Source organism: Duganella radicis, from assembly GCF_009720825.1.
In the GTDB taxonomy this organism is placed as follows: domain Bacteria; phylum Pseudomonadota; class Gammaproteobacteria; order Burkholderiales; family Burkholderiaceae_D; genus Rugamonas; species Rugamonas radicis.
In genome coordinates this window covers 1-56,899 of sequence record NZ_WNKY01000029.1, presented here as the reverse complement: position 1 = coordinate 56,899, position 56,899 = coordinate 1, and the positions used below count along the sequence as shown (strand labels likewise).

The window sequence follows — 56,899 nt, the reverse complement described above, 5'->3', positions numbered from 1 at the left end:
AAGCGGGGCTTCTTACTTCTACATCAAGCCCATTGCCTTGGGCAGCCAGAGCGACAATCCCGGCCAGTAAGTCACGATCACCAGGAACACCAGCATCGTAATCAGCCACGGCATCACCGCCACGGTCAGTTCCGAAATACTCATCTTCGAAATACCGCTCGCCACGTACAGGTTGAGGCCCACCGGCGGGTGGCACAGGCCCACTTCCATGTTGGCGTCGATCATGATGCCGAAGTGGACGGCGTCGATGCCCAGACGGATCGCGGCGGGGTGCAAGATCGGCGCCATCACCAGGATGATCGACGACGGCTCCATCACGTTACCGGCCAACAGCAGCAGGATGTTGGTGAAGAACAGGAAGCCAGCCTGGCCCAGGTCTTTGTTCAGAATCCAGTCCGCCATCGCCTGCGGGATGTTCTCGTGCGCCATCAGGAAGGAGAACAGCACGGCGTTGGTGATGATGTACAACAGCATGGCCGACAGCGCCGCCGATTTCTTCAGCACTTCCGGCGTCTTCGACAGCGGCATGTCGCGGTAGACGAACACCGAAATCACGAACGCATACACCGCGCTCATGGCCGCCGCTTCGGTCGGCGTGAAGATGCCCTTGGTGATGCCGCCGATGATGATCACCACCAGCATCAGGCCCCACACGCTCTTGCGGAAGGCGGTCCAGCGCTGCTTCCACCCAGCCTTGTGCATGCGCGGGTAGTTGTTTTTCTTGGCCAGCACCCAGGTGGTCCCGCACAGCATCACGGTCAGCAGGATGCCGGGGAACAGGCCGGCCAGGAACAGCGCGCCGATCGAGGTGTTGGTCGAAATCGCGTAGATCACCTTCGGAATCGACGGCAGCATCAGGATGCCGAGTGAGCCGGCGGTGATGATCACGCCCGCGCCAAAGTGCTTGGGGTAGCCCTGCTTGACCATGGCCGGCAGGATGATGGAGCCGATCGCCACCACGGTTGCCACCGAGGAGCCGCACACCAGCGCGAACATGGCGCAGGCGATGATGCCGGCCAGCGCCAGGCCGCCGTGCCAATGGCCGATCAGGCTGGTGGCAAAGGCGATCATGCGTTTGGCCACGCCGCCGTGGGTGAGGAAGTTACCGGCCAGGATAAACAGCGGGATGGCCATGATCTCGAACTTCTCGATGCCGCTGAACAGCTTGAGCGCCACCGCCTCCACCGGCACCTGCGTCAGCAGGTACATGAACATCAGCACCGTCAGGCCGAGCGCGATGGAGACCGGGATGCCGGTCAACATCAGCAGGATCAGCAGCGCGAACACGATGCCGACCTTGCCGCCCAAAATGCATACGGCCAGCAGGATGCCGGCGATCACGCCGAGGATGGTGCCGGCTTTTTTCTTGCTCCAAGGCTCGATGCCTTGCATGGTCACTGCGCCGCTCATCGTGCACCTCCGTGTGCTGGCGCTGGATGTGGCGCAGCCACGAACAGCTCGTCGTGATCGTCGTCGTCCAGGCCTTCGACGTGGGATTCGTCATGGTGCGGCAGTTCGCCGTGGCGCAGGAATGTCCAGCCCACTTGCAGGAAGCGGAAGCACATCAGGTAGGAGCCCAGCGGGACCGCCGAGTAGATGAACCACGTTGGCCATTCCAGGTCCGGCGTGGTCGGGCCTTCCGGCACGTCGGAGGCGTCGATGCCCAGCAGGGTGTAGGCCGCGTGGTGCATGCCGTTCTCCCACACAAAGGTCAGGCCCAGCGTGCCGACGATGCCGGTGAACAGGGTGCCGCAGCCGATCGCCAGCAGCACCGTGAAACGGCGCCATTCCGGCGGCATGCGGTTGACCAGCACGTCCACGCCCACGTGCACGCCCTTGCGCACGCCGTAGGCCGCGCCAAACTTGGCCATCCACACGAACATGATGATGGCCAGCTCCTGCGCCCACTCAAAGTGCAGCGACAGCAGGTAGTCCTGGACGTAGGGAATCGGCATGCCGGTGCCGTATCGATGAACCACGGATAGGAAGATGATGAGCGTCGCGCCGCCCATCAGGAAGGTGATGATCCACTCCTCCAGATGATCGAGTATTTTTGTCAGCATAATGTGTCTCTAAGTTTTATTGGTGCTGGGAAATCCAGCTTAGCGCTAAATTAGCCGCGGATGATCAATGTGGCAATGAGGGCTACTACTAAGTGTACAAAGTGCCTCAAAAGTGGGGCATACCACAACTTGTTTGGTCTGCGTCAAATTTGTTTATGCCTCAAATAAGCATGAAAAAAATTTGCGAAAAAGCGTAGGGGATACGTTATGATGGCGTCGCTCTCAGGGAAACGTGCATATCGATATGCAGCCCGGTAGCAAGAGCCCGGAATTGTAAGTGGGGAGTGTGTATAGAAACGGTAATCCAATACCGGCACTAGATCGAGGAGACACACGTTTTACAGAATGTCGCTGTTATAGGGTCTGCAAGCCGCCACAAGCGCGCTACGGAACCAGGCAAGCGACCGGGAACGTGAAGCAGGATTTGAAAACGCACCAAACGGTGCGTTTTTTTTTGCCCGCGCCATTTACAATAGCGGCCAGTGTGGCATTTTTGCTGTAGCAGAGATGCAACATGCTGGTGCAGAAGAACAACTTTTTGGTGCATGCAACTGTGATCAAAATACAACAAGGCAGTGAGCTGTTTTCCGCTGTGGCGGAACTACCATTTGGCAAGCTGGGTGTGCGCACGGCCAACGGCGTGATCGTCGAAATGAGCTACCTGCCGCCCCATTTTGATGCAAAAGCGCCACAGGACGCGACCGCCGAACTGGCCGTCCACCAGCTCGAGAAATACTGCGCGGACGCGGACTACCAGTTCACCCTGCCGCTCCGGCGCGCCGGTACGGAATTCCAGCAAAAGGTGTGGGATGCGCTGTGCTCGATCCCGCGCGGCAGCACCCGCACCTACGGCGAGCTGGCCAGGTTCCTCGGCTCGGCGCCGCGCGCGGTGGGACAGGCCTGCGGCGCCAACTGGTTCCCGGTGGTGGTGCCTTGCCATCGCGTGACCGCCGCCGGCGGCCTGGGCGGCTTTTCCAACAGCGACGATCCCAACGGCTACCTGCTGGGTGTGAAGCGCTGGCTGCTGGCGCACGAAGGTTCAAGCGAATACGCATGGCAGCAGACAACCTTGCTCTGATCGACGAGTTCTGCGACAGCCTGTGGCTGGAGGACGGGCTGTCCAAGAACACGCTGGAAGCCTACCGGCGCGACATGCGCCTGTTCGCCGCCTGGCTGGAGCAGAAGCGCGGCGGCGTGGAGGGCTTGCTGGCCGTGCAGGGCCACGATATCGAAAGCTACATCGCCGCCCGCCATGACCAGGGCAAGCCGACCTCGTCCAACCGCCGGCTGTCGGTGATACGGCGCTTCTACCAGATGTTGCTGCGCCAGCGCCGCATCGATGCCGATCCCAGCCTCAAATTGCAATCGGCCAGGCAGCCGCAGCGCTCGGTCAATACGCTGAGCGAGGCGCAGGTGGAAGCCTTGCTGGCCGCGCCGGACGTGCGCACGCCGCTCGGCCTGCGCGAGCGCACCATGCTGGAGCTGATGTACGCCAGCGGCCTGCGCGTGTCCGAGCTGGTGGAGCTCAAGCTGCTGGAACTGAGCCTGAACGATGGCGTGCTGCGCATCACCGGCAAGGGCGCGAAGACGCGGTTGGTGCCGTTCGGCCAGCAGGCGCGCCAGTGGATCGAGCGCTATCTGAAGGAGGCGCGCGGCGTCATCCTCAACGGCCGGCAGGACGACGCCCTGTTCGTCACCGGGCGCGGCGCCGGCATGACGCGGCAGATGTTCTGGGTCTTGATTAAAAAGCATGCCCTCAAGGCGGGCATCACGGCGCCGCTGTCGCCGCACACCCTGCGCCACGCGTTTGCCACCCATTTGCTGAACCACGGCGCCGACCTGCGTGTTGTCCAATTGTTATTGGGACATTCCGATATTTCAACCACGCAGATTTATACCCATGTCGCAAGGGAACGTTTGAAGCATTTGCATGCGCAACATCATCCTCGTGGTTGAGGAACTTGCGTCATAATGAAGGCAGGGCAACGCTTTTAGAGAAGGAGCCGGCAAATGGCCAAAACGAACTTCGCGTATGAAAAGCGGCAGCGGGAGTTGGAAAAGAAGAAAAAGCAGGAAGAGAAAGCCCGGCGCAAGGCCGAGCTGAAGAACAATCCCGGCTTGGCCCAGGAGGGCGAGGAGGATCTCGCCGAGGGTGAGACCTCCGGCCTCGCCCCCGACGACGACGATTGACTACGCCACTTCGGCGGTTTCCTTTTTCACCTCGTGCAGCTCGGGCTCTTCTTCGTGGTGGCCCTTGAAGAAGCGCTTGCAGCGTTTGCCGAGGCTGTCGAGGTAGGTGTAGGCCACTGGCACCACCACCAGGGTCAGCAGGGTTGAGGTCAGTACGCCGCCGATCACCGCGCGGCCCATCGGCGCCTGCGTTTCGCCGCCGTCGCCGAGGCCGATCGCCATCGGCAGCATGCCGAACACCATGGCCAGCGTGGTCATCAGGATAGGGCGCAGGCGCACTTGGCCGGCGCTCATGATGGCGTCGTGCTGGCTCTGGCCTTCCTTCTGCATGTGGTTGGTGAAGTCGACCAGCAGAATCGCGTTCTTGGTCACCAGACCCATCAGCATGATGAAGCCGATCACCGAGAAGATATTCAGCGTGGTGTGCGTCACCAGCAGCGCCACCAGCACGCCGATCAGCGACAGCGGCAGCGACATCATGATGGCGATCGGTTGCAGGAAGCTGCCGAACTGCGAGGCCAGCACCAGGTAGATGAAGATCACCGCGATGCCCAGCGCCACCATGGCCGAGTTCATGCTCTCCTCCATGCTTTGCGCATTGCCGCCGACGTCGAAACGCACGCCGGATGGCAGTTCGATTTCCTTCATCGCCTTCTTGACGTCGGCGTCGACGTCGCCGCCCGGACGGCCTTCGGTGCTGGCGTACACCGCCACGCGGCGTTGCAGCGCCTGGCGTTTCAGCACTTGCGGGCTGAAGGCCGGCACGAAGTCCACCACCTGGCGCAGCGGCACCATCACCGGACGGCCGTCGGGACCGAGCTTGCTCGACGCCAGCGACAGGTCGGCCAGGTCGGCCACTTTCTGGCGGCCGGATTTCGGCAGCTGCACGTTGACCTCGTAGTTCTGGCCATCGGAGGCCAGGAAGTGCGAGGTGGTGTCGCCCGCCACGAACGGACGCAGGGCGGCGCCGATCTGCTGCGTGGTCAGGCCCAGATCGCTGGCCAGCTCGTTGTTGATCTTGATGTTGGTCGACGGGTTGGCGCCTTCCTGGCTGTATTCCAGGTCGGCGATGCCCTTGATCTTGCGCATCTTGTCCATCAGGCGGTGCGCCACGTCATCCAGCTTGCCCTCGTCGGTGCCGAGGATGGCGATGAAGATCGGTTTCATGCCGGCCGTCAGCGTGATGCCGGCGATCTTGTTCAGGCGCGCGCGGATCGCCGCTTCCATCTGCTGCTGCGTGCGGCGCGGATGCAGCTTGCGGTCGGTCAGCTTCATGTCCAGCTGGGCGGTGTTGCGGCCGTCCCAAGTGCCCACCACAGTGATGACGTTGGCGATTTCCGGGAACTCCTTCAGCGCTTCTTCCACTTGATGGATCTTGTTGTCGGTGTATTCCAGGCTGGAGCCGACCGGGGTCTTGATCAGGAAGTTGACCCAGCCGTTATCCTGCTCCGGCATCATCTCGCCGCCGATCATCGGCACCAGCATGATGGACCCGGCGAACAGGGCGAAGGCCGCGGCCAGCGTGGTCTTCTTCCAGCGCAGCGCCAGCGCCAGCACCTTGCCGTACACCTGGTGCAGCCACTCGACGCCGCCTTCCAGCCAGTGCATGAAGCGGCCCAGCCACGGCACGTACTTGAAGCGGTCCTTGACCGGGTCCGGCCACACCGACGACAGCATCGGGTCCAGCGTGAAGCTGACGAACAGCGACACCAGCACCGCCACCGCCACCGTGATGCCGAATTGCAGGAAGAAGCGGCCGATGATGCCCTGCATGAAGGCCACCGGAATGAACACCGCCACAATCGCGAAGGTGGTGGCCATCACCGCCAGGCCGATTTCGTTGGTGCCGTCTTCGGCCGCCTTGCGGTGGTTCTTCTTCATGCCGAGGTGGCGCACGATGTTTTCGCGCACCACGATGGCGTCGTCGATCAGCAGGCCGATGCACAGCGACAGCGCCATCAGCGTCAGGAAGTTGAGCGTGAAGCCGAAGGCCTTCATGGCGATGAAGCTGGCCATCACCGAGATCGGCAGCGTCAGGCCGGTGATGATGGTCGAGCGCCACGAGTGCAGGAAGAAGAACACGATGATCATGGTCAGCACCGCGCCCTCGATGATGGTCTCCTTGACGTTATCGAGTTGGCTTTGCACCTTGAGCGATTCATCGTTCAGCACTTCCAGTTTGATGTCGGCCGGCAGGGTTTTCTGCAGTTCGGCGGCGACCTGCTGGATGCGGCGGCCCACTTCCACCACGTTGGCGTCCTGCACCTTGGTGATGTCGATGGTGACGGCGCGGTGGCCGTTGATGCGCGAGATCGACAGCTCTTCCTGCGCGCCGTCCTCCACCGTGGCCACCTGTTCCAGGTAGACCGGGCCGTTGGCGCGGCGCGCCACGATGATCTTGTTGAAGTCGCGCGGGTCCTTCATCTTGCCTTCCACCCGCACCAGCCGTTCGCTGGCGCCGTAGCTGATGAAGCCGGCCGGCAGGTTGGTGTTGGTGTTCTGGATCGCGGTCAGCACTTCGTCCACGCCCACCGCCTGCGCGGTCAGGTCGTTGGGGCGCAGCTTGATCAGGATCTGGCGCGCCGCCATGCCGTTGACGCGCACCTGGCCGACGCCGGCCACGCCTTGGAAGCGCTTGGCGATGATCTGGTCGGCCATGGTCGACAGGTCGCGCAGCGAATGTTCGCCGGCGGTCAGGCCGATCTGCGCGATCGGGCGCGAGTTCTCGCCCTCGAAGCGGATGATGAACGGGTCCTTGGCCTCGCGCGGGAAGCGCGGCCGCACCTGCGCCACCTTGTCGCGCAAGTCCTGCATGGCGCGGTCCATGTCGGTCGACAGCTCGAAGTCGACGTAGACGCCGGCGCGGCCTTCCCACGAGTTGGCGCGCAGGGTCTTGATGCCGCTGACGGTGTTGACCACTTCCTCGATCGGGCGGGTGATGTCGTTCTCCACCGCCTCCGGCGAGGCGCCCGGATACATCACCTCGATCATGGCGCCGGGGATGTCGACGTTGGGCATGGCTTCCAGGCCCAGTCCCTTGTACGAGAACAGGCCCAGCACCATCAGCGCCACCATCACCATGGTGGCGAACACCGGATTCTGGATACTGACTTTAGTGATCCACATGATCAGCCTTTCGCCGGTTCTTCAGACTTGGCCTGCGCCGACGGCGGCAGCTTGACCGCCGCCCCGGGCTTCAGGCTTTCCAGACGCGAGACGATCACGTGCGAACCCTGCTGCAAGCCTTCCAGCACTTCGGCGTAACCTTCGTCCTCATTGCGCAGGCCCAGCTTGACCGGCTGCGAAATCAGCTTGCCCTGATCGACCTTGTAGACGATCTGCTGGCCGTTCTTGTCGCTGCGCAGCGCGGCCAGCGGAACGATGGGCGCCACCGCCGAGCGGTCGGTGACGACGCTGCCCTTGGCGAACATGCCGGCGCGCAGGGCGCTGTCGTCGTTCTTGACCGAGATGTAGACCAGCATGGCGCGCGAGCCGGTTTCAGTGGCAGGATTGATGCGCGCCACCTTGCCGTGGAAGTCGCGCTGGGCGTAGCCGTCGACGCGGAACTTCACATCCTGCCCGACCTTCACGCGCGGGATTTCGGAGGCCGGCACCTGCGCCTCCAGCGTCAGCTCGGACAGGTTGACGATGCTGTACACCGGCATGTCCGGCGCCAGCTTTTCGCCGGCCTGCACGTGGCGCTTGCTGATCACGCCGTCGATCGGCGCCTTGATCACGCCGTCGTTGAGGGCGATGCGGGCGATGTCCACCATGGCGGCCGCCGACTTCACGGCCGCGCGCGCCAGATCGACCGAGTTCTGGGTCGAGTCGTAGGCGTTTTGCGAGATGTATTTCTGCTTGAGCAGGGCCTGGCTGTTGGTTTCGTTCTTGCTGGCCATGGCCAGCTTGGCCTGCGCTTCATCCAGCATGGCCTGCTGCTGTTGCAGGCGGGCGCGCAGGTCGGCCTGGTCGATGCGGGCCAGCACCTGGCCGGCGTGCACCGCCATGCCTTCCTGCACCGTGGTGGCTTCCACCACGCCCGAGACCTTGGACTTGATGGTGGCCGAACTCAGGGGCGCCAGCGAGCCGGATAAGGGCAAGCTGACCGCCAATGACCGGGCGTCGACGGCGGCGACATCGCCGGTCGACAGTTCGAAGACGTCTTTCTTTTCCTTGGCCGCCGCGGCCGTTTCCGGGGCAGGGGCGGGCGCGGCGGCGTGCTTGCCGTGCAGGACGGCCCAGCCGCCACCGGCCAGCGCGATCACGATAGCGGCCGCTACCGGCTTGCGCCAGCGTTGATTGCGCACGGTGGGCTGGGTGTATGGGGGAAGGGTTTCAAGTTTCATATCGTTCTTCTAATCAGGATTGCGCATGATGTCACTTTAGTCAGTTGCAAGAGTGACAGCCAGTGAAATGCGATAGGCGGCGAAAAACCGCGCCTGAAATGCAGAAAAACGAGATTGGCGGTGCTTTAGTGCAAACGCAGCCTTACCAGTACCTGACCGTGGTCGGAGGCTTCCGGCTGCTGTGGTTGCAGATGCTGGTTGAGGTAGCTGACCTGCACCACTTCGCCCAGCACATGGCGCGAGGCCGGGTGGAATTCCTCCGACACCAGCACATGATCGATGGTGGCGTGACGGCCTTCGTGGGTGATGGTGTAGCCGCCGTCGCCGCGCTGTTCCTGGCCGGATTGCAGATGGCGGCAGTCGAACAGCTGGCCGTGCAGCTCCTCGCCCGGCTCGCAGGCGCCGCCGGCACCCATGACGATGGTGGTGGTGACAGCGTCGACCGTGTCGTTGAAATCGCCCAGCACCACGCGCGGACGGCGCTCCACCTTGTCCATGGCGCTCAGCAGGGCGCGCAGGGCCACCGCCTCGGTGCCGCGCCGGATCAGCGAGCGCAGGTTGGCCTGGGCGTGCAGCATGGGATCGTCCCCCACGTCGCCGTTGCGGTAATCGGGGCGCTTGGATTTCAGGTGGATCACCACCACGTCGACAATCTGCTCGTTCGGCAGTACCACTTGCGCGTGCAGCGGCGCGCGGGCGAAGCGGTCGGCGTCGCGGCTGCCTTCGGGCAGGGCCACGCCCTCGGGAAACATGATGTAAGCCTGGGCCGGGGCGGCCAGCGGCAGGCGGGTGATCAACGCCACCTCCGGCGTCAGGCGCGGTGCGCCGGTGACGGGATCGGGCGGCGGCTCAAAGCCGGCCAGGGTGGCGTCGCGGTAGCGCTGGCTGCGGGCCATGACGTCGCGCAGGGCGGCCAGCGAGAAGATTTCCTGCAAGCCGATCACATCGGCGTCGAGCGCATCGAGCTGCTGTGCGGTCCAGGCGACTTTCGCTTCGTACCCGGCCTCGGTCAGGGGCGCCAGATTGTCGTACAATTTCGCCCCAGGCTGGGAAAGATTGCATACATTGAAAGTGGCAAAGCGAATTTCCTGCTGCATAATGGACAACTCCCCCAGATTCACACCATGGCCAAAAAAGAGCATATCTCCGAAACCCCAGCCACCCAGATGCTGCGCAAGCACAAGGTGGCCTTCACCGAGCACCCCTACGACTACGAGGAGCACGGCGGCACCGGCGTGTCCTCGCGCGAGCTGGGCGTCGACGAGCACCACGTGGTCAAGACGCTGGTGATGCAGGACGAAGCCGCTAAACCTTTAATTGTGCTGATGCATGGCGATTGCAAGGTCTCGACCAAGAATCTTGCCCGCAACATCGGCTGCAAGTCCGTCGAACCGTGCAAGCCGGAAGTGGCTTCGCGCCACAGCGGCTACATGATCGGCGGGACCTCGCCGTTCGGCACCAGGAAAACCATGCCGGTGTATGTGGAGGATAGCATCCTTGCGCTGGAAACGATTTATATCAATGGCGGCAGGCGCGGTTATCTGGTCGGCATCAAGCCCGCCGTGTTGACTGAGCTGCTGAACGCCCGGCCGGTGCATTGCGCGCTGGCCGAGTAAGGCTGTATATTCAGCGGCCCCGCGTGCGGCCCAGAACGATAAATAGAGGAAAAGATGAATACAGTTTGGATGACCGTGGCCGCTTACCTGATCGGCTCGATCTCGTTTGCCGTCGTCAGCAGCAAGTTGTTCGGCCTGGCCGATCCCCGTACCTATGGCTCGAAAAATCCGGGCGCCACCAATGTGTTGCGAAGTGGCAACAAGGGCGCGGCCATCGCCACCCTGATCGGCGATGCGCTCAAGGGCTGGGTCGCGGTGTGGCTGGCGATCCGCTTCCAGGAAAAATTGAACATCGGTGACGCCACCATCGCGCTGGTGGCGATCGCGGTGTTCCTCGGCCACCTGTGGCCGGTGTTCTTCCGCTTTGTCGGTGGCAAGGGCGTGGCGACTGCGGCGGGTGTGCTGCTGGGCTTGAATCCTTGGCTGGGCGTCGCCACCTTGGTGACCTGGCTGGCGGTTGCGTTCGCCTTCCGCTACTCGTCGCTGGCAGCGCTGGTAGCGGCCGTGTTCGCACCGTTCTATTATGGATTATTGTTTGGCGTGGAGCCGCAGCTGGCTGCCGTGGCCGCCATGAGCGCGCTGCTGGTGTTCCGCCATTCGAAAAATATCTCCAACCTGATCGCAGGCAAGGAGAGCCGCATCGGCAGTAAAGCGAAAGGCAAGTAAAAAAATGGCAACTCCCCTGAAAATTGATTTTGTCTCCGACGTGTCGTGCCCATGGTGCGCCATCGGCCTGAGCTCGCTGGACAAGGCGCTGGCCGCCATCGGCGACGAGGCCGAAGTAAGCATCCACTTCCAGCCGTTTGAGCTGAACGCCAACATGCCGCCGGAAGGCCAGGACATCGGCGAGCACCTGACCGAGAAATACGGCTCGACCGCCGAGCAGCAGCAACAGGCGCGCGAGATGATCCGCGCGCGCGGCGCCGAAGTCGGCTTCGATTTCGCCATGGACAAGCGCGGCCGCATCTACAACACGTTCGACGCGCACCGCCTGCTGCACTGGGCCGGCTTGCAAGGCAAGCAGAAGGAGTTGAAGCAGGCGCTGTTCAAGGCCTATTTCTCGCAGGGGCTGGACCCGAGCGCGCATGAGGTGCTGATCTACCTGGCCGGCGAAGTGGGCCTGGACAAGGAGGCGGCGCGGCAGGTGCTGCATTCGGGCGAGTACGGTCCGGAGGTGCGCGAGGCGGAGCAATTCTTCCAGCGCCATGGCATCAATTCGGTGCCGGCCGTGATCATCAACGAGCGCCACCTGATTTCCGGCGGCCAGCCGGCGGCCGTGTTCGAGCGCGCGCTGCGCGAGATTATGGCCAAGGCGTAAAAAGTCGCGGTCCCGGCTCTTGTTTTGCTATAAACTCCTTGGGTAAAAAAGATAAGATTCTTGTCACTCTACTCAGGGAGGCCCATGCTGGCCGTAGAAAAAGTTCATACGCTGCATATTGCTCGTCCTCAGGCGGACCAATTCCGGCTCGCCGCGCTGCATCGTTATCACATCCTCGACACCCCCGCCTGCGAAGATTTCAGCTTCCTGACTGAGCTGGCGACCAAAGTTTGCGAAGTGCCTTACGCCTTCATCTCGCTGGTCGACGCCGACCGCGTGTGGATCAAATCCTGTTCCGGCATGCAGATGGGCGAACTGCCGCGCGGCGAGAGCTACTGCTCGCTGGCGGTGCTGGGCGATGCCGCCACCGAAATCCCTGACCTGAGCGCGGACCCGCGCACCGCGCACATGACGCTGACCGTCGGCGAGCCGCACATGCGCATGTACAGCAGCGTGGCGCTGACGTCCTCGGACGGTCATGCCATCGGCACGCTGTGCGTGATGGACACCAAGCCGGGCCGCCTGAGCGACGACCAGCGCGCCACGCTGGCCAAGCTGGCGCGCCAGGTGATGGCGCTGATCGAACTGCGCTCCAACGAGCGCAATCTGGAGGCGGCGGTGCGCGAGCTGGAGCTGCTGGCCACCACCGACGAGCTGACCGGCCTGCACAACCGCCGCTCGCTGCTGCACCGCCTGAAATTTGAAGTGGCGCGTTCGCGCCGTTTCCGTGCGCCGTTGTCGGCGCTGATGATCGACATCGATCACTTCAAGAAAATCAACGATGAATACGGCCATGTGGTGGGCGACCATGTGCTGGCCAATGTCGGCCGCCTGCTGCGCGAGAACGTGCGCGTGATTGACATGCCGAGCCGCTACGGCGGCGAGGAGCTGTGTGTGATTTTGCCAAATACGCCGGTGGAGGGCGCCTGCAAGCTGGCCGAAACACTGCGTGCGAAAATTGAAGCGCAGCTGCACGCGGCGGGTGCGCGCCAGTTCCGGATCACGGCCAGCATCGGCGTGGGTTCGTTCAATCATATGGAAATCGACGATGCGGAAGGCTTGCTTAAGCAGGCCGATGACGCGCTGTACCGCGCCAAGCGCGCCGGCCGCAATCGTGTGGAGTGCGGGTCCGACTGAAAGGAGAGTGTCATGCCTACTGCCAGCTGGAATGGCGTCGTCATCGCGCAAGCGAATGATGACGAAGTCGAAATCGTGGAAAACAATGTCTACTTTCCGCCGTCGAGCGTGAAGCGGGAGTACCTGCAAGCGAGCAGCCACACCTCGCGTTGTCCGTGGAAAGGCCTGGCCAGCTATTACTCGCTGAACGTCAACGGCAAGATCAACGAAAACGCCGCCTGGTATTACCCGGAGCCTTCCGAGAAAGCCGCGCAGATCAAGGACCATGTGGCCTTCTGGCGCGGCGTTGAGGTGCAGCGCTAGTTGGATAACATCACCCATAGCATTATCGGCTTTGGCGTTGGCGAGCTTGTGCATCGCAGCTTGCCGGCGGAGCCCGAGGCACTGGCGCAGCGGGTGCGGCATCGGCTGTTGCTGGTGTCGTGTGCGCTGGCCAGTAACTTTCCTGATCTCGATCTGTTCCTGACCAGGTTGTTGCCCGATCCCTTGGGCTATCTGCTCAATCATCGCGGACATACGCATACTGCCTTGTGGGCGCTGCCGCAGGCTTTGCTGCTGGCGGCTTTGTTGTGGCTATGCTGGCCGGCGGCACGTTCCTTGTTGCGCTCCAGCGGCGCCGCGCGGCTTGGGCTGGCGATCAGCGTGGGCGTGGGCTTCGCGCTGCATTTGCTGATGGACTTCACCAATTCGTATGGCGTGCATCCCTGGTATCCCTTCGACGGGCGCTGGTTTTATGGCGACATGGTGTTCATCATCGAGCCGCTGTTCTGGGTGGCGATTGGCGTGCCGATGGCGCTCATCATGCGCTGGCGCGTGCTGCGCGTGGCCGGGCTGCTGGCCTTGTTCGCGGCGCTGGTGTTCTTTGCCGCGCGTGGTTATCTGGGATGGATCTCGTTTGCGGCGCTGCTGTTGATTGCTGCCGCTTGCGGCGCGGCGCAGTGGCGCGCGGGCGAGCAGGGGCGCGGCGGCCTGCTGCTGGCGCTGGGCATCAGTGCGGGCTTCATCGCGGTGCAGGGCGTGGCTTCGCATGCGGGCAGGGCGCAGATTACGGCAGACTTGCAGCGTGCCGATCCCGCGTCGCGCGTGCTGGATGTGGCGATGACGGCGTTCCCGTCGCAGCCGCTGTGCTGGGCCTATGTGAGCTTCGAGAGCAATGGCGCACAGTATCGCTTGCGGCGCGGCGTCGCCAGTGCGGCGCCGGCGTGGCTGGCGGCCGATGCCTGTCCCGCCGGCCTGCGAGAGCCGACGCAAACGGTGAGCGGCAGCGTACAGGAGTTGCGCGCGCTGAAAGCCGCCAATTGCCAGGTCGACGCCTGGCTGCGCTTTGGCCGCATGCCGATACTGGCGAACGGCGTGCTGTCCGATTATCGCTTCGCCACCACGCCGCGCGGGAATTTCACTTCGCTGCCGGTTGCGAAAGAAGCCCCATGCCCGCAAGGTGTGCCGGCATGGGGCTATCCGCGCGCGGACTTGTTTTAGGCGGCCTGCTTTAACACATCGTCATGGTCGGTGGAGAGGGCCACGTCCAGCCATTCGGCCATCTCTTTTTCCACGAACTGGTTTTTGGCGCGCACGCGCTGCACGGTGTCCGAGCCCAGTTGCAGGCGTACCGGCGGCGTGTCGCTGTCGGCCAGTTGCAGCAGGGCGCCGGCCAGCTTGAGCGGATCACCCGGCTGCGCGTGGTTGGCGCCGGCCGCGAAGTCGCGCATCGCACCCACCGTCGCGGCGTAGGAATCGATGCGCTCGCGCGTGGCCACCAGCGAGGAGACGTCGAGGAAGTCGGTGCGGAAGAAGCCCGGCTCCACCACCGTCACCTTGATGCCCAGCGGTTCCAGCTCCATCGCCATCGCCTCGCTCAGGCCTTCCACCGCAAACTTGGTCGAGCCGTACACGCCCCAGCCGGCGTAGGAGGAATAGCCGCCCACCGACGAGATGTTGATCACATGGCCGCTGCCTTGCTTGCGCATCACCGGCAGCACGGCGCGGCTGACGTTCAACAGGCCGAAGACGTTGGTCTCGTACAGCGCCCGCACTTCCTCGGCGTTGGCTTCCTCCACCGCGCCCAGCAAGCCGTAGCCGGCGTTGTTGACCAACACGTCGATGCGGCCGAAGCGCGCTACCGCCTGCTGCGCGGCGACCACGGCTTGCGCCTCCAGTTTCACATCCAGGCGCAGCGCCAGCAGGTTGGGATGTTCGCCCAGCGCCGCGGTCACGGCTTGCGGATCGCGCGCGGTGGCCACAACGAAGTCGCCGCGCTCCAGCGCTTTTTGCGCCGTCAGTACGCCAAAGCCACGCGATGCACCGGTGATGAACCATACTTTTTTCATGATGACTTCCTTTCGAGGTGAGTTGATGGAGCCCAGTTTAGGCCGTGTCAACCTGCTACACTAGCCATAGGAAAGCTGTTTGATTTTCATCTATTGGTTGATAATATGGATAAAGCCCGGGTCATCAGTCTGTTCATCGGCGTGGTGCGCGCCAAGAGTTTCAGCCAGGCGGCGGTGGATGCCGGCCTGACGCCGCAAGCGGTCAGCAAGGCCGTGCGGCAGCTGGAGGAGCATCTCGGGGTGCGCCTGTTCCACCGTACCACGCGCAGCCTCAGCCTCACCGACGATGGCGCGCGCCTGTTCGAGCTGGCCAATCCCGGCCTGCGCCTGCTGGATGAGGCGCTGGACCAGATCCAGAGCAGCCGGCTGGAGGTCGATGGCCTGATCCGGGTGGTCGCGCCCATGTCGATCGGCATCGCCATCATCGTGCCGCTGTTGCGGGAGTTCCAGCAGCGCTACCCCGGCGCCCACTTCGACATGCAGCTGGACGACCATTTCACCGATCTGGTGGAAAGCAGGATCGACGTCGGCTTCCGCGCCGGCAGCCCGCCCGAGCGCAACCTCATTTCGCGCAAACTGGGCGAGATCACGCTGCTGACCTGCGCCGCGCCATCCTATCTCGAAAGGCACGGCACGCCGCGCACGGTGGCCGATCTGGCCGGACACCGCTGTACCGGTTTCCGCCTGCCCAGCACCGGCCGCCTGATGCCGTGGGAATTCCATGTCGACGGCGCCACGGTCTACCAGGACGTGCCGGTGGTGGCCAGTTTCAATACGGTGGAGGGGGAGCTGACGGCGGTGCGCAGCGGCTTGGGCATCGGTCAGATGCCGGTCTTCATGATTGAACGCGAACTGGCCAGCGGCGCGCTGGCGCCGCTGCTGACCAACACCATCACCGCCAACAACGGCGTGTTCATGTACTACCAGCAGCGTACGCAGATGCCGCTGCGGGTACGGCACTTCATCGATTTCGTCTTGGAGCAGGCGCCGTTGCGGCTACAGGCGCAGCGCGAGGCTATCCATTCCGCCAAGGGAAGATAAGCCGGTTGACGGTGCGTATGTGCACGGTTTTGGCGCCGGATGCGTTATATCGTGTGGCTACTTCGCCACAAAAGCGCCTAGAATCAAGCTGTATAGGCTGCTTTCTGCCTATTTGGTTGGCACAACAATTGCATTGCCCTCCAGAAAGGACGATGATCAATTCATATGGAGGCTGTTATGAATACCGTAACTGAAAAAGACAACAAAACCGCAGTACATCACGAATCGCCGGCCGATGAGCATCGCCTGCGCAGCGAACGCATTGCCGCCCGTGGCGTCAGCCTGGGCAGCGGCAAAGCCAAATACCTGATCCCGCTGGTCGGCCTGGCCGTGCTGGCAGGTATGGCGTTCGCCTCGAATTAAATGACCTTGAGCTCGTCCAGCGGCCAGCGCGGCCGCACATTGAACGAGTAATCCTTTTTCGCGGCGTCCGGGTTGATCATCAAGCGCATGGCCCCGGCGAAGGCGATCATTGCGCCGTTATCGGTGCAGAACTCCAGTTCCGGGTAGTAGACCTTGAACTTCTTTTTGGCCGCGGCCGCGTTCAGCGAGGCGCGCAATTGCGTGTTCGCGCCCACGCCGCCGGCGATCACCAGCCGCTTGAGGCCGGTGTGCTTGATCGCGGACACGCATTTCGCGGTCAGCACGTCAACGATGGCGTCGACGAAGCCGCGCGCGATGTTGGCCTTGTCCTGCTCGCAGATGTTGGCGACGACTTTTTCCTCGTGGTTCTTCACCACCGTCAGCACCGCCGTTTTCAGGCCGGAGAAGCTGAAATTGAAATCCTTGGTGTGCTTCATCGGGCGCGGCAGCTGGTAAGCGTCCGGATCGCCGAATTCGGCCAGGCGCGAAATCGCCGGGCCGCCCGGATAGCCCAGACCCAGCAGCTTGGCCGATTTGTCGAAGGCTTCGCCGGCGGCATCGTCCAGCGTCTCGCCCAGCAGGGTGTACTGGCCGACGCCGTCCACCCGCATCAGCTGGGTGTGGCCGCCCGAGACCAGCAGGGCGATGAACGGAAATTCCGGCGGCTGCGAGGCCAGCAGCGGCGACAGCAGATGGCCTTCGAGGTGGTGCACGCCCAGCACCGGCTTGTCCAGCGCCAGCCCGAGGCTGCACGCCACCGACGAACCGACCAGCAGCGCGCCGGCCAGGCCCGGGCCTTGGGTGTAGGCGATGGCGTCGATGTCTTGCGGCGTCTTGCCGGCTTGTTCCAGCGTCTGCGTCAGCAGCGGGATGGCGCGGCGGATGTGGTCGCGCGAGGCCAGTTCCGGCACCACGCCACCGTATTCCTCGTGCATGGCCACCTGCGAGTGCAGGGCATGGGACAGCAGGCCGTGTTGCGTGTCGTACAACGCCAGGCCGGTTTCGTCGCAGGAGGATTCAACGCCAAGAACGATCATGGAAGCAGCAGAAATCAAAAGGGGAATCCGCCATTGTAATGGAAATGGCGGGCAAGCATGCACCAGCGCGGTGCCCAAGGGGCGGATTTCGATGGCATCGCTTTTGCTTGACCGTGGCGAGGAGGAGCCATGGACAGACAATGGAAACTGATATGCAAATTGAAGGATGTGCCGCTGGGTGGCGGCGTGCGCCTGGTGCCGCGCGGGCTGGCGTGGCAGGAACTGCCGGGCGTGGCCCTGTTCCGCACCGGCGAGGCAAGCGTGCATGCCGTGCTCGACTGCGATAGCGCGCGGCGTTATTCGGTGAAGGTGGAAGGCGTGAAGGTCTATCTCGACCTGGAGGAGTTGAGTGCCCCCGCCAGCCTGGCCGAAGCGGCGCTGGCGGGGCAGTCCGGTGTCGCCACCAGTCTGGTGGCTTACTGCTATTGATTACGGACGGTTTTTCAGCTGCTGATGGGCATCGCGCAGCATCTTTTCGGTGGTTTCCCAGTCGATGCAGCCGTCCGTGACCGAGCAGCCGTACACCAGCTGGCTCAGGTCGGCCGGGATCTTCTGATTGCCGCCGACGATGTTGGACTCGATCATCACGCCCACCAGCGACTTGTTGCCCTGCACGATCTGGTGGATGACATCGGCCATCACCAGCGGTTGCAGCTCGGGTTTCTTGTAGCTGTTGGCGTGCGAGCAGTCGACCACCAGGTTGGCCGGCAGCTTGGCCTTGGCCAGCGACTGTTCGGCAATCGCGATCGACACCGAATCGTAGTTCGGACGGCCGTCGCCGCCGCGCAGCACCACGTGGCCGTAGGCGTTGCCGCGGGTGCGCACGATCGACACATTGCCCTGCGCATTGATGCCCAGGAAGGAGTGCGGGTGGGCCGACGACAGAATCGCGTTGATGGCGATGCCGATGTCGCCATCGGTGCCGTTCTTGAAGCCGACCGGGGTCGACAGGCCGGACGACATTTCGCGGTGGGTTTGCGACTCGGTGGTGCGGGCGCCGATGGCGGTCCAGGCGATCAGGTCGCCCAGGTATTGCGGCGAGATCGGGTCCAGCGCCTCGGTGGCGGTGGGCAGGCCCAGTTCGCACACGTCCAGCAGGAACTGGCGGGCTTTTTCCATGCCGACGTTGACGCGGAAGGAGTCGTCCATGTCCGGATCATTGATGTAGCCCTTCCAGCCGGTGGTGGTGCGCGGCTTTTCGAAATACACGCGCATCACCAGCAGCATGGTGTCGGCCACTTCGGCTTGCAGGGCCTTCAGGCGGCGGGCATAGTCCAGGCCGGCTACCGGGTCGTGGATCGAGCACGGGCCCACCACCACGAACAGGCGCTGGTCCTTGCGGTCGATGATGTTGCGCAGGGCTTCGCGGCCCTTCATCACGGTGTCGGAGGCGGCGTCGGTCAGCGGCAGCTTGCTGTGCAAGGCTTCCGGCGACGGCATCGGCGCAAACGAGGTGACGTTGACGTTTTCAATGTCTGGGGAAATCATGGTCTCTACAGTTGTATTCATTTCGGGGGACAGATAGTGTAGCCGAAATGCGCCGTAGTGGTTTAAGCTGCTGCCATGACGACCACATTCGACCCATTCCCGGCCGCCCGCTTCATCAAGGAAATCGGCCGCGGCAAGAACGGCGCCCGCAGCATGACGCGCGACGACGCCCACGATCTTTATCAAGCCATGCTCGACGGCCGCGTCTCCGATCTGGAGCTGGGCGGGATTTTGCTGTCGATGCGCATCAAGGGCGAGTCGGTGGAGGAGATCGCCGGCTTCCTCGATGCGGCCGAGGCCAGTTTCGAACCCTTCAACGCGCCGCCGGGCCAGTTCGCGCCGGTGGTGATCCCGACCTACAACGGCGCGCGCAAGATGGCCAACCTGACCGCGCTGCTGGCCCTGCTGCTGGCGCGCGAGGGCGTGCCGGTGCTGGTGCACGGCGTGGCGACCGATGTCGGCCGGGTGGCCACGGCGGAGGTGCTGGCGGGGCTGGGCGTGCCGGCGGCGCGCCATCGCTCGGAGGCGGAGGAGGCCATGTCGCAGGGCAAGCCGGCCTTTATCACCATCGAGACCATGGCGCCCAAGCTGGCGCATATGCTGTCGCTGCGACGTATCCTCGGCGTGCGCAATTCGACGCATACGCTGGTCAAGATCATGCAGCCGTTCGCCGGGCCGGCGCTGCGGCTGGTGTCGTACACCCACCCGGAGTATCTGGAGATGCTGGGCGAGTACTTCACCACGGCCGCCCTGCACGAGCGCGGCGATGCCTTCCTGATGCGCGGCACGGAGGGCGAGACGGTGGCCAACGCCAACAAGGCGCAGCAGATCGACTGGTTCCATGGCGGTCTGCGCACCACGCTGGTGCCCAAGCAGACGCTGGTGGGCGAACTGCCGCTGCTGCCCGAGAACAAGGATGCCGCCACCACGGCCGCGTGGATAGAGTCGGTGCTGAAAGGCGAGGTGCCGGTGCCGCCGCCGATCGCGGAACAGGTGGCGCAGTGCCTGCTGGTCTCGCGCACGGTGGCCTCGCGCCAGCATGTGAGCGAGCCGATAGCGTAAAATCTCGCCCCTTCACTGATCTGACGGGAACAACATGGCAAAGTTTGATGTAGCGGTAATCGGCGCGGGCGCGGCCGGGATGATGTGCGCGGCCACCGCCGCCCAGCGCGGCCTGCGTGTGGTGCTGATCGACCACGCCGCCAAGCTGGCCGAGAAAATCCGCATCTCGGGCGGCGGCCGCTGCAATTTCACCAACATCAACGCCGGCCCGGCCAACTTCCTGTCGGAGAATCCACACTTCTGCAAGAGCGCCCTGTCGCGCTACACGCCGCAAGACTTCCTCGCGCTGGTGAAGAGACACCGCATCGGCTACCACGAGAAGCACAAGGGCCAGCTGTTCTGCGACGATTCCGCCGAGCAGATCATCGACATGCTGAAAGACGAATGCGCCGCCGGCGATGTGCACTGGCGCATGCCGTGCAAGGTCGAATCGCTGGCGCAGGGCGAGGCAGGCTTCGTGCTGCAAACCGACAGCGGCGTGATCGAAGCGCCCAGCGTGGTGATCGCCACCGGCGGCCTGTCGATCCCGAAAATCGGCGCCACCGACTTCGGCTACCGCATCGCCGGGCAGTTCGCGCTGCGCATGGTCGAGCCGCGCCCGGCGCTGGTGCCGCTGACCTTCGATGCGCAGCAATGGGCGCCATTCGTGGAAATGGCCGGCATCGCGCTGGAAGTCGACGTGGAAACCGGTTCGCTGAAAGGCCGCAATCCAAGCGGCGCGCGCTTCCGGGAAGACTTGCTGTTCACCCATCGCGGCCTGTCCGGCCCGGCGATCCTGCAAATTTCTTCGTACTGGCAGCCGGGCACGCCTATCGTCATCAACCTGCTGCCGGAACTGGACCTGGCCGCCACGCTGATCGAAGGCAAGAACACCATCAAGAAACAGCTGGGCAACGTGCTGGCGCAATGGCTGCCCACCCGTCTGGCGGAAGGCTTGCTGCTGGCCCATGGTTTCGCGCTGGACGCCCGCCTGGCCGACCTGCCGGACGCGCAACTGCGCAAGCTGGGCGCCGCCATCAACCAATGGTCCCTGACGCCCAACGGTTCCGAAGGCTACAAGAAAGCCGAAGTCACGCGCGGCGGCATCGACACCCGCGAACTGTCGCAGCAAACCATGATGGCGACCAAGGTGCCGGGCCTGTATTTCATCGGAGAGACGGTGGACGTGACTGGGTGGCTGGGAGGCTACAACTTCCAGTGGGCCTGGGCTTCCGGTGTGGCGGCCGGTCAAGCGGTTTGATATACTAACAGTCTGCACGTTGTTGTTTTTCCTAGGAAAGCCGCATGGCAGGCCGTGTTCAACGGCCTTGGGCTTCCATTTTCCGGAAAAAGATGCTATAGTCTCTGTCTCCCTATAACCTCCAACGGTTTGAATTTTTACATGACCACTATCCGCCTTAAAGAAAACGAGCCGTTCGAAGTCGCAATGCGTCGCTTCAAACGCACCATCGAAAAAACCGGTCTGCTGACCGAACTGCGCGCACGCGAGTTCTACGAAAAGCCAACCGCAGAACGCAAGCGCAAGCTGGCTGCTGCTGTTAAGCGTCACTACAAGCGTATCCGCAGCCAACAGCTGCCGAAAAAACTCTTCTAAGATTGCTTACGCAGACAACCTGGCGCATGCCGGTTGTATTTAGCGGCATCTAAGAGAACACCCGCTCCGGCTTTCCAGCCTGTGGCGGGTTTTCGCATTTTTACTCCACTATTTTCCGAAAGAAACGTCATGGGCTTGAAAGCACAGATTACCGAAGACATGAAAACCGCCATGCGCGCCAAGGAAGCCGGCCGCTTGGCGACCATCCGCCTGATCCTGGCGGAAATCAAGCGCAAGGAAGTGGATGAGCAGATCGAAGTCGACGATGCCCAGACCGTGGCCATCGTGGAAAAAATGATCAAGCAGCGCAAGGATTCCATCACCCAGTTCGAAGCCGGCGGCCGCGCCGATCTGGCGGACATCGAAAAGGCCGAACTGGCCGTGCTGAGCGCCTACATGCCGGCCGGCCTGTCGGACGAGGAAATCGCCGCCGCCGTGGCCGCCGCCGTGGCCGCCTCGGGCGCCGCCGGTCCGCAGGACATGGGCAAGGTCATGGGCATCGTCAAGCCGAAGCTGGCTGGCCGCGCCGATATGACCGTGGTGTCCGCACTGGTGAAAAAAGCGCTGTCCCCGGCAGCCTGAGCAAGTTAAGCAAGTCCCGCCGCCGTGGTTTGATGCGCGTCAAAGCGCGTCGGCCGCGGCGGTATAGTCTGATCTACAACAAGACCGTTCAGCCCTGTGATCCCACAAACTTTCATCGCCGATTTGTTGAACCGCGTCGATATCGTCGACGTTGTCGGACGTTATGTGCAGCTGAAAAAAGGCGGCGCGAACTTCATGGGCCTGTGCCCGTTCCACAATGAAAAGTCGCCCAGCTTCACGGTCAGCCCGACCAAGCAGTTCTATCACTGCTTCGGCTGCGGCGCGCATGGCACCTCGATCGGTTTCATGATCGAATATTCCGGCATGGGCTTTGTCGATGCCGTCAAAGAGCTGGCGCAAAGCGTCGGCATGGTGGTGCCTGAGCAGGATGACAAGATTCCACCGGCGCAGCGCGCGCAAATGCAGGCCCAGACCCTGGCCCTGACCGACGCCATGACCCGCGCCAGCGACTTTTTCAAGCTGCAACTGCGCAGCGCGCCCAACGCCATCGCCTACCTGAAGAATCGCGGCCTGACCGGCGAAATCGCCGCCCGCTTCGGCCTCGGCTACGCGCCGCCGGGCTGGGACAACCTACGCTCGGTGTTTCCCGACTACGACGCCGTGGTGCTGGCCGAATCCGGTCTGGTGATCGACCGCGTGGACGAGGACGGCGGCAACAAGAAACGCTACGACCGCTTCCGCGAGCGCGTCATGTTCCCGATCAAAAACACCAAGGGCCAGGTGATCGCCTTCGGCGGCCGGGTGCTGGATCAGGGCGAACCGAAGTACTTGAATTCCCCGGAAACGCCTTTATTTTCAAAGGGCCACGAGCTGTATGGCTTGTTCGAGGCGCGCCAGGCGATCCGCGATGCGGGGTATGTGCTGGTGACGGAAGGGTATATGGATGTGGTGGCGCTGGCGCAAATGGGTTTCCCGCAAGCTGTGGCGACCCTCGGTACCGCCTGCACCACCAATCACGTGCAGAAGCTGTTGCGTCAGACCGACACGGTGATCTTCAGTTTCGACGGCGACAAGGCCGGCCGCCGCGCCGCGCGGCGCGCGCTGGAAGCCTGTCTGCCGCACGTGACGGACAACAAGACCATCAAGTTCCTGTTCCTGCCGACCGAGCACGATCCGGACAGCTACGTCCGCGCCTACGGCAAGGAAGCGTTCGAGCAGGAGATTCAGGAAGCCATGCCGCTGTCGCAATTCCTGATCAAGGAAGCGGTAGGCGAGCATGACATGAGCAGTCCGGAAGGCCGGGCCCGCGCCCAGTTCGACGCCAAGCCCATGCTGCAAGCGATGACGCCGACCGCGCTGCGCCTGCAAATCGTGCATGCGCTGGCGCAGGTGAGCATGACCTCGACCTACGAGATCGAATCGCTGTTCGAGCTGTCCAAGCCGGTGGCGCCGGCCAAGATCGCGCCGCCGAAAAGCGGGCGGCCGCAGCCGAAAGGGCTGGAATTGCAGATCATGCGCCTGCTGGTGGCGCACCCGTCGCTGGCGCTGGACGTCGATGCGGCGGCGCTGGCGGCCTTCCAGTATTTTGGCGCGGAGCCGGGCGAGCGGCTGGCGCAGCTGGTGGCTTCGGCGCAGATGCTGGGAGAAAGTGGGAATTTCGCGGCATTTGCCCAGCATTTGAAGTCGCAGGGCGAGGAGTACGACAGCATCATCGCCGAGATCGTCAAGGAGCCGGAATCGGAGCGCGACACCGAACGGCAGGTGCTGCGGGCGGCCATCCGCCAGGTCAAGCACGACGCGCTCAAGCAGGAGTTGAGCCAGCTGTTCGCCTCCGGCCTCACCTCCGACGAGATCGGCGTGCGCTACCGCGAGCTGACCGCCCAGCAAGACCAGTTGCTGCGCGAGGCGCAAGCCGAACTGCCGGGCGGCCGCTGAAGTTGTTGGGTGTTTTGTGGCGTAATGTTTCTGTCATTGTTCCAGCGGGGGAGGTGCCGGTCTTCCCTCTGGAAATTGAAAAGTGACGTGCTATAATAAAACGCTAAGTGTTGTAATTTTTGGCATCGTTTTTCTGTTCAGAGTGTGTTTGTTTTCAGTGAGTTAGGCTCTTGATCGACGCGGAAGGACGGGTGTCGGCGGCCAGGGCCAGCTTTGGTTAAGCAACGAGTCTGTTTGCTATCTAACCTAGTCACGGTTTCTTGCCCCCACGCACGTGTCTGATGCAGTAGAATTCTTCGGAGTTCTATAGAGTGAGGTCGGCCTGACCCAGGTGTAAGTAAGTCGTAGTATTGTCGGACTTGTGTAGTCGGCAAGTTCGAAGACGTAGTGATCCCGGAGGGATCGAAACTTTATCCGTAATCGAAAGCGCCTGTGCCAATCAAGAAACCTGAATCCAAAGCGGCTGACAAGCCGACTAAAGTGAGCGCTAAATCCGCCAAAACGGCGGACAAGCCGGAGACGCGCGTAGCCAGCAAACCGCCTGCGGTCAGCCAGACCACGGACGCCGCCGCATTGGCCGCGATTGACACCTCGGGTTATGTGCTGCCTTCGGTCAAAGTGCCGGGCCGGCGCGGGCGCAAACCGAAAGAATTCCAGCCTGAGAACGACGAAGTCGCCGCGCTCAACGCGGTCGAACGCGCCGAGCTCAAGGCCGTCGACAAGGCCAAGGCCAAGGACCGCAAGGCCAAGGAAAAGGCCTTGCTCAAGGACGCCTTCTCGTCCGACACCGAGGCCACCGAGGAAGAACTCGAACGCCGCCGCCAGAAACTCAAGACCCTGATCAAGTTCGGCAAGGAACGCGGCTTCCTCACCTACGCCGAGATCAACGACCACCTGCCGGACAATATCGTCGATCCGGAAGCGATCGAAGGCATCATCGGCACCTTCAACGACATGGGCATCGCCGTGTACGAGCACGCGCCCGATGCCGAGACGCTGCTGCTGTCCGACAATGTCGCCACCGTCACCAGCGATGACGAAGCCGAGGCCGCCGCCGAGGCGGCGCTGTCCACCGTCGACTCCGATTTCGGCCGCACCACCGATCCGGTCCGCATGTACATGCGCGAAATGGGCTCGGTCGAGCTGCTGACGCGCGAGGGCGAGATTGAAATCGCCAAGCGCATCGAAGACGGCCTGAAAGACATGATCCAGGCGATTTCCGCCTGCCCGGTGACGATTGCTGAAATCATCGCCGCCTCCGACCGTATCCGCGCCGACGAAATCAAGATCGACGAGATCGTCGACGGCCTGGTCGACGACAACGAGGAGGCCGCCGCCCCGGCGCCGGCCGCCGCCTCGGACGAAGACGAGGAAGAAGAGGAAGAGGAAGAAGAGGAAGAAGAGGAGGAGGAAGAAGCCAGCCCTTCGGGCGCTGCGGCGGGCTACTCGGCCGAACAGCTGGAAGCCATGAAGGCGGCCTCGCTGGAAAAATTCGACGTCATCTCCCTGCAATTCGACAAGATGCGGCGCGCCTTCGAAAAAGAGGGCTACAACTCGAAAGCCTATGTGAAAGCGCAGGAAGCGATTTCGCAAGAGCTGCTGGGCATCCGCTTCACCGCCAAGGTGGTCGAGAAGCTGTGCGACACCCTGCGCGGCCAGGTGGACGAGGTGCGCCACATCGAGAAGCAGATTCTGGACGTGGCCGTGAACAAGTGCGGCATGCCGCGCGCCCACTTCATCAAAGTCTTCCCGGGCAATGAAACCAATCTGGACTGGGTGGATGGCGAAGTGGCGGCCGGTCACGCCTACAGCGCGATCCTGGGCCGTAACATCCCGACCATCAAGGAGCTGCAACAGCGCCTGATCGACCTGCAGGCGCGCGTGGTGCTGCCGCTGCCGGACCTGCGCAACATCAACCGCCAGATGGCGGCCGGTGAAATGAAGGCGCGCAAGGCCAAGCGCGAAATGACCGAGGCCAACCTGCGTCTGGTGATCTCGATCGCCAAGAAATACACCAACCGCGGCCTGCAATTCCTGGATCTGATCCAGGAAGGCAACATCGGCCTGATGAAGGCGGTGGACAAGTTCGAATACCGTCGCGGCTACAAGTTCTCGACCTATGCCACGTGGTGGATTCGTCAGGCCATCACGCGCTCGATCGCCGACCAGGCGCGCACCATCCGGATTCCGGTGCACATGATCGAGACCATCAACAAGATGAACCGCATCTCGCGCCAGATCCTGCAAGAGACCGGTGCCGAGCCAGATCCGGCAACGCTGGCCATCAAGATGGAAATGCCAGAGGACAAGATCCGCAAGATCATGAAGATCGCCAAGGAACCGATCTCGATGGAGACGCCGATCGGCGACGACGACGATTCGCACCTGGGCGACTTCATCGAGGACAACAACACCCTGGCGCCGTCGGACGCGGCCCTGCATGCCTCGATGCGCGGCGTGGTGAAGGACGTGCTCGACTCCCTGACGCCGCGCGAAGCCAAAGTGCTGCGCATGCGCTTCGGCATCGAAATGTCGACCGACCACACGCTGGAAGAGGTGGGCAAACAGTTTGACGTGACGCGCGAGCGCATCCGCCAGATCGAAGCCAAAGCCCTGCGCAAGCTGCGTCATCCGAGCCGTTCGGACAAGCTGAAGAGTTTCCTGGAAGGTAACTAAGGCTTGACTGAGGTAGGCAGGAGCCTATATGCTCCCGTGTTCTTCGGGCCCTTAGCTCATGCTTGGTTAGAGCAGAGGACTCATAATCCTTTGGTGCGCGGTTCGACTCCGCGAGGGCCTACCAATAGCAAAAAGCCAACCTCGGCGAGGTTGGCTTTTTTCCGCACACTATGATCTCATTCACCCCATTCGCACCCACAGCCGCTTGCGCTGCCGCGTTGTCACGCCTGATCGCGCGCTTTCAGGCAGATCAAGCCCGTTTGCTCGGCAACGGTTACACCGAGTCGGAAGCGCGGGCGGAATTCATCGATCCTTTGCTGGCCTTGCTGGGCTGGGACATGGTCAACGCGGCAGGCCAGCCCAACAGCTTGAAGGATGTGGTGCGCGAACAGTCGCACGAGGCCAAAGGCGGCAAGGCTTCGCGGCGGCCCGATTACACCTTCCGCGTAGCGGGGGCGCGCAAGTTCTTTGTCGAGGCGAAGAAGCCGGCGGTGAATATCGTCAACCATGCGCCCAGCGCCTTGCAGGTCCGGCGCTATGGCTACACGGCGGGATTGCCGGTCTCCATCCTGACCAATTTCCGCACGCTGCGCATCTACGACACGCGGCTGGAACCGCAGGAGAGCGATGATGCGGATGTCGGTCTCATCAATAGCATTGAGCTCGACCAGCTGGATGCCGCGTTCGCGGATTTGTTCGCGCGCTTCGGCCGGGATAATGTGGTGGCCGGCGCGTTGGAACAGTATTTTGGCGGTGTGACGCCAGGCAGCATGGATGTCGGCAAGAAGTTCCTGCAACGGATTAACAGCTGGCGCGTGCGCCTGGCCAACGATTTGCTAAGCCGTGACGCCACGCTGACCGCTAACGATCTGAGCGATCTGACGCAAACGCTGATCAACCGCATCATCTTCATCCGCATGTGCGAAGACCGCGAGATCGAGCCTGACGAAACATTGCGAAGCGCCGCCCTCACGTGCGATTTCGGCGCGGTGCGCACACTGTTCAAGCAACTGGACGCTCGCTATGGCGGCGGTTTGTTTACGGTTGGGACCGATCCGTTCCAGCGCGCGCATGCCATCGACGGCCAGTTATTCCATCAGATTGTCGAGGAAGTCTATGCGCCGTTTTCGCCGTACAGTTTTGCGGTGCTGGACGCCGAATTCCTGGGGCAAGTGTATGAATTATTCCTGGCTCAGAAACTGGAAATCCGCGCAGGTGTTGTCGAATTGATCGAGTCGGCGGCGGCCGAGGTGGTGACGACGCCGCAGCTGCTGGTGGAGCAGGCGGTGCAGCGCGCTATCGCGGCACGCTGCGCATCGCAGCCGGTCGCGACACTGGGGGAGGTTCAGGCCTTGCGCCTGCTCGATATCGCTGTGGGATCGGGCCGCTTCCTGGTGCATGCGCTGGACCAGTTGGTTGACCGCGCGATTGCGGCCCTGGCTGGCAATCAGCATGATCCGCGTTTATATCCGTTGGAGCATGGCCAGTATCGCCTGCATTTCACGGTGAAGAAGGCGCTGCTGCAAGACTGCCTGTTCGGCATCGACATTGACTATAACGCGGTCGAAGTTGCGCGCTTCAATCTGATCCTCAAGCTGTTGGAGGATGAGAGTGCACAGACGCTGCCCGACGGCGGCAATCTGCTGCCAGATCTGACCGGCAATCTGTGCTGGGGAAATTCGGTGGTGGGCGATGTCCTCTGGACCGCCGACGAGCGTGAACAGCTGCTGGCCGTCAATTGGGATGCGCTGAACCTGCCGGCCGCGTTTGACGTCATTGTCGGCAACCCGCCGTATCTCAAGGCGGAGGAGATCCGCAAGCGCACACGGCTGGAATACACCTACTATAAAAATCACTATCGGACCGCCGAACGCCAGTTCGATAAATACTTTGTCTTCATTGAGCGCGCACTGAGCGCTGTGAATACGGTCGGTGCGATTGGCATGGTGGTGCCCAATAAATGGATGACCATCGAGGCCGGCGTCAATTTGCGTAGCCTGCTGTCGGCCAGGTCGGTGGTCGCGGACATCGTCGATTTCGGCAGCGAGTCCATGTTTGCCGGCAAGTCGATTTACATCTGCCTGCTGGTTCTGAAAGCGGCGGGCACGCCGCATTTCAGCTATCGCCATGTCCATGACCGGCGCGAATTCGAGCGGACGCCGGCTGCACTGGGTTTAATACAAACCTCCAGCATCCTCGGTGCGCAAGCCTGGATGGTTCCCGCCGATGTCAATGAGGACCGCGTGCTGTCCATGCTGAACCAGAACAGCTGTCCTTTGGGACGGGTCGTGGATGTGAAAAACGGCATCCAGACCAGTAAGAACGAAATCTTCGTCATCAGCGATTATCAGGACAACGGTTCGACGCTCAGCTTCACGAAAGATGGCAAGGCATGGGAGATCGAAAAGGATATCACCCGTCCCTACCTGGATGACTCCAGGCTGGGCGTGATGTCGTACCTGCCCGTCAAAGCGGATGCCGTGGTGATTTTCCCATATCGGACTGTCGCGGGGGGACTTCCCGAAGTAATACCGCCTGCGCTACTCCAGAAGCATTTTCCGCTGGCCTGGAATTACCTGTCGCATCATCAGGCGAAGCTGACTGACCGTAATGTGCTGCCCACGCCGCCGGCTGACGTCTTTTATGCGTTCGGGCGCAGGCAGGCGCTCGAAACCGTCTTCCTCAGCCCGAAAATTATTTGCACCGTGAACCAGCTGGGCGATAAATATGCCTGGGATAGCCAGGATGGTGTCGCGGTCGCGTCCGGCGGTACAGCGGGCGAGATCATGCTGTTGAACCCGCACGGCGGCTATGCGCTGGAATTCGTGCTGGGACTGCTGCATCAGCGCGCCATCGAGTTTTATGTGCGCAAGCGGGGCAGCCCGTTTGACAACGGCTACTACAGCCGGGGGACGGCGGTGATGAGCGATATCCCTGTTCCGGTGCTGAATACCGCACCGCGCGCCGCGGCGCACGATGCTATCGTTGCCAATGTCCAGAATATCATGCGCATCAGCGCCGACATGGTGAGCGCCGTCGGCCGCCAGCGCGTCCTGCTGGAGCGGGCGCTGGCAGCTCAAAAAGATGCCATGCGCGTGGAATTTGATGCCTTATGGGGATTTAGCGGCGAGCCGGAAAAACTGATCATGCCGGGCCGCGACCCGGCAGCTTAATTTCCCGTCGCGCCGTACTTGTGCAGGATACGGGTGATGGTGCCGTCGCTGCGCAGGGTTTCCAGGGCGGCGCGCCATTTGCGGCTGTCTTCTTCGGTGAAGTCGAGCGAGCCGGCCAGCCAGACGTCGTCCTGGCGGTACACGGGGCTGTAGCTGAATTCGCCGGCCTTGTTGCCGTCCATGCTGGCCGCGCTGCGGTGGGTGTCTTCGGCGCCGTAGCTGGCGTCGGCGATGCCTTTCTTGACCATGCGGATGCATTCGCGCACGGTCGCGCATTCGTCCACGTCGGTGTAGCCGGCCTCCAGCAGCAGACGCTTGTGCGGCGTGCCGCGCAGGGTGGTCAGGCGCGCATGCAGCAGCAGGGATGGATCGCTCAGCTTGCCGTTGCCTTGCAGGCCGACGAAGATGAATTTTTGCCGGTACAGTTTCGCCAGCCAGCGGTATTTGTTTTCCCGTTCGGCGGTGCGCGTCAGCGGCAGGGTCAGGGTGCGCGGCGCTACCGCCACCATGGCCAGCGCCCGCGTCCACGGATAGAACTGCACTTCCATCGGCGTGCCGACGCGCCTGGCCAAGGCCTGCGCGATTTCCACCAGCGACCCCGGGCTGTCGGTATTGCCCGCCACGGAATAGGGCGCCATGTCGCCCACCACCAGTTTCACCGGCGCCGGCTCCGCCGCCTGCGACAAGGCCGGCAGCGCGCACAGCAGGCCCAGAATGAATCGTCTTAGCCACATCGTACCTGGTCTCCTTTATGTCGGCAGGCGCAGCAGCACGCGCGTGCCGTGGCCCGGCGTGCTGTCCAGCGACACCTGGCCTTGCATCAGATTGATCATCATGCTGTGCACACTTGCCAGCCCCAGGCCCATGCCGGTCTGGCCCAGTTGGGTGGTATAGAACGGATCGAACACCTGCGCCAGATGCTCGGCCGCGATGCCGCAGCCATCGTCTTCCCAGCGGATCAGCACCATGCCGCCCACCACTTCGGCCGAGACCAGGATGGCGCCCTGCTTGCGGTCAGTGAACGCGTGCTGCATGCAGTTGTCGAGCAGGTGCTGGAACACGAGCTGGCAGGCGCCCGGATAGCCGGTCATCCACAGGTGTTCCGGCGTCACCACGCGGATGCTGATGCTGCGCGATTTCAGCGTATGCGCCCAGCTGTTGCGGAAGAAGTGCAGCCGCTCGCTGAGGTCGAAGTAGCAGGCGCTTTCCTGCGAGGGATGCACCGACAGACCCTTGAAGCGCTCCACCAGTTCGCTGATTTGGAGCAGCGCCCGCTCGACCAGGTCGCCGCCCTGGGTGACGCTGTCCAGCAAGCCGGACAGCTGGCTGCGGCGCAGGCTGTTGGCCGTCAGGTCGCGCCGTAGCTGCTCTGCCTGTTCGGTGATGGCGCTGGCCGCCACGCGGGCATTGCCCAGCGGCGTGTTCAGCTCGTGCGCCATGCCTGCCACCATCCGTGACAGGCTCAGCTGCTTTTCCTGCCGCATCAGCGATTGCAGCGCTTGCGACAATTCGGCGCTGCGCTCGCGCACTTTCTGCTCCAGTTCATCGTGCGCCTCGCGCAGTTCCTGGTTGCGTTGCATCAGCGAGTTTTCCAGCACCGTGCCGTGCTGTGCCAGCAGGGCGTTCTGATGCAGCAGTTGCGGCCTTTCCATCACCGCGTTCAGGGTGGCGCCGAGCGAGTTGGTCAGTTCGCGCTTGTGGCGGCGCTCGTTGGCCACCTGCGTCATGCAGGCTTGCAGCGCGCGGTCGAGATGGCCCCAGCGGCGGCCGTAGCGGCGTATCGCCATCAGGCTGAGGTCGCGCAGGCGCGAGGTGTGGAGGGCGTCGCTTTCCAGCCAGGCGTCGTAATCGAGCAGGGCTTGCCATGCGGGTTCGCGCTCGCCGTCCACGCACTGGATCAGCAGCGAGCACAGCTCTAGCCACGGTTCCCAGTAACCGTCGTGGCCGAACTGATGGTGCAGCTGCCGCATGTAGTGGCGGCAGTCGCCGGCCTGCTCGCGCGCGGCGCAGACCACGCTGAGGTTGAGCAGCGCCAGGCACTCCTGCGAGCGCAGCCGGTGCGTGCGCGCCATGTCCAGCACCTGCATGCGCCGCGCCATGCAATCGCGCCAGTGCGGCTCGGCTTCGGGACGGTCGATATTTTCCAGCGCCATGTAATACGAGGACGAGGCCGAGTAATCGAGCAGCATGGTGTGGATGGCCGGCGTCAGCATGTCCGGCGCGGACAGCATGTCGTCGCACAAGGCGTGCAGTTCTTCGTGCATCTCGGCGCTGAGCATGACGCGGCAGCGCGCCGCCCGCGTCTGCACCGCCAGCGCCGGCAGGCCGCAGCGCTCGTACAGCTCGGCCGCCCGGCGCAGCAGCTGGAAGGCTTGCAGTTCCAGCGCCTGCGATGCGTTCAACCGGCTGGGGGCCAGTTGTTGCAGGGTGCTGGCGAGGTGCGTCAGTTCGTGAGCCATCGCGTATTCGCGCAGCACGTGAAACTGCGCTTCTGCGTCATGGACGTCGCCGGGGGCGACGGAAAGCGGGACTTCGGACTCGGACATGGGCTGCCTCCACAGCAGTGTGTGCTGCCTGTCCAGTATCCCACAAGCTTGCTGGCGATGGATGACATGTGTTTCATTTCGGTGATTTTTGCGTTTGCAAGCTTGTAGGATTGTCAATGAACAATCCGGCATTACAGGGGCTGCGTGCCGTTGCTGGCGGCCGTGCCCTTGCCCTCGCCGTTGCCGGATGCCGAACCGCCGGCGCTCGCCGATGGCTGTACCGCGGTCGCCGCATCCGCAGTGCCGCGGGTGCCGCTGGCGGCGGCTTGCTTGCTGCCCTTGGTGGTGTCGGAGGCGGTTGCCACGCTCGACTGGGCATAGCTGCGGCTGCTGTCGGCCTGGGCCCTGGCGCCATCGCGTACCGGTGCGGCGCTGCCGCGTGCGCCTTGCAGGGCGTTGCCGGTGACTTGGCCGATGTCGCCACTGTCCGCGTTGGCCGAGGCTTGTGCGTTGCCGCTGCCGCTGCCACTGCCACTGCCCGTGACGCCGCTCAGCAAGCCGCCCTGCCTGGCCGCCGGGGCGGACGTGGTCGTTGGCGCCGGCGTCGGCGTGACGGATTGCGCGTTGCTGTTTTCCTTGCTGGCGTTGCGGGCGGGGCGCAAATTGTCGGTGTTGATCACGCTGCCGCCGAAATTGCTCATGCCGCTGAGCTGGCCACCGAAGTTGCCGGCGCCGCCGATCATACCGCCGACCGCGCCGCCGCGCCCCAGCAATTGTGCGTGGGCCGAGCAGGCGGCACCGATGGACAGGACGATCAGCAGTTGTTTGGCGAGGGTGATGTTTTTCATGATGTTCTCCTTGGTATCCGTCGCAGACCATCTGCGACGCTTACAAGGAAAACGCTTGGGCCCGCCGGTTTAATCCATGGCCCTGAAAAAAATTTTAAAAATTAGCGAAACCCCGATGGATCGGTGCGATACGCCGCACCAAGCACACCATAGCCCACCTCGGGATTTGGCACTCCGGACGCATTGCCCGAGGCATTTTTCGCCGCCTCGGCGAGCGCCCGCTGGGCGCCGGCAGGCGAGGGCTGACGCAAGCCATCGGCCAGCAGCGCCGCCACCACCGGCGACGCGAACGAGGTGCCGCGCACCGTGCGGTAAGGCGGGTTGCCGATGGCGGCGCTGACCATCTGGTTGCCCGGCGCGGCAAACATCACTTGCGGACCGCGCGCCGCTTCCGGAAGTGGCTGGCCGCGCTTGTCGACCCCGCTCACGCCGACCACGCCCGGATAGCTGGCCGGATACAACGGCGGCGCCGCCGGACCATCATTGCCGACCGCCGCGACCAGCAGGTGGCCGCGTTTGACCATGCCGGCCACCACCCGTTCCAGTATCTGATTGGGCGGCCCCACCAGGCTCAGGTTAATCACCGCCACCTGTTCGCGTGCCAGCCAGTCCAGCGCCGCCGCGATGCGCGCGGCCGAGCCGCCGGTCGCGCTGTCGCAATAAATATCGGCCGCATACAAGACCGCCTGCGGCGCCACGCCGCGAAAACGCCCGGCGCGACCGACCATCAGCGCCGCCACGGCCGTGCCGTGCGCGCTGGGATGGTCCTTGCCGTCGCAGCCCCACGGCTGGATGCGGGCGCGCTCGAAGACTTCATGCTCGCGCGCGATGCCGCTGTCGACCAGCCCGATCCTGAGCGCGCCGGTCGCATGTGGCAGGGCCGCTTGCGGGTCTTGCGTGCCGCTGGACGGGGGATCCATCGGCTGGGCCGCGCTGCCGGTGTAGACGTGGTTGAAGTCGTACACGCCATCCGGATCGCGTTGACGCAGGCGTTCCAGCATGGCGGCGGTGTCCATCTGCGCGGGCACGCGCAACACCACCGTGGAGGCGCCTGCTTCCGCCTCGACGACGGTGAGCCCGGCCGCGCGGGCGGCGGCCAGACCGGCCTCGCTGGGGGACCACGCCAGTATTTCATGTCGCACCACGGGCTCGCCACGCGGATCGGGCTCCAGCACGTCACGGTGCTGGCGCAGCAGGCTGGCGACCTGTTTCAGGCGCGAGGAGGTCAGGTCGCCAATGTCGGTGCGTTCCAGCAAACGGCCGGTATCGCGCAGCGGTTGCAGGTTGAGCGGCAATTGCGGCAGCTGCACGCCCGGCAAGCGCAACTGGGCGCTGGCATCGGCGGCGCCCAGCAGGCAGATGGAGACAACAATGAGCGGTCGGATTGGCATGATGAGATAGTATAAGCAGAGACTGTATGATGAATAAACGTTTGGGACAGGGATTAAAATCCCTCGCCCGGTCGTTAACCGGATAACCATGATCCAACAAGAGATTGCCGCCTTGCTGCCGCGCCTGCGCCGCTTTGCCCGCACCGTCACCTATCACCGTGAGGATGCGGACGATCTGGTGCAGATTGCGGTGGAGCGGGCGCTGGGCCGCAGTGAACAATGGGAGCCAGGCACGCGCCTGGACAGCTGGCTGTTCCGCATCATGAAGAACGCGTGGATAGACGAAGTGCGTTCGCGCATGCGCCGCGACGCGGTGTTCGCGCCGGAGGAAGCGGGCGAGCACGTGGGCGACGATTACGCCGAAGCGCACCAGCAGCGCATAGCGATCCAGCAGGCGGTGAGCCGCCTGTCGGACGAGCACCGCATGGTGGTGGCGCTGGTGCTGGTGGATGGCTTGCCCTACAAGGAAGCGGCCGAGGTGCTGGAGATCCCCATCGGCACCCTGACCAGCCGCCTGGTGCGGGCCCGTACGGCGTTGCAGGAACTGTTATCCGATCAAGCAAGGAATGTGTGATGAAATTTTCCGATGAAACCCTGATGGCTTACGCGGACGGCGAACTGGACGAGGCCGGGCGCGCCGAGATCGAACGCGCGCTGGAGACCGACCCGGCGCTGGCCGAGCGGGTGGCGCAGCATCAGGCCTTGCGGTCGGACGTGTTTGCGGCGTTCGCGCCCATCCTCGACGAACCGCTGCCGCCGGCGTTGATGGCGACCGCCTTGCCGGGCAAGGTGGCCGACCTGAGCGCGGCGCGTGCGGCACGCGTGGAGAAGACCGCGCCGCGCCGCTGGTCGTGGCCGGAGTGGGGCGCGATCGCGGCCACGCTGGCGGTGGGCGTGCTGGTGGGCGGCACGCTGGGCGGCAACGGTGGCGATGCGGCGTTGGCGGTGGCGCAGGGCGCGGACGGCAAGCTGGTGGCACAGGGACAGTTGGCGACGGCGTTGTCGCGCCAACTGGCTGCCAGCGACGGCGCGGTACGCATCGGCGTCAGCTTTGCGGCCAGGGACGGTGCGCTGTGCCGCAGCTTCGTCACCCACGGCACGGCGGGTCTGGCCTGCCGCAGCGGCAATGCCTGGCAGGTGCCGGTGATGGCCGAGGCGGCAAGTGCGGCGGCGGGCGATTACCGTCAGGCTGGCAGCGCCATGCCATCGGCGGTGCTGGACGCCATCGACGCCCGCATCGCCGGTCCGGCGCTCGATGCAAAAGGCGAACAGGAGGCCTTGCAGCGCGGTTGGCAAGCCAAAGCTGCACATTGATCCTTGCGAATCCATTAAAATTGCCGGTATTCGCACCACAACACAACCAAGGAGACGGGAATGATCGACATGAATCGACGGGGGCTTGCAATCGCCGCTGGTAGCGCTATCACGATGGCGGCCATGGGCTTGCCGGTAATGGCGGCTACGCCCGAGCGCAAGCTGGGTTATGCGATTGTCGGGCTGGGCGGCTACGGCTTGGGCGTCATCATTCCCCAGTTTAAGAACTGCCAGCACAGCAAGCTGGTGGCGCTGGTCAGCGGCGATCCGCTCAAGGCGAAGAAGGTGGCCGCCGAGTACGGCGTGCCGGAGCGCAGCATCTACAATTACCAGAATTTCGACGCCATCAAGGACAATCCGGACATCGACATCGTCTACGTCTGCCTGCCGGTGTCCATGCACGCCGAGTACACCATCCGCGCCGCCGCCGCCGGCAAGCATGTGATGTGCGAAAAGCCGATGGCGGTGTCCTCGGCCGAATGCGAGGCCATGATCGCCGCCTGCAAGAAGGCCGGCAAGAAGCTGATGATCGGTTACCGCTGCCACTTCGAGCCGCACAACCTGGAAGCGATCCGCCTGGCGCGTTCGGGCGCCATCGGCAAGCTGCGCTACTTCCGCTCCGAGCACGGCTTCACCACCGGCAACCCGAACGCCTGGCGCCTGAAGAAAGCCATGTCGGGCGGCGGTTCGCTGATGGATATCGGCATTTACGCGCTGAACGCGGCACGTTACATGACGGGTGAGGAGCCGGTCGCGGTTTACGCCAAGGAAACCACCGACCGCAACGATCCGCGCTTCCGCGAAGTGGAGGACATGATCGAGTTCCAGCTGGAATTCCCGTCGGGCGTGATCGGCTCCTGCATGTCGATGTACAGCGCCAACCAGAACCACATCCTGCTGATGGGCGACAAGGGCCGCATCGACATGGAGCCGGGCACGCGCTACGACGGCAACAAGCTGTGGGTGGGGCAGGACCGCAGTACCCAGGTGACGCCGCCGCCGGGACCGGGCCTGACGCAGTGGGCCGCGCAGCTCGACCATCTGTCGCAGTGCGTGATCAACAACCGCGAGCCTATCGTGGCGGGCGAAGAGGGCTTGCGCGACATCCGCCTGATCGAAGCCATTTACCGCTCGGCGCGCGAGCAGAAGCGTATCGCGCTGGTTTAACGGCGCTGTTCGGCCAGGCGCACGTCCGCCATCGAGGCCACCAGATCGGCGGTGGTCAGGAATTCCTTGAGCGGGAAGCCATCTTCCAGCGCCACCACGGCGCCCTCGGCGATGGCTTGCTCGCCCTCGGCCTTGGCAGGCGTGTGCGGCATGTAGGCGAATTGCGGGAAGCGGGTCTGGCCGCGCTTGGCGATTTCGCCGACGGTGCGCGGCGCCGCGCGCAGCAGGCCGTTGCGCACGTGGCGCTGGCGCTCTTCGCTGCGCTGCTTGAGCTGCTGCGACAACTGCGGAATCTCTTCCGACAACCGGTCCGCTTCGGCCTGCTGGCTCTGCAATTCTTCCTCGCTCAGCGCCTCTTCCCACTGGGTCAGTTTCAGCAGGCCGCGCTTGTGCATGGCCTGGCGTTGCAGGTCGATTTCCAGCGTGGACAGGCGGGTCTTGTACTGCTCCAGCGTTTGCTCGACCACGGCGTCGCCATTGGCGCGGTGCCATTTGTCGTTGAAGTCGAACACCAGTCCGTCAAAGTAAAAATACATGGGCAGGGCGTGCGGGGATTCCAGCACTTGCTGCGGGCTCATGTTCCAACGCTCGGCCAGCTCGGCCAGCGTGAGTGTCAGCGGTTCTATGGTAGGCATGGCGATATTGTCCGATAATGACACTCTCGCAGCAAGGAGTGATGAAGATGATGTTTTTAAAAGTGCCGTTCGCGGAAAAAGATGAAGCCAAGGCGCTGGGCGCGCGCTGGAACAATGAGCGCAAGTCGTGGTACGTGCCGGACGGCAAACCGGTCGAAGCCTTCGAACGTTGGCTGCCGCCGGGCGGCGCCGATTTCGTGCCGGCCGTGGCCAAGCCGTCGCTCAAGTCGCGCCCGGTGATGACGGACTCGTACGCCGGCAAGGCGGTGATCGGCCGCTATTTCATCGATCTGGAGCATGATTGCGATCCGTTCGAGGCTTGCCCGGTATGCGCGCCCAAACTGGCCAGTTCCGGCTGGCAGGGCCACTACGATGATGTTGCAAAGATGCTAAAACCATTGCGGCCGGCATAGGGTTCAATTATTCTCGTGCAATGGATAGCACGACCCTGCAAGCCACCTTCCGCACCGAGAACCGCGCCACCGCCCCGGTGCAGCGCTTTCGGCATCCCGACGATATTTTCGAGGCGCTGTTCCAGAGCGTGCAGGGTGGCGAATCGCACGCCCGCCCGACGCTCGACCTGACGCCGGACTCGCCCTTCCTGCCTTTCCTCGAAATCGGCTACGCCCTGCGTTCCTGCGTGGAAAAGCCGGCGCGGCATGATTATTTGCTGGCGCGGCTGCGTCCGCACCTGAGCGTGATGATCGGCACGCTGCCGGCCAGCATCCTGCCGATGGGCATGCTGCCCAAGCTGGCGCCGCCTGCCGGTTTCCGCAGGCTGGAAGACATCGGCGAGGCCGAGCTGCGCGACTGGCTGATCCAGGAAGGTGGGCTTATCTACGGCGAAATGCAGCGCTTCGAGCTGGAAAACTACTTCGACGCGGTTAAACCCTTGCTGCCGCCAGGCGGCGTGATGGTCGACCTCGGCAGCGGCCTCGGCAAGGTGGTGATGACCGCCGCGCTGACCTTGCCCTTCGTCCGTTGCATCGGCGTGGAATTGCTGAACTACCGCCACCGCCTGGCGCAGGAACGTCTGGTACGTCTGCTGACTTTGGCGCGACAGGGACTGGAAGCCTTGCCCGAACCGCTGACCCTGGAAACCCCGCTGCCGCTGCCATCCGGCGTCATCGCCAGCGGCCGCCATTTGCTGGATCTGGGCTCGCGCATCCTGTTCCTGGAAAATGACATGTTCAAGGTCGATGTGCGCGGCGCCAGCCTGGTGTTCTTGTACAGCACCTGCTTCGGTCCTTTGATGGACGCCATCAGCGAGAAGCTGGCGCGCGAGTTGTCCGAAGGCGCGCTGGTGTCGACCACCACTTATCCGATCAAGCACCCGGCCTTCCGCCTGCTGCAATCGCATGCGCCGGGCACGTTGTCGTGGACCAGCGTGATGATCTATCAACGCATCGGCCCGCAGATGGCGGAACCGGCGGCGGAAACGCGCTACCTGCACCAGCCCGATGCCGATGCCTGGGAGGAACGCGTGCGCGTGGACCTGGCGGCGATGTTTCCTGCTACGGCGTAGAAATCAGCCATTTGCGTGCAGTAGCGATCAGGTTATCGGACAAAGCGCGCGTGAACGGGGTCTGGATATCCCACATATGCCACACCAGCGGCACGTCCAGCCAGTCGCCGGGCGCCAGATCGACCAGCGTGCCGTCGCGCAGCTGCCGTTCGCATTGCTGGATCGGCAACATGCCGTAACCCAGTCCCGCCTCGATAAAGCGCACATAGCCGTCCGAACTGGACAAGGCGTGGTGCGGATAGCGTCCGGTAAAGCCGGTGCGCTGGGCGATGAACCGGGTTTGCAGCGTGTCCTTGCGGTCGAAATTCATCACCGGTGCATGCTGGACAGCCTGCGCCGTCATACCGTCCGGGAACCAGCGGGCGGCAAAGTCCGGCGCCGCCACGCAGAAATAGCGCATGGCACCCAGCGGTGTCACCGTGGTGCCGGGCACCTGGGCGGTTTCACTGGTCACACAGCCGACCACCCGGCCTTCGCGCAGCATGGTCAGGGTGTGCTCCTGATCGTCCAGGCGGATTTGCAGCAGGCAGTCGCCGCTGGCCATCAGCGGCGTGACGGCTTCCTGTAGCCAGGTGGCGGCGCTGTCGGCGTTGACGGCGATGGCGATTTCCGGCCGCTCGCCGGACTCGCCGGGGCGCTTGTCCAGCGCCGCTTCCAGCAGCCGGACCTGGCGGTAATGAGCGATCAAGCGCTGGCCGGCCTCGGTCGGCGCGGGTGGCTGGCTGCGCACGATGAGCAGTTCGCCGGCGCTGTTTTCCAACATGCGGATGCGCTGCGACACCGCCGATTGGGTGATTGAAAGCGCTGCGGCGGCCTTGTCAAAACTGCCATAGTCGATCACCGCGTCCAGCGCGGCCAGTCCCCGGTAGTCTACGCGGCTCATTAGCTTACCTAATATTTGGCAAATAATATTAATTATACTTATCTTTGCATAGGCCGTAATCTGGCGTTTTTCAGCACGGAGAGGGCCATGGAAGTCACAGCTTTTTTGAAAGGAATCGGCCTCGGCGGTAGTTTGATCGTCGCCATCGGTTCACAGAATGCATATTTATTGCGGCAGGCTTTAAAACGCGAATTTGTTTTAACCTGCATTGCGATTTGTATTGTTTGTGATGTGGTGTTGATCGGCGCCGGCGTGGCTGGCATGGGGCAATTGATTATCGAAGCGCCTTCGCTGTTATTCTGGATAAAAATCGCCGGCGCCGGATTTTTATTCTGGTACGGCTTGCGCGCCGCACGCTCGGCTTTGAATCCGGGCGCCATGGCTGCGGATCACAATCACACCGCGCCTGACCGGAGAGCGGTAATTGCCGCCATGCTGGCATTTAGTCTTTTAAATCCCCATGTTTATCTGGACACCGTGGTGTTATTAGGCTCGATAGGCGGTCAGCAGGCAGGCAACGGGCGTTTATATTTTGCTCTCGGTGCGATGGCGGCATCGGTGATTTGGTTTAGTAGTCTGGGCCTGGGAGCACGCTATTTGACGCCGGTGTTTTCCCGCCCGCGTGCTTGGCAAATTCTGGATGCGATTATCGCTGTGATCATGTGGACGCTGGCAATCTCGCTGTTTCTGTAGCGCACATGCTGAAAACTGGCTCGTGCGTGCCAATTTTTAGCATGAAATCGCATACAATGGGGCCGTAACCATGAAACAGCGCCCCGGCGCCGGATGTCAATGAGCGCAGATCCAAGCTATCTCACAGCGATGGTGGTGGAGTTTTCCGCCGATGCCATATTGAGTGCAATACTGATTTTCCTTTGGCTGATGCAGCGTAAGGAGAAACATGCCTTATTCTGGGGCGTGGGCCAGTTGACGGTAATGTCGGGCAGTGTGGTATGGCTGGCTGGCGATTATCTGTTGCCGCTGCAATGGCGTTTATATTTTTGCGCTTTTTGTTTAACCATCGGCATGGCGGGTTACTGGGCCGGCACCCAATTCTTTATCGGCCGCTTACGCGAGATACAAATACGCTGGATGGTGCCAGGTATTTTAATCGCCGGTGCGATATTCAGTTCTCTCTGGACCTCGGATAATAATTGGGTCGCGCCCGGCAGCGGTGCGGCGCTGGGTTTGATGTTGTTGTGGTCGGGCTCGCGGTTAATCGGCGCGGAAAACCGCTATCGATTATTGGGCCTGACCTTGATGGCGCGCGGCGGGTTTAATTTGCTGGTCGCCGCCGCCCTGAATCCGGATGTGCTGGTGATGTGGTTTATCGGCAGCAGCATTCTCAAAGTGCTGTCCATGCTGGGACTGGTGTACGCGGTGCAAGATGAAATCCAGCAACGTTATGCACGCACCATCGACAGCCTCAGCCATGGATTCCTGATCCGCGACCGGCGCGGTTATGTTCAGGTTGCTAATGAACGCTGTGCAAGATTGCTGGGGTTTAACAACGCCCAAGAGTTGATCGGATTGCATGTTTGCGACCTCTTGCCCAACCTCACGCGCGACATGGCCGATCAATATTTCCGCCGTTTTGAAGCGGAAGGCGTGCAGTATCCCATCTCCGACACCGCCATCATGCGTTTGCGAAATGGCAACAGTTTGCCGGTCGAGCTGCTCGGCTCACCCTACATCGAGCGCGGCCAATTATTCTGTCTGGTCCAGCTGCTGGACATCAGCGAGCGCAAAAAGAAGGACGATTTGCTGTATCAGGCCGCCCGGATCGATCCGGTCACCGGCTTCTTCAACCGTCACGCCCTGTCGACCCAGCTGGCGCAGGAGCTGGCCCATGCGGCCGCCGCCGGGCGTGAATGCGCGGTGTTGTTCATTGACCTGGACAAGTTCAAACGCGTCAATGATTCCTTTGGCCACGCCGCCGGCGACGAGTTGCTGCGCACCGCCGCCAACCGCCTGCATGGCCTGCTGCGCCCGTGCGACGTGCTGTCCCGCTTCGGCGGCGATGAATTCATCGTCATCATCCCCGATCTGGCGCCCAACAGCGCCGAACAGATGGCAACCGACTGCGCTGCCGAGATCATCAAGGCCATGGGCCGGGGCTTCGAGCTGTCGTATCACGCCATCAGCGTTACGGCCAGCATCGGCATCGCCTGCTATCCCAACCATGGTGGCGATAGCGATACCCTGATCCGCTGCGCCGACATCGCCATGTACGAGGCCAAGAAAGCCGGCCGTGGCGAGCAATTGATCTTCAACGACGCCATGAACGCCGCCACCAAGGATGGCCTGGTGATCGACGGCGCCCTGCGCGGCGCCATCGAGGCCAACGAGTTTTATCTGGTGTACCAGGCCATCACCAATTCCCACACCGGCAAGCTGACCAAGGTGGAGGCGCTGCTGCGCTGGAACAGCTCGTTGCTGGGGCCGGTGTCGCCGGATCGTTTTATCCCGGTGGCGGAGGACAGCGGCATGATCATTCCGCTTGGCACCTGGGTGCTGGACCAGGCTTGCCGCCAGATGGCGCATTGGAAGCAGAGCGTGCTGGACGATGTCACCATCAGCATCAACGTCTCGGCCTGGCAGCTGGCGGCGCCGGACTTCGTGGCGCTGGTGTCGCAGGCGCTGATCCGCAACGGCCTGTCGCCGCACCAGCTGGAACTGGAATTGACCGAGCGCGTGCTGATCGAGGATGCCGCCAATGTGCAGGCCGTGCTGGCCCAGCTGCGCGCGCTGGGCGTGGGCATTTCGCTGGATGATTTCGGCACCGGCTACTCCTCGCTCAGCTACCTGACCCAGTTCCACCTCAACACGCTCAAGATCGACCGCGCCTTCGTGATGGACATCGAGCACAGCGAGCGCAGCAACAACCTGGTGCATGCCATCATCGCCATGGGCCACAGCCTCGGGCTGCAACTGGTGGCGGAGGGCGTGGAGACGGCGGGCCAAGCCGCCATCCTGGAAAAGATGGGGTGCCACTATTTGCAGGGCTATCACATCTCGCGGCCGATTTCGCCGGACGAGCTGCTGCGTTTTGCCGACGACCGCGCCGGCAGGGCGCCGGCGCCGTACAGCGACTACGCTATTTAGCCGCCTCGGCGGCGGTCGGCACTTTCTGTGCCGCCTCGTCCGCCGTCAGTATCCAGATGCGGTCGATATAGCCCATGCTGTCGATCGTGTAATTCACCACCAGATCCTTGCCGCGCACGGCGGCCGGCATTTCGATGCGGTTGTCTTGGTTGAAAATGCGCGCCGATGGCGACAGCTGGCGCGCCTTGCCGTCCAGCGTGATGTCGGGGAAATAGCCGGGCGTGAACTTGCCGCGCAGGATATGGGCCGGGAAGGGACGGTCGATGGCCAGCGCCGGCAGGGCGGCCAGGGCCAGCAACCAAAACGCAAGGAATCGCCGCATCGCACCTCCTGTGGAAAGCCCCAGCTTACCCCAGCGTGGCAAACATCGCCACTACCGCCAGCGTCATCACGCAGGTGCACAGCCAGCCCAGCACGCGCAGGCGGCGCGAGATCACCAGCTCGCCCATCACCGACTTGCGCACCGCCAGCAGCATCACCACCACCATCACCGGCACCGCGATCACGCCGTTCAGCACGGCGCTCCAGTACAGCGCCCGCATCGGGTCGATGGCGGTGAAGCACAACGCCGTGCCCGCCAGGGTGGCGCCAATGATGATGGCGTAGAACTTGGTGGCGCTGGAAAAGCGCGACTCCAGGCTGCTGCGCCAGTGCATGGCGCCGGCCATCGCGTAGGCGGCCGAGCCGGCCAGCACCGGCACCGCCAGCAGGCCGGTGCCGATGATGCCCACGCTGAACAGGGCAAACGCCAGATCGCCGGCGATCGGCCGCAGCGCCTCGGCCGCCTGCGCCGACGAGCCGATGTGCGTGACGCCGTGCGCGCCCAGCGTGGCGGCCGTGGTCAGCATGATGAACATCGCCACCAGATTGGAAAAGCCCATGCCGGTCACGGTGTCGATCTTGATGCGGCGCAGCTGCTCGTGCGCCTGCCGGCTGGCGTGCTTGAGCGGCTGCGCGGCCGGATCGGCGTGCAGTTCTTCCACTTCCTGCGAGGCCTGCCAGAAAAACAGATAGGGGCTGATGGTGGTGCCGAAGATGGCCACCACGGTGGTGATGTAGTCCGGCTCCCATGACAGCGAGGGCAGCAGCGCCGCATGCACGATCTCCAGCCACGGCAGCTTGAGCGTGAGCGCGGTGGCGGCGTAGGCCAGCAGGGCCAGCGTCAGCCATTTCAGCACGCGCACGTAGCTGCGGTAGGGCAGGGCCACTTGCAGCAGCACCGACAGCACGCCGGCCGCCGCCGCATACCAGTGGGCGCCGCCGCCGGCCACCAGACTGGCGGCCTGGCCCATGGCGGCGATGTCGGCCGCGATGTTGATGGTGTTGGCCACCAGCAGCAGCGCGACGATGGCGATCAGCAGCCAGCGCGGAAAGTGGCGGCGGATATTGGTCGCCAGCCCGTGGCCGCTGACGCGGCCGATGTGGGCGCTGATGGCCTGTATCCCCACCATCAGCGGATACGTCAGCAGCAGCGTCCACAGCATGCCGTAGCCGAACTGCGCGCCGGCCTGCGAATAAGTGGCGATGCCGCTCGGGTCGTCGTCGGCCGCGCCGGTGATCAGGCCCGGTCCCAGCTTGCTGAGCCAGCCCTGGCTTCTGGCCAGTCCGGCCGGCCGCGCGGGCGCGGCGCGGGTACGCATGTCGGTATCCATGATGCCTCCTCCTGACGCCATGCTAGAGCCGGACACGGCCGGCTTCCGTGCGTGCGCGTACTGAGACTGCATGAATATCTGTTGCTGTGTCATTAAGATGTCACGGCGGCGTCATCGCTTCGTCATATCGCCTTCCTACAATCTTGCCAGTTGATTTTCCACTAACCTAGCAAGAAAGAACAACAGCCATGCCACAGCGTCCACTCCTCAAACCTTTGTGCCTGCTGATCCTGCAAGCACTGGCCTGCCACGCTTACGCCGCCGATCCGGCCGACGCCGCCGCGGACGACAGCGCCGCCGTCGGCGCCATGGCCGGTCCGGTGCAATCGATCGAGATCACCGGCCGTGGCCAGTCGCGCCAGGTGCAAAATATCAACAAGGCCGACCTGGCCGAGGCGCTGCCGGGCACCAGCCCGCTGAAGGTGCTGGAAAAACTGCCGGGCGTGAACTTCCAGTCGGCCGACCCGTTCGGCGCCTACGAGTGGTCGACCCGCTTCAGCATCCGTGGCTTCAACCAGAACCAGCTCGGCTTCACGCTGGACGGCATCCCGCTCGGCGACATGACCTACGGTAACAACAACGGCCTGCACATCAGCCGCGCCATCTCGTCGGAAAACATCGGCAGCGTGTCGGTGTCGCAGGGCGCGGGCGCGCTGGGCACGGCTTCGTCGAGCAACCTGGGCGGCACGGTGCAATTCTTCACCCTGGCCCCGGCCAACGAGCGCGGCCTGACCTTCGCGCAAACCTTCGGCAGCGATTCGACCTCGCGCACCTTTGCCCGCGTCGACACCGGCCTGATCAATGGCGTGTTCAAGGCCTACCTCAGCGGCACCCGCCAGCGCACCGAGAAAACCAAGGGCGAGGGCGACCAGAACCAGGATCAACTGAACTCGCGCTTCGTGTTCAACTTCGGCGACAACAGCCTGACCGGCTTCGTCAACTACTCCGACCGCCGCGAGGTGGACTACCAGGACGTGTCGCTGGAAATGGTCAGGCGCCTCGGCTATGACTGGGACAACTACCAGCCGGACTGGAACCGCGCGGTCAACGCCGCCAAGGGCATCTTCACCGGCGGCGTCAACAGCCTGGACGACGCTTACTACTCGGCCGGCGGCCTGCGCAAGGACACCATCGGCGGCCTGACGCTGGACCTGCGCCTGACCCCGAACGTCGACTTCAAGACCACCATCTACCACCACGACAACAAGGGCCAGGGCCACTGGTACACCCCGTACGTCAAGACCGACGCCAATAATCCGATCTCGCTGCGCACCACCGAGTACAGCATTGGCCGCGACGGCGTCACCAGCGACGTCACCTGGGACATCGGCGACCACACCATCGCCGCCGGCCTGTGGGGCGAGCGCAACAACCACACCGCCAGCCGCAACTACTACGCGGTGACCGGCCCGGCCGACACCATGTACTTCCTGTCGCGCCCGTTCGCCACCGACTGGCGCCAGAACTTCATCACCACCACCTCGCAGTACTACCTGCAAGACACGCTGGCGCTGATGGACGGCAAGCTGAAGCTGAACGCCGGCTTCAAGGCGCTGGACGTCAACATCAAGGCCATCAACCTGGTCGGCACCCGCGCCGCCGGCGAGATCAGCGCCGACAAGAAATTCCTGCCGCAGGCCGGCTTCAACTACGCCGTCAGCGGCGACGACGAAGTGTTCGGTTCGGCCTCGAAAAACATGCGCGCCCACCAGCCGGGCGTGAGCGGCCCGTTCTCGCAGACGCAGGCGGCCTTCAACGCCGGCGTCGCCAGCCTCAAGCCGGAGACCTCGGTCAACGTCGACCTCGGCTACCGCTTCAAGCGCGACAGCCTGCAAGGCTCGCTGGCCGTGTACAGCGCCCGCTTCGACGACCGCCAGCTGAGCGTGGCCACCTGCGCCGGCATCGTCGGCTGCCCGTCGACCTTCGTCAACGTCGGCAAGGTCGACACCAAGGGCGCGGAAGCCATCGCCGTGTGGAAGTTCAACCGCGAAATCAGCTGGTTCAACTCCTACACCTTCAACGACTCCAAGTACAAGTCGAACTACATGGACGGCAGCACCCTGGTGGCGGTCAGCGGCAAGACCGTGGTCGACGCGCCGCGCCAGCTGTTCAACACCGAGGTGTCGTACGAAAGCGGTACCTGGTTCGCGCGCGCCGGCGGCAAGTACACCGGCAAGCGCTACTACACCTACCTGAACGACGGCGGCGTGCCATCGTTCTGGCTGGCCAACCTGTCGGCCGGCTACAAGATGAACAACCTGGGCTTCGTGAAGGATTTGTCGCTGCAAGTCAATGTCACCAATCTGTTTGACAAGCAGTACATCAGCTCGATCGGCACCAACGGCTTCCAGGCCAGCGATCCGAACGGCACCGCGCAAACCCTGCTGACCGGTGCCCCGCGCCAGCTGTTCATCACCCTGAACGGCAAGCTGTAAGCTGTCCGGCCCGCTGTTGCTGGGAATACACAGTCGCGGCGCGGCGCTGGCACGGCGTTCCTGATAGTTGCATACTGGGCGACCAGCCGCAGCTATCAGGAGCCTAGCCATGAAATGGTTTTATGATCTGAAAATAGCCACCAAACTGATGGTTTCGTTCGGTGCCGTGTTGTTGTTGACCCTGTTCCTGGGCATCAGCAACATGCTGTCGATGAACCGTGTCAACCAGGCCTCCACCGACCTGGCGGAAGACTGGATGCCCAGCGTGCGCGCGGTGCTGGAATTGCGCACCGATCTGGGCGAATTGCGGCGCTGGGAATTGTCGCATTTGCTCAACGACGATCCGGCGGTGACGGATAACTATCAAAAGCGGATTGACGACGCGCTGGCCAGTCTGAAAAAGCGCCGCGAAGCCTACGAGAAGCTGATCTCCAGCCCGGAAGAGCGGGCCATTGTCGCCGAGTTCGATCAGGCGATGGTGAGCTTCATGGCCGACCATGTCAAGATGATCGAGCTGTCGCGCGCCCACAAGAAGGTGGAGGCGCGCGAGATCCTCAGCACCACCTCGGCCAAGTCGCTGGGCCTGCTGGCCGAGAGCGTCAACAAGCTGGTCAAGCTCAATGTCGATGGCGGCGACGCCGCCAGCGCGACGGCGTCCGCCACCTACGCCAGCGCGCGCCTGCTCTCGATCGTGCTGCTGGTGGCCAATATCGGCATCGGCATGGCGCTGGCCATGTGGGTGGCGCGCATCGTCGCCGCGCCCTTGCAGGAAGCGGTGTCGCTGGCGCGCAATGTGGCCGACGGCGACCTGACCCGCGCGATCGATGTGAAGAGCGCCTGCGAAACCGGGCAGTTGATGCAGGCCCTGAAGGACATGACCGGCAATCTGCAAAACCTGGTCAGCCAGGTGCGGCACGGCACCGACACCATCGCCACCGCCTCGACCGAGATCGCCACCGGCAATCAGGACTTGTCGTCGCGCACCGAGCAGCAGGCCTCCAGCCTGGAGGAGACGGCGTCGTCGATGGAGGAGCTGACCAGCACCGTCAAGCAGAATGCCGACAACGCGCGCCAGGCCAACCAGCTGGCGCAGTCGGCGTCCGGCATCGCCCTCAGGGGCGGCGACGTGGTGGGGCAGGTGGTGGGCACCATGGCCTCGATCAATGAATCGTCGCGCAAGATCGTCGACATCATTTCGGTGATCGACGGCATCGCCTTCCAGACCAATATCCTGGCGCTGAACGCGGCGGTGGAGGCGGCCCGCGCGGGCGAGCAGGGCCGCGGCTTCGCGGTGGTGGCGGGCGAGGTGCGCAACCTGGCGCACCGCTCGGCGGCGGCGGCCAAGGACATCAAGCTGCTGATCAGCGATTCGGTGGAGAAGGTGGAGACGGGCTCGGCGCTGGTCAACCAGGCCGGCGAGACCATGAACGAGATCGTCACCAGCATCACGCGGGTGACCGACATCATGAGCGAGATCACCTCGGCCAGCGTGGAGCAGAGCGCCGGCATCGAGCAGGTCAACACCGCCATCGTGCAGATGGACCAGGCGACGCAGCAGAACGCGGCGCTGGTGGAGCAGGCGGCCGCGGCGGCCGAGTCCATGCAGGAGCAGGCGGCGCGCCTGAGCGAGGTGGTGAGTGTGTTCAAGCTGCTGACCACGGCGCAGGCGGCGCCGCGGCCGGCGCCGCGCAAGCCGCCGGTGCCGGCCGCCATGGTGGCCAGCGCCAGGGCGCCGGTGACGGTCAGGCCGCCCCTGAAAAAGCCGGTAAAGGAAACCGTGGGCGGGGATGAGTGGGAGGCGTTCTAGTCCGCTAGGCCTGGCCGGGATGGCGCGCCTGCCACGCCGCCAGCTCGGCGCGGTACTTGTCCAGCGCCTCCTGGTATAAATCGTCCACGCAGTAGGTGCAGCCGCTGTGGCAGCAATCGTCCGGGCCAGGCGGTTCCGGCGGCTGCGGTTTGGGATCGTCGGTCATTTGCATCTCACATCGGCGGCATGGCCAGCAAGGCCATGTTGCGCCCTTTTTCTTTTGCGCGGTACAGCGCGCGGTCGGCGGCCCGCACCAGGTCCTGCGGCGAACTGTCCTCGGCCGGCACCATCACGGCCACGCCGATACTGATGGTCATGATACCAAACGGCGACTGCGCATGCGGCATCGCCCGCCGCGCCAGCTCGGCGCAAATTTCCTCGGCCACGCCAAACGCGTCGGCCGCGTTGGTGGCCGCCGCCAGCAGGGCGAACTCCTCGCCGCCATAGCGCGCCACCAGATCGCTGGTGCGGCGGCCGTGGGTGGTGATCAGGTCCGCCACCGTGCGCAGCGCCGCGTCGCCGGCCAGGTGGCCGTAGTGATCGTTGTACTTCTTGAAGTAATCCACGTCCAGCATCGACAGCGCCAGCGCCTGGCCGGTGCGGGCGGCGCGCCGCCACTCCGTCTCCAGCGCCAGGTCGAAGCCGCGCCGGTTGCTGACGCCGGTCAAACCGTCGGTGGTGCTAAGCGCCGCCAGCTTGCGGTTGGATTCCTCCAGCTCGGCCGTGCGCGCCGCCACCGTCTGCTCCAGTTCGGCCTGATGGCGCGTCAGGCGGTTGATGCGGGTCTTGTAGGCCAGCACCAGCGAGCCCACCACCAGCGCCGCCAGGCCGGAGCGGAACCACCAGCGCTGCCAGAACGGCGGCGTGATGGTGATGTGCAGCGTGGCCGGCTGCTCGTTCCACACGCCCAGGTGATTGGCGGCCTTGACCCGGAACACATACTTGCCCGGGTTGAGGTTGGTGTAGCTGGCGGTGCGGTGGCTGGCGTCGGTCTCGACCCAGTCGCGGTCGAAGCCCTGCAACTGGTACTGGTAGCGGTTGCCGGACGGCTCGGTGTAATGCAGCGCCGCGAACTCCAGCGCGAACACCGAGGCTTGCGACGACAGGGTCAGCGCGGTGGGCGCTGTCACCGGCCCCTCGGCCTTGACGTTCTCGGCCGGCTGGCCGTTTTGCAGCGAGTGATTGAACACGGTGATGTCGGTGATCGCCACCTGCGGCGCCACCGAGCTGGTCTTCACCTTGGCCGGCACCACCGCCGTCATGCCGTGCACGCCGCCGAAGAACAGCGTGCCGTCGGCGCCAAAGGCCGAGGAGTTGACCGTGAAGCCCTCGGTCAGGCCGTCCGAGGCGGTGAACAGCGTCATGTTGCCGCTGTCCGGATCGAGGCGGTACAGGCCGGCCAGGGTGCTGCTCCAGATCTTGCCGTCGTTGTCGTGCTGGATCGCCAGCACCTTGGCCGCGCGCATGCCGGCCGCGTAGGATTGGAAGGCGATCGCGCCGTCCGGCTTGAACACCACCAGGTCCAGGCCCTTGGCGGTGCCGACCCAGATGCGGCCCTGGGGGTCCTCGTGCAGGCTGACGATGTTGTCGTCGCTCAGGCTGCCGGTGGCCTTGCTTGAATGGCGGAAGTGGCGGAACTTGCCGCTGGCCGGATCGAGCAGATCGAGCCCGCCGCCATTCCATTCCGAGCCGGCCCACACCCGGCCCTGGCGGTCCTCCAGCACCGCCGAGGTGCCGTTGACGCTGCGCGAGCTCGGGTCCTGCGGATCGTTGTAGTAAATCTTGCGGGCGTCGGTGCGGGGCTCGTAGCGGATCAGGCTGTTGCCGGTGGCCAGCCACAGCACGCCGCCGGCGCCGGGCGCGATGGCGTTGATGTAGTCGCTGGCGGTGTTGCCGAAGTGGATGGCCTGGAACGGGCTGTCCGGCGTGTCCAGGCGATTCAGGCCGTTGGAGGTGCCCAGCCACAGCGGGCCCTTGCCGTCCTCGTCCTGGTACATGCTGTAGACGATGGCGTGCGACAGCTTGCCCGGCGTCTTGTCGTCGGCGCGGTAGCTGCGCAGCACGGTGCTGGTGGCCGGATCGTACAAGCTCATGCCGACGTTGCCGCCCAGCCAGATCTTGCCGCCCGGCGCCCGGGCCAGGCTGAGCAGGGCGTTGCTGGCCGGCGCCGAGCGCGAGTCGATGCGGAACGGCACATGGCGCGTGAAGCCTTCGCTGCTCAGGTTGGCCATGGCGATGCCGTCGGTGAAGGAGGCGATCCACAGCATGCCGCCGCGGTCCTGCATCACCGCGCGCAGATTGTCGCCGGGCAGGCTGTACGGGTCGTCGGCGGCGTGCACGAACTGGTCGAACTCGCCGTTGGCCTCGTTCCAGCGCAGCAGGCCGGCCGACAGCGTGGTGCACCACAGCACGCCCTTGTTGTCGAGGCCGAAATTGGTGATGCGGCTGTAGGGCGAGGCGACGGCCTTGCGGCTGTCCCAGTCGCTCTTGCCGTCCCAGCGGATCACGCCCGACTCGGTGCCGATCCACAGCGCGCCGCTGTTGTCGAACTGGAGCGCGCGCACGATGTTGACGCGGGCGTCCGGCCTGGGCGCCGGATCGACCTGGTGGTGCTTGAACCCCTTGGCGCCGGGCGCCAGGTAATCCATGCCGCCCGGCCAGGTGCCGATCCACAGGCCGCCCCTGGGGTCCAGCGCCAGCGCATTGAGGTCGTTGCTGGCCAGGCTGTCGGGATCTTTTTCGTCGTGGGCGTAGATGGCGTCGAACTTGCCGCTGGCGGGATTGAAGTGCTGGAGGCCGCCCCAGGTGCCGATCCACAGGCCGTCCCTGCCGTCGCTGATGATGTTCTTGACGATGCGGTGGTTCTTGGGCGCCTGGTCGCCGGCGGTGAAGGTGGTGAAGTTGTTGGTGTCCGGATTGAAGCGCGCCAGGCCGTTCTGGGTGGCGGCCCAGATGCGGCCCTGCCGGTCCTCGAAGATGGCCGACACGCGGTCATGCGGCAGGCTGGTCGGATCGGCCGGGTTGTTGATGTACTTGACCGCCTGGTAGCCGTTGTAGCGGTACAGGCCGTTGGTGTGGGTGCCGACCCAGACGAAGCCCTTGCGGTCCTGGATCAGCGACAGCATGGACGGCTCGTCGCCGCCCAGCGGACCGAGTTTCTTAAAGCGCAGCGAGGGGGCTGGCGCGGCGCTGGCGAGGTTCACCGCCAGCAACAGGCATAGCAACAAAAAACGGCGCACGGAGGAATGGGCTTCTAATCAAAAAAACTATTATACATGCCATTGATGCAAGGGTTTCGTGATAAAAGCCGGCGGTTTTTAGCGCAGTTGCCATAAATTAGGGTATAGTTTACGGCGCTTCACCATCCGTCCAGATTATGTCCGATACCGAGATCACCACCCCGTCCCTTCCCGAGCCGGCCGCCGCCGCGCCCGCCACCGTGCGTTTCGCCGATTTCGGCCTGTCGCCGGACATCCTGCGCGCGCTCAGCGAGCAAGGCTACGAGCACCCGACGCCGATCCAGGCGCAGGCCATTCCGGTGCTGCTGCAAGGCCGCGACGTCATGGGCGCGGCCCAGACCGGTACCGGCAAGACCGCCGGCTTCTCGCTGCCGATCATCCAGATGCTGCTGCCGCACGCCAGCGCCAGCACCTCGCCGGCGCGCCATCCGGTGCGCGCGCTGATCCTGGCGCCGACCCGCGAACTGGCGGTGCAGGTGGCCGAGAACGTCAAGGCCTACGCCAAGCACACGCCGCTGCGCGCCACCGAGGTGTTCGGCGGCATGGACATGAAGCCGCAGACCGTGATCCTCAAGGCCGGCGTGGAAATCGTCATCGCCACCCCGGGCCGCCTGCTGGACCACGTGGAGCAAAAGAATATCAGCCTGAACCAGGTGCAGATGCTGGTCATGGACGAGGCCGATCGCATGCTGGACATGGGCTTCCTGCCGGACCTGCAACGCATCATCAACCTGCTGCCGAAGCAGCGCCAGAACCTGATGTTCTCGGCCACCTTCTCGCCGGAAATCAAGAAGCTGGCCAACACCTTCCTGAACAACCCGGTCACCATCGAGGTGGCGCGCGCCAACAAGACCGCCGACACCGTGACCCAGGTGGTGTACAAGATCGCCGAGAACCAGAAGCACGCGCTGATCGCGCACCTGCTGCGCCAGCGCGAGCTCAAGCAGGTGATCATCTTCTCCAACACCAAGCTGGGCGCCTCGCGCCTGGCGCGCGAGCTGGAGCGCGAGGGCATGAAGGCGGTGGCGATCCACGGCGACCGCACCCAGCAGGAGCGCATGGCGGCGCTGGACGCCTTCAAGAAAAACGAGATCGACATCCTGGTGGCGACCGACGTCGCCGCGCGCGGCCTCGACATCTCCGACCTGCCGTGCGTGATCAATTACGACCTGCCGTACAACGCCGAGGACTATGTGCACCGCATCGGCCGCACCGGCCGCGCCGGCGCCTCGGGCGACGCCATCTCGATCTACTCGGACAAGGACGAGCGCCTGCTGGCCGACATCGAGAAACTGATCAAGCAAACCATCCAGCGCGGCGAGCCGGTCGGCTTCACGCCGGGCGCGTTCGCCGACGAGCGCGGCGAGCGCCGTCCGCGCCGCAGCGAGGACATCGGCCGCGGCCCGGCCGGCCGCTCCGCCGACCGTGGTCCGCGCACCATGGGCGCCGCCCCGCGCCGCGACAAAGTCGACCCGTGGTTCCTCAAGCCTTACGAGCCCAGCAAGGCGGCCGCCCCGGCCCCGGCCGCGCCGGCGGCCAGCGGCGCGATCACCAAGGCCAAGCCCAAGCTGGCCTTCCTGCTGGGCGGCGCACCCAAGACCGGTTCGCTGTAACCAGCTGTAAGCTGAATTGGTACGCGGCGGTTTCGGCGGTATAATGCGCCGCCTTGCCAACTATGCAAGAAGCGGCGCGGCCATCACGCCCAGCCTTTCATGAAGCAGTTTTAAGCGACTATACCAACGTGAGCATACTCAGCAACCAGCGGATCGCGGTCATCGTGCCGTGCTATAACGAAGCCCTGACCATCGCCAATATCGTGCGTGACTTCAACGCTTGCCTGCCGCAGGCCGCCGTCTACGTGTTCGATAACAATTCCAGCGACGCCACCATCGCCGTCGCCCGCGAAGCCGGCGCCATCGTGCGCAGCGTGCCCTTGCAGGGCAAGGGCAATGTGATCCGCCGCATGTTTGCCGATGTCGACGCCGACCTCTATATCATGGTCGATGGCGACGACACCTACGACGCCAGCGTGGCGCCGCAGCTGGCGGAAAAACTGGTGGCCGAGGGGCTGGACATGGTGGTCGGCACCCGCGTCACCGACGAGCAGGAGGCCTACCGCTTCGGCCACCGCTTCGGCAACAAGCTGCTGACCGGCTGCGTCAGCGTGGTGTTCGGCAACACCTTCACCGACATGCTGTCCGGCTACCGCGTGTTCTCGCGCCGCTACGCCAAGTCGTTCGCGGCCCACGCGGCCGGCTTCGAGACCGAGACCGAACTGACCGTGCACGCGCTGGAACTGCGCATGCCGGTGGCGGAAGTGGCCACCCGCTATGGCGCCCGTCCGGAAGGCTCGGTCAGCAAGCTCAACACCTACCGCGACGGCATCCGCATCCTGTGGATGATCACCAAGCTGTTCAAGAACGAAAAACCGCTGCACTTCTTCTCGATCCTGGCCGCCCTGTGCGTGCTGGCGGCCGGCGTGCTGGCGGTGCCGCTGATCGAGACCTTCCTGCACACCGGCCTGGTGCCGCGCCTGCCAACCGCCGTGCTGTGCACCGGCCTGTCGCTGTTTGGCGTGGTGCTGCTGTCGTGCGGCCTGATCCTCGACACCGTGACCAAGGGCCGCATCGAGCAGAAGCGCTTTGCCTACCTGGCGGTGCCGGGGCCGGCCGACAACGGTGCGTAACACGCGCCAGGCACTGGGCCTGTTCGCCCTGGCCGGCGTTGGCGGCCTGGGCGTCGACACGCTGGTGTGCTATGCCGGGCTGGCGCTCGGCCTGCATTTCTACCTGGCGCGCCTGATTTCCTTCCTGTGCGCCGTCTACTTCACCTGGCAAGTCAACCGCCGCTGGACCTTCGCCGCCGGCACCGTGCCGCCCGCCAGCTGGGGCGAGTGGTGGCGCTACCTCGGCGCCATGCTGGGCGGCGGCGCCGTCAACTACCTGGTGTCGGCCGTGGCGGTCCACCTGCTGCCATCCTGGCCGCTGACGCCGCTGCTGGCGGTGGCGGCCGGCTCGCTGGCCGGCATGGCGCTGAATTTCATCAGCGCCCGCCTGCTGGTCTTCAAACGTTCCTGAGTCTTCCCCATGAATTTGCTAAAACGCCCCCTGATCGCCTTTGAACGTGCCGTCGCGGCGGCCTGGCAAGGCCTGGACCGGCCCGCCATGCTGGCGCGCGCGCTGCTGCTGGTGCCGCTGCTGTTTGGCGCGCTGTCCCTGCTGTACGGCCAGGACGACAACTGGGACTTGCACAACTACCACCTGTACAACCCTTACGCGCTGGTGAACGGCAAGATCGGCTACGACCTGGCGCCGGGCCAGTGGCAAAGCTATTTCAACCCCACCATCGACCTGCTGTACTACGGCCTGAACGCGCTGCTGCCGGCGCCGGCAACCGGCTTCATCATGGGCTGGCTGCATGGCCTGAATTTCGTGCTGTTGGCCGCCATCGGCCGCCAGCTGATGCCGGCCCCGTCGCACCGCGCGGCGCTGTTGCTGGCGCTGGCCGGCTGCCTCGGGCCTGGCTTTGTTTCCGAACTGGGCAACACCATGGGCGACAACCTGATCGCCCTGACCGTGCTGGGGGCGTTGCTGCTGGTGCTGCGCGCCTGGCCGCAACTGGTGCGGGGCGGGGCGCCGGCCTGGCGCGCGGTGGCGCTGGCCGGCCTGCTGGCCGGCTTCGGCACCGGCCTCAAGCTGACCAACGCCATGTACGCGCTGGCGCTGTGCCTGGCGCTGCTGGGTGTGCCGGGCGCGTTCTGGCTGCGCTTCCGGCTGGCGTTCGTGTTCGGCCTCGGCACGCTGGCCGGCATCGGCGTCAGCGCCGGCCACTGGTACTGGCGCATGTGGCAGACCTTCGGCAATCCGTTGTTCCCGCAATTTAACAACATCTTCAAGGCGCCGCTGGCGGCCCCGATCGGCATCGGCGATACCGGCTGGATTCCCAAGGGATGGTCGGAAAAGCTGCTGTGGCCCTTCATTTTCAGCTACAACTCCAAGCGCGTGATCGAGATCGTGATGACCCAGCTGATCTGGCCGATGCTGTATCTGGCCGGCGTGGCGCTGGCGCTGCGCCTGCTGCGCGACGCCATCGTGGGCCACAAGCCGGCGGCGCCGCTGGCGCGTCCGGCCGGCCTGATGCTGCTGTTCTTCGGCATCGCCTACCTGATCTGGCTGAATCTGTTTGGCATCTACCGCTACCTGGTGCCGCTGGAGCTGCTGGCGCCGCTGGCGCTGTGGCTGGCCGCGCAGCGCCTGATGCAGCCGGCGGTGGGCCGCCAGCTCACCGCCTGGGCCTTGCTGCTGGCCACCGTGGCCACCTTGCCGGGCGCCTCGTGGGGCCATGCCGGCTGGACGCGCACCACCACCACGGTGGAACTGAATCGCCCCGGGTTTGAAGGAGGCTCCAACATTTGAGAAAATGGAGCCACCATGAAAAAATCAGTCCGATATTCCCCCGAAGTGATGGAGCGCGCCGTGCGCATGGTCCAGGAGGCCGGCAGCG

50 protein-coding genes and 1 tRNA gene are annotated in these 56,899 nt (G+C 63.8%); 33 read left to right on the top strand and 18 right to left on the bottom strand.

The genetic code is table 11. The annotated features are described in order from the left end of the window. Positions 1–18: 18 nt before the first annotated feature. Positions 19–1,410 carry a TRAP transporter large permease gene (locus tag GM676_RS21600; protein ID WP_155465997.1) on the bottom strand — a complete coding sequence of 464 codons (1,392 nt, stop codon included), beginning with the start codon at positions 1,408–1,410 and terminating at the stop codon, positions 19–21. Then, on the bottom strand, positions 1,407–2,063 hold the full coding sequence (locus tag GM676_RS21595; RefSeq protein ID WP_211923275.1) for a TRAP transporter small permease: 657 nt from the start codon (positions 2,061–2,063) through the stop codon (positions 1,407–1,409). Before GM676_RS21595 ends, GM676_RS21600 begins: the two co-directional genes overlap by 4 nt. 556 nt (positions 2,064–2,619) lie before the next feature. On the opposite strand from GM676_RS21595, the gene GM676_RS21590 reads away from it, so the two are divergent. Genes GM676_RS21590 through GM676_RS21580 form a run of 3 tightly spaced genes read left to right on the top strand, consistent with a single transcriptional unit; the run spans position 2,620 to position 4,253 of the window. Further along, on the top strand, positions 2,620–3,141 hold the full coding sequence (locus GM676_RS21590; protein ID WP_371866331.1) for a methylated-DNA--[protein]-cysteine S-methyltransferase: 522 nt from the start codon (positions 2,620–2,622) through the stop codon (positions 3,139–3,141). Further along, positions 3,117–4,019 carry a site-specific tyrosine recombinase XerD gene (gene xerD / locus GM676_RS21585; RefSeq protein WP_155465995.1) on the top strand — a complete coding sequence of 301 codons (903 nt, stop codon included), beginning with the start codon at positions 3,117–3,119 and terminating at the stop codon, positions 4,017–4,019. Before GM676_RS21590 ends, xerD begins: the two co-directional genes overlap by 25 nt. A 54-nt stretch (positions 4,020–4,073) precedes the next feature. Then, a complete protein-coding gene (locus GM676_RS21580; protein WP_155465994.1) occupies positions 4,074–4,253 on the top strand; it encodes a hypothetical protein in 180 nt (59 codons plus the stop codon). Here GM676_RS21580 and GM676_RS21575 read toward each other — a convergent pair whose 3' ends face one another. From GM676_RS21575 to GM676_RS21565, 3 genes are all read right to left on the bottom strand, one after another. Next, positions 4,254–7,379, bottom strand: coding sequence for an efflux RND transporter permease subunit (locus GM676_RS21575; RefSeq protein WP_155465993.1), 3,126 nt, complete (start codon positions 7,377–7,379; stop codon positions 4,254–4,256). 2 nt (positions 7,380–7,381) lie between these two features. Next, a complete protein-coding gene (locus tag GM676_RS21570) occupies positions 7,382–8,599 on the bottom strand; it encodes an efflux RND transporter periplasmic adaptor subunit (protein ID WP_155465992.1) in 1,218 nt (405 codons plus the stop codon). Between the two features lie 125 nt (positions 8,600–8,724). Continuing rightward, positions 8,725–9,696: an endonuclease/exonuclease/phosphatase family protein gene (locus tag GM676_RS21565; protein WP_155465991.1), complete on the bottom strand. Its 972-nt coding sequence runs from the start codon at positions 9,694–9,696 to the stop codon at positions 8,725–8,727. A gap of 27 nt (positions 9,697–9,723) precedes the next feature. Between GM676_RS21565 and ybaK the strand changes: the two genes are divergently transcribed. The 6 genes from ybaK (at position 9,724) to GM676_RS21535 (ending at position 14,149) form a co-directional block, all read left to right on the top strand. Further along, positions 9,724–10,215 (top strand): Cys-tRNA(Pro) deacylase, encoded by a 492-nt coding sequence (gene ybaK, locus GM676_RS21560; protein WP_155465990.1) that lies wholly within the window; start codon positions 9,724–9,726, stop codon positions 10,213–10,215. Between the two features lie 54 nt (positions 10,216–10,269). Then, entirely contained in the window at positions 10,270–10,881 is a 612-nt protein-coding gene (gene plsY, locus GM676_RS21555; RefSeq protein ID WP_155465989.1) for a glycerol-3-phosphate 1-O-acyltransferase PlsY, read from the top strand. A gap of 4 nt (positions 10,882–10,885) precedes the next feature. Further along, complete coding sequence (locus GM676_RS21550; RefSeq protein ID WP_155465988.1) at positions 10,886–11,533, top strand: DsbA family oxidoreductase; 648 nt, start codon at positions 10,886–10,888, stop codon at positions 11,531–11,533. Between the two features lie 84 nt (positions 11,534–11,617). Then, on the top strand, positions 11,618–12,670 hold the full coding sequence (locus tag GM676_RS21545) for a sensor domain-containing diguanylate cyclase (protein ID WP_155465987.1): 1,053 nt from the start codon (positions 11,618–11,620) through the stop codon (positions 12,668–12,670). 12 nt (positions 12,671–12,682) lie between these two features. Next, positions 12,683–12,973, top strand: coding sequence for a DUF427 domain-containing protein (locus tag GM676_RS21540; protein ID WP_155465986.1), 291 nt, complete (start codon positions 12,683–12,685; stop codon positions 12,971–12,973). Further along, a complete protein-coding gene (locus GM676_RS21535; protein WP_155465985.1) occupies positions 12,974–14,149 on the top strand; it encodes a metal-dependent hydrolase in 1,176 nt (391 codons plus the stop codon). Here the strand turns inward: GM676_RS21535 and GM676_RS21530 are convergent. Then, positions 14,146–14,997: an oxidoreductase gene (locus tag GM676_RS21530; RefSeq protein WP_155465984.1), complete on the bottom strand. Its 852-nt coding sequence runs from the start codon at positions 14,995–14,997 to the stop codon at positions 14,146–14,148. The two genes, GM676_RS21535 and GM676_RS21530, sit on opposite strands and share 4 nt — an antisense overlap. A gap of 105 nt (positions 14,998–15,102) precedes the next feature. Between GM676_RS21530 and GM676_RS21525 the strand changes: the two genes are divergently transcribed. Both GM676_RS21525 and GM676_RS21520 read left to right on the top strand, forming a co-directional pair. Beyond that, the gene (locus tag GM676_RS21525; protein ID WP_155465983.1) at positions 15,103–16,038 is read left to right on the top strand and encodes a LysR family transcriptional regulator; all 936 of its coding nucleotides are present in this window, start codon (positions 15,103–15,105) and stop codon (positions 16,036–16,038) included. A gap of 177 nt (positions 16,039–16,215) precedes the next feature. Further along, positions 16,216–16,401, top strand: coding sequence for a hypothetical protein (locus GM676_RS21520; RefSeq protein WP_155465982.1), 186 nt, complete (start codon positions 16,216–16,218; stop codon positions 16,399–16,401). Here the strand turns inward: GM676_RS21520 and tsaD are convergent. Then, the gene (gene tsaD, locus GM676_RS21515; RefSeq protein WP_155465981.1) at positions 16,398–17,438 is read right to left on the bottom strand and encodes a tRNA (adenosine(37)-N6)-threonylcarbamoyltransferase complex transferase subunit TsaD; all 1,041 of its coding nucleotides are present in this window, start codon (positions 17,436–17,438) and stop codon (positions 16,398–16,400) included. The genes GM676_RS21520 and tsaD overlap by 4 nt on opposite strands. A gap of 129 nt (positions 17,439–17,567) precedes the next feature. Here tsaD and GM676_RS21510 point away from each other — a divergent pair, with 129 nt between their 5' ends. Further along, positions 17,568–17,867, top strand: coding sequence for a Rieske (2Fe-2S) protein (locus GM676_RS21510; protein WP_155465980.1), 300 nt, complete (start codon positions 17,568–17,570; stop codon positions 17,865–17,867). Here GM676_RS21510 and GM676_RS21505 read toward each other — a convergent pair whose 3' ends face one another. Beyond that, the gene (locus tag GM676_RS21505; RefSeq protein WP_155465979.1) at positions 17,868–18,926 is read right to left on the bottom strand and encodes a 3-deoxy-7-phosphoheptulonate synthase; all 1,059 of its coding nucleotides are present in this window, start codon (positions 18,924–18,926) and stop codon (positions 17,868–17,870) included. It lies immediately after the preceding gene. 75 nt (positions 18,927–19,001) lie between these two features. On the opposite strand from GM676_RS21505, the gene ybiB reads away from it, so the two are divergent. The 8 genes from ybiB to GM676_RS21465 all read left to right on the top strand — a co-directional run bounded on the left by ybiB (position 19,002) and on the right by GM676_RS21465 (position 29,909). Continuing rightward, on the top strand, positions 19,002–19,988 hold the full coding sequence (gene ybiB, locus GM676_RS21500) for a DNA-binding protein YbiB (RefSeq protein ID WP_155465978.1): 987 nt from the start codon (positions 19,002–19,004) through the stop codon (positions 19,986–19,988). 34 nt (positions 19,989–20,022) lie between these two features. Then, positions 20,023–21,228, top strand: a complete 1,206-nt coding sequence (locus GM676_RS21495) for a BaiN/RdsA family NAD(P)/FAD-dependent oxidoreductase (RefSeq protein WP_155465977.1) — start codon at positions 20,023–20,025, stop codon at positions 21,226–21,228. Between the two features lie 141 nt (positions 21,229–21,369). Further along, positions 21,370–21,582, top strand: coding sequence for a 30S ribosomal protein S21 (rpsU, locus tag GM676_RS21490; RefSeq protein ID WP_008451879.1), 213 nt, complete (start codon positions 21,370–21,372; stop codon positions 21,580–21,582). Positions 21,583–21,711: 129 nt separating this feature from the next. After that, positions 21,712–22,164 carry a GatB/YqeY domain-containing protein gene (locus GM676_RS21485; protein ID WP_155465976.1) on the top strand — a complete coding sequence of 151 codons (453 nt, stop codon included), beginning with the start codon at positions 21,712–21,714 and terminating at the stop codon, positions 22,162–22,164. A gap of 96 nt (positions 22,165–22,260) precedes the next feature. After that, a complete protein-coding gene (dnaG, locus tag GM676_RS21480) occupies positions 22,261–24,060 on the top strand; it encodes a DNA primase (protein WP_371866328.1) in 1,800 nt (599 codons plus the stop codon). A 480-nt stretch (positions 24,061–24,540) separates the two neighbouring features. Beyond that, positions 24,541–26,736 carry an RNA polymerase sigma factor RpoD gene (rpoD, locus tag GM676_RS21475; RefSeq protein WP_371866327.1) on the top strand — a complete coding sequence of 732 codons (2,196 nt, stop codon included), beginning with the start codon at positions 24,541–24,543 and terminating at the stop codon, positions 26,734–26,736. 45 nt (positions 26,737–26,781) lie between these two features. Next, positions 26,782–26,860 (top strand) — tRNA-Ile (locus GM676_RS21470). Positions 26,861–26,954: 94 nt separating this feature from the next. Then, positions 26,955–29,909, top strand: coding sequence for an Eco57I restriction-modification methylase domain-containing protein (locus tag GM676_RS21465; RefSeq protein WP_170304335.1), 2,955 nt, complete (start codon positions 26,955–26,957; stop codon positions 29,907–29,909). Here the strand turns inward: GM676_RS21465 and GM676_RS21460 are convergent. The 4 genes from GM676_RS21460 to GM676_RS21445 form a co-directional block, all read right to left on the bottom strand. Further along, complete coding sequence (locus GM676_RS21460) at positions 29,906–30,643, bottom strand: substrate-binding periplasmic protein (RefSeq protein ID WP_155465974.1); 738 nt, start codon at positions 30,641–30,643, stop codon at positions 29,906–29,908. The two genes, GM676_RS21465 and GM676_RS21460, sit on opposite strands and share 4 nt — an antisense overlap. Positions 30,644–30,658: 15 nt before the next feature. Then, the gene (locus tag GM676_RS21455) at positions 30,659–32,455 is read right to left on the bottom strand and encodes a sensor histidine kinase (RefSeq protein ID WP_155465973.1); all 1,797 of its coding nucleotides are present in this window, start codon (positions 32,453–32,455) and stop codon (positions 30,659–30,661) included. Positions 32,456–32,586: 131 nt separating this feature from the next. Then, positions 32,587–33,243: a hypothetical protein gene (locus tag GM676_RS21450; protein ID WP_155465972.1), complete on the bottom strand. Its 657-nt coding sequence runs from the start codon at positions 33,241–33,243 to the stop codon at positions 32,587–32,589. A gap of 101 nt (positions 33,244–33,344) precedes the next feature. Then, positions 33,345–34,634 (bottom strand): S8 family serine peptidase, encoded by a 1,290-nt coding sequence (locus GM676_RS21445; RefSeq protein WP_229262808.1) that lies wholly within the window; start codon positions 34,632–34,634, stop codon positions 33,345–33,347. A gap of 88 nt (positions 34,635–34,722) precedes the next feature. Between GM676_RS21445 and GM676_RS21440 the strand changes: the two genes are divergently transcribed. The 3 genes from GM676_RS21440 to GM676_RS21430 are packed head-to-tail and all read left to right on the top strand — an operon-like array spanning position 34,723 to position 37,115. Next, the gene (locus tag GM676_RS21440; RefSeq protein ID WP_155465971.1) at positions 34,723–35,208 is read left to right on the top strand and encodes an RNA polymerase sigma factor; all 486 of its coding nucleotides are present in this window, start codon (positions 34,723–34,725) and stop codon (positions 35,206–35,208) included. Further along, on the top strand, positions 35,208–35,948 hold the full coding sequence (locus GM676_RS21435) for an anti-sigma factor family protein (RefSeq protein ID WP_155465970.1): 741 nt from the start codon (positions 35,208–35,210) through the stop codon (positions 35,946–35,948). Before GM676_RS21440 ends, GM676_RS21435 begins: the two co-directional genes overlap by 1 nt. 60 nt (positions 35,949–36,008) lie before the next feature. Next, complete coding sequence (locus GM676_RS21430; protein WP_155465969.1) at positions 36,009–37,115, top strand: Gfo/Idh/MocA family protein; 1,107 nt, start codon at positions 36,009–36,011, stop codon at positions 37,113–37,115. Here the strand turns inward: GM676_RS21430 and GM676_RS21425 are convergent. Then, positions 37,112–37,750, bottom strand: coding sequence for a hypothetical protein (locus tag GM676_RS21425; protein ID WP_155465968.1), 639 nt, complete (start codon positions 37,748–37,750; stop codon positions 37,112–37,114). The two genes, GM676_RS21430 and GM676_RS21425, sit on opposite strands and share 4 nt — an antisense overlap. A 47-nt stretch (positions 37,751–37,797) precedes the next feature. On the opposite strand from GM676_RS21425, the gene GM676_RS21420 reads away from it, so the two are divergent. Further along, entirely contained in the window at positions 37,798–38,163 is a 366-nt protein-coding gene (locus tag GM676_RS21420; protein WP_155465967.1) for a DUF5710 domain-containing protein, read from the top strand. Positions 38,164–38,183: 20 nt separating this feature from the next. Beyond that, entirely contained in the window at positions 38,184–39,275 is a 1,092-nt protein-coding gene (locus tag GM676_RS21415; protein WP_155465966.1) for a class I SAM-dependent methyltransferase, read from the top strand. On the opposite strand, the gene GM676_RS21410 is transcribed toward GM676_RS21415, so the two are convergent. Further along, entirely contained in the window at positions 39,265–40,158 is an 894-nt protein-coding gene (locus tag GM676_RS21410) for a LysR family transcriptional regulator ArgP (RefSeq protein ID WP_155465965.1), read from the bottom strand. The two genes, GM676_RS21415 and GM676_RS21410, sit on opposite strands and share 11 nt — an antisense overlap. An 87-nt stretch (positions 40,159–40,245) precedes the next feature. On the opposite strand from GM676_RS21410, the gene GM676_RS21405 reads away from it, so the two are divergent. Continuing rightward, positions 40,246–40,851, top strand: coding sequence for a LysE/ArgO family amino acid transporter (locus GM676_RS21405; protein ID WP_155465964.1), 606 nt, complete (start codon positions 40,246–40,248; stop codon positions 40,849–40,851). A 99-nt stretch (positions 40,852–40,950) separates the two neighbouring features. Beyond that, positions 40,951–43,263 (top strand): putative bifunctional diguanylate cyclase/phosphodiesterase, encoded by a 2,313-nt coding sequence (locus GM676_RS21400; protein ID WP_229262807.1) that lies wholly within the window; start codon positions 40,951–40,953, stop codon positions 43,261–43,263. Here the strand turns inward: GM676_RS21400 and GM676_RS21395 are convergent. After that, on the bottom strand, positions 43,256–43,585 hold the full coding sequence (locus tag GM676_RS21395; RefSeq protein WP_155465963.1) for a hypothetical protein: 330 nt from the start codon (positions 43,583–43,585) through the stop codon (positions 43,256–43,258). The genes GM676_RS21400 and GM676_RS21395 overlap by 8 nt on opposite strands. Before the next feature lie 25 nt (positions 43,586–43,610). After that, complete coding sequence (locus GM676_RS21390) at positions 43,611–44,915, bottom strand: NRAMP family divalent metal transporter (protein ID WP_371866326.1); 1,305 nt, start codon at positions 44,913–44,915, stop codon at positions 43,611–43,613. Positions 44,916–45,103: 188 nt separating this feature from the next. Between GM676_RS21390 and GM676_RS21385 the strand changes: the two genes are divergently transcribed. Then, complete coding sequence (locus GM676_RS21385; RefSeq protein ID WP_155465962.1) at positions 45,104–47,350, top strand: TonB-dependent receptor; 2,247 nt, start codon at positions 45,104–45,106, stop codon at positions 47,348–47,350. Between the two features lie 109 nt (positions 47,351–47,459). Beyond that, positions 47,460–49,157, top strand: coding sequence for a methyl-accepting chemotaxis protein (locus GM676_RS21380; protein ID WP_155465961.1), 1,698 nt, complete (start codon positions 47,460–47,462; stop codon positions 49,155–49,157). Positions 49,158–49,161: 4 nt separating this feature from the next. Here GM676_RS21380 and GM676_RS21375 read toward each other — a convergent pair whose 3' ends face one another. Further along, positions 49,162–49,329 carry an oxidoreductase-like domain-containing protein gene (locus GM676_RS21375; protein ID WP_211923274.1) on the bottom strand — a complete coding sequence of 56 codons (168 nt, stop codon included), beginning with the start codon at positions 49,327–49,329 and terminating at the stop codon, positions 49,162–49,164. Position 49,330: 1 nt separating this feature from the next. Next, positions 49,331–52,396, bottom strand: coding sequence for a ligand-binding sensor domain-containing diguanylate cyclase (locus GM676_RS21370; RefSeq protein ID WP_371866325.1), 3,066 nt, complete (start codon positions 52,394–52,396; stop codon positions 49,331–49,333). A 137-nt stretch (positions 52,397–52,533) separates the two neighbouring features. Here GM676_RS21370 and GM676_RS21365 point away from each other — a divergent pair, with 137 nt between their 5' ends. From GM676_RS21365 to GM676_RS21350, 4 genes are all read left to right on the top strand, one after another. Beyond that, positions 52,534–54,009 carry a DEAD/DEAH box helicase gene (locus tag GM676_RS21365; RefSeq protein ID WP_155465959.1) on the top strand — a complete coding sequence of 492 codons (1,476 nt, stop codon included), beginning with the start codon at positions 52,534–52,536 and terminating at the stop codon, positions 54,007–54,009. 128 nt (positions 54,010–54,137) lie between these two features. Further along, positions 54,138–55,082 (top strand): glycosyltransferase family 2 protein, encoded by a 945-nt coding sequence (locus GM676_RS21360; RefSeq protein ID WP_371866324.1) that lies wholly within the window; start codon positions 54,138–54,140, stop codon positions 55,080–55,082. Beyond that, positions 55,075–55,473, top strand: coding sequence for a GtrA family protein (locus GM676_RS21355; protein WP_371866323.1), 399 nt, complete (start codon positions 55,075–55,077; stop codon positions 55,471–55,473). Before GM676_RS21360 ends, GM676_RS21355 begins: the two co-directional genes overlap by 8 nt. Before the next feature lie 9 nt (positions 55,474–55,482). Beyond that, positions 55,483–56,811 carry a DUF2029 domain-containing protein gene (locus GM676_RS21350; protein WP_155465957.1) on the top strand — a complete coding sequence of 443 codons (1,329 nt, stop codon included), beginning with the start codon at positions 55,483–55,485 and terminating at the stop codon, positions 56,809–56,811. Positions 56,812–56,899 lie beyond the last annotated feature (88 nt).

What these genes read in the sequence shown, in the direction of transcription:
- plsY (WP_155465989.1), top strand. Translation starts at nt 10,270, where the DNA reads ATGAATACAGTTTGGATGACCGTGGCCGCTTACCTGATCGGCTCGATC.
- rpsU (WP_008451879.1), top strand. Translation starts at nt 21,370, where the DNA reads ATGACCACTATCCGCCTTAAAGAAAACGAGCCGTTCGAAGTCGCAATG.
- GM676_RS21390 (WP_371866326.1), bottom strand. Translation starts at nt 44,915, where the DNA reads ATGGATACCGACATGCGTACCCGCGCCGCGCCCGCGCGGCCGGCCGGA.
- xerD (WP_155465995.1), top strand. Translation starts at nt 3,117, where the DNA reads ATGGCAGCAGACAACCTTGCTCTGATCGACGAGTTCTGCGACAGCCTG.
- GM676_RS21400 (WP_229262807.1), top strand. Translation starts at nt 40,951, where the DNA reads ATGAGCGCAGATCCAAGCTATCTCACAGCGATGGTGGTGGAGTTTTCC.
- GM676_RS21505 (WP_155465979.1), bottom strand. Translation starts at nt 18,926, where the DNA reads ATGATTTCCCCAGACATTGAAAACGTCAACGTCACCTCGTTTGCGCCG.
- GM676_RS21420 (WP_155465967.1), top strand. Translation starts at nt 37,798, where the DNA reads ATGATGTTTTTAAAAGTGCCGTTCGCGGAAAAAGATGAAGCCAAGGCG.
- GM676_RS21525 (WP_155465983.1), top strand. Translation starts at nt 15,103, where the DNA reads ATGGATAAAGCCCGGGTCATCAGTCTGTTCATCGGCGTGGTGCGCGCC.
- GM676_RS21365 (WP_155465959.1), top strand. Translation starts at nt 52,534, where the DNA reads ATGTCCGATACCGAGATCACCACCCCGTCCCTTCCCGAGCCGGCCGCC.
- GM676_RS21455 (WP_155465973.1), bottom strand. Translation starts at nt 32,455, where the DNA reads ATGTCCGAGTCCGAAGTCCCGCTTTCCGTCGCCCCCGGCGACGTCCAT.
- GM676_RS21445 (WP_229262808.1), bottom strand. Translation starts at nt 34,634, where the DNA reads ATGCCAATCCGACCGCTCATTGTTGTCTCCATCTGCCTGCTGGGCGCC.
- GM676_RS21510 (WP_155465980.1), top strand. Translation starts at nt 17,568, where the DNA reads ATGGACAGACAATGGAAACTGATATGCAAATTGAAGGATGTGCCGCTG.
- GM676_RS21530 (WP_155465984.1), bottom strand. Translation starts at nt 14,997, where the DNA reads ATGAAAAAAGTATGGTTCATCACCGGTGCATCGCGTGGCTTTGGCGTA.
- GM676_RS21415 (WP_155465966.1), top strand. Translation starts at nt 38,184, where the DNA reads ATGGATAGCACGACCCTGCAAGCCACCTTCCGCACCGAGAACCGCGCC.
- GM676_RS21410 (WP_155465965.1), bottom strand. Translation starts at nt 40,158, where the DNA reads ATGAGCCGCGTAGACTACCGGGGACTGGCCGCGCTGGACGCGGTGATC.
- GM676_RS21565 (WP_155465991.1), bottom strand. Translation starts at nt 9,696, where the DNA reads ATGCAGCAGGAAATTCGCTTTGCCACTTTCAATGTATGCAATCTTTCC.
- GM676_RS21425 (WP_155465968.1), bottom strand. Translation starts at nt 37,750, where the DNA reads ATGCCTACCATAGAACCGCTGACACTCACGCTGGCCGAGCTGGCCGAG.
- GM676_RS21600 (WP_155465997.1), bottom strand. Translation starts at nt 1,410, where the DNA reads ATGAGCGGCGCAGTGACCATGCAAGGCATCGAGCCTTGGAGCAAGAAA.
- GM676_RS21405 (WP_155465964.1), top strand. Translation starts at nt 40,246, where the DNA reads ATGGAAGTCACAGCTTTTTTGAAAGGAATCGGCCTCGGCGGTAGTTTG.
- GM676_RS21350 (WP_155465957.1), top strand. Translation starts at nt 55,483, where the DNA reads ATGAATTTGCTAAAACGCCCCCTGATCGCCTTTGAACGTGCCGTCGCG.
- GM676_RS21575 (WP_155465993.1), bottom strand. Translation starts at nt 7,379, where the DNA reads ATGTGGATCACTAAAGTCAGTATCCAGAATCCGGTGTTCGCCACCATG.
- GM676_RS21520 (WP_155465982.1), top strand. Translation starts at nt 16,216, where the DNA reads ATGAATACCGTAACTGAAAAAGACAACAAAACCGCAGTACATCACGAA.
- GM676_RS21380 (WP_155465961.1), top strand. Translation starts at nt 47,460, where the DNA reads ATGAAATGGTTTTATGATCTGAAAATAGCCACCAAACTGATGGTTTCG.
- GM676_RS21545 (WP_155465987.1), top strand. Translation starts at nt 11,618, where the DNA reads ATGCTGGCCGTAGAAAAAGTTCATACGCTGCATATTGCTCGTCCTCAG.
- GM676_RS21580 (WP_155465994.1), top strand. Translation starts at nt 4,074, where the DNA reads ATGGCCAAAACGAACTTCGCGTATGAAAAGCGGCAGCGGGAGTTGGAA.
- GM676_RS21540 (WP_155465986.1), top strand. Translation starts at nt 12,683, where the DNA reads ATGCCTACTGCCAGCTGGAATGGCGTCGTCATCGCGCAAGCGAATGAT.
- GM676_RS21460 (WP_155465974.1), bottom strand. Translation starts at nt 30,643, where the DNA reads ATGTGGCTAAGACGATTCATTCTGGGCCTGCTGTGCGCGCTGCCGGCC.
- ybaK (WP_155465990.1), top strand. Translation starts at nt 9,724, where the DNA reads ATGGCCAAAAAAGAGCATATCTCCGAAACCCCAGCCACCCAGATGCTG.
- GM676_RS21570 (WP_155465992.1), bottom strand. Translation starts at nt 8,599, where the DNA reads ATGAAACTTGAAACCCTTCCCCCATACACCCAGCCCACCGTGCGCAAT.
- GM676_RS21595 (WP_211923275.1), bottom strand. Translation starts at nt 2,063, where the DNA reads ATGCTGACAAAAATACTCGATCATCTGGAGGAGTGGATCATCACCTTC.
- GM676_RS21375 (WP_211923274.1), bottom strand. Translation starts at nt 49,329, where the DNA reads ATGCAAATGACCGACGATCCCAAACCGCAGCCGCCGGAACCGCCTGGC.
- GM676_RS21550 (WP_155465988.1), top strand. Translation starts at nt 10,886, where the DNA reads ATGGCAACTCCCCTGAAAATTGATTTTGTCTCCGACGTGTCGTGCCCA.
- GM676_RS21485 (WP_155465976.1), top strand. Translation starts at nt 21,712, where the DNA reads ATGGGCTTGAAAGCACAGATTACCGAAGACATGAAAACCGCCATGCGC.
- GM676_RS21495 (WP_155465977.1), top strand. Translation starts at nt 20,023, where the DNA reads ATGGCAAAGTTTGATGTAGCGGTAATCGGCGCGGGCGCGGCCGGGATG.
- GM676_RS21440 (WP_155465971.1), top strand. Translation starts at nt 34,723, where the DNA reads ATGATCCAACAAGAGATTGCCGCCTTGCTGCCGCGCCTGCGCCGCTTT.
- GM676_RS21385 (WP_155465962.1), top strand. Translation starts at nt 45,104, where the DNA reads ATGCCACAGCGTCCACTCCTCAAACCTTTGTGCCTGCTGATCCTGCAA.
- ybiB (WP_155465978.1), top strand. Translation starts at nt 19,002, where the DNA reads ATGACGACCACATTCGACCCATTCCCGGCCGCCCGCTTCATCAAGGAA.
- tsaD (WP_155465981.1), bottom strand. Translation starts at nt 17,438, where the DNA reads ATGATCGTTCTTGGCGTTGAATCCTCCTGCGACGAAACCGGCCTGGCG.
- GM676_RS21395 (WP_155465963.1), bottom strand. Translation starts at nt 43,585, where the DNA reads ATGCGGCGATTCCTTGCGTTTTGGTTGCTGGCCCTGGCCGCCCTGCCG.
- GM676_RS21450 (WP_155465972.1), bottom strand. Translation starts at nt 33,243, where the DNA reads ATGAAAAACATCACCCTCGCCAAACAACTGCTGATCGTCCTGTCCATC.
- GM676_RS21430 (WP_155465969.1), top strand. Translation starts at nt 36,009, where the DNA reads ATGATCGACATGAATCGACGGGGGCTTGCAATCGCCGCTGGTAGCGCT.
- GM676_RS21435 (WP_155465970.1), top strand. Translation starts at nt 35,208, where the DNA reads ATGAAATTTTCCGATGAAACCCTGATGGCTTACGCGGACGGCGAACTG.